Here is a 55,301-nt window from a genome sequence, read left to right on the forward strand (position 1 = left end):
CCGCTGGGAACGCCGAGCCGACATCCACCTTGGCCTCATGCACCTGGCCTGCGTCCTCATCTGCTACCGCAAGCTGCCGACTTCATTATGAAACGAGTTGTAAGTGTCCGGCGTGCCGAGGAAGGCGCTGAACAGCAGGGAGACGCCGTCGATGCGGACCTCGCCGTACGGCTGCGCGTCGGGCGCGTCGCCCGGGAGGGCGTCGAGGCTGATCCGCACGTAGCGGAACCCGTGCAGCCCGTCCGAGCACACCTTGCCGTCGGGCAGGCAGCCCTTCGTGTCCGTCCACTGTGAACGTCCACCGGGGACGGCGTGCTGATCGGTGCCGGGTCCACCGGAGAAGTCGGAGCGGGTGAAGTCCGAGCGGTCGGTGAGGTACTGCCTGCTCTCGGAGAACGCCAGCCGGACGCCGGGGTTGTTCGCCGAGGCGCCCGCGAAGCTGATCCGCGGGTAGCCGACCACGACCTTGCCGAAGTCGACGACCACCGACGGCACCGGGGGATCGGCGACCAGGCCCGGCCAGATCTCGTTGACGCGCGTGAACTCGCCCTTGTCCGTGGCCTGGTCCTTGGTGACGGTCAGCCGCACCTGCGTGGTGGTCGCCGGTTTGTCGAACGGCACCGCGAGCTGGGTCCTGGTGTTGCCGGTGACGGTGGCCGCGGTGTGCCAGGCGGTGCCGTCCCAGGTCTCGACGGTGAAGTCCTGCGGGACGCCGTCGGGGCTGGACTGGAGTGTGATGCCCGGCAGGTTGGTCGCGGGCGTGGTGATCGTGAGCGTGTCGGGGTAGGCGGCGAGGGTGTCGTCGTTCCAGAACGTCCCGGTGTCGCCGTCGATCGCGTTGCCGGGCGCGTACGTGCGGGGCTTGCCGTCGTTGCCGTTGTTGGGCGCGTGGAAGCTGGAGGCGGTGGCCGTGGTGCCCGCCGGCCACGCGGGTTTGGCGGGGGCGGGGGAGCGGCGCAGGACCGCGGTGCCGTGGCCCAGCACGCCCTGGGGGTGCGTCACGTCGCCCGTGGTCTCGACCACCCGTACGGGCCGCACGTCGCGGCTGTCCGGGGCGACGACGTACCGCTGCCAGGACTGGGCGGCGTCGGCCGGAGCGGCTACCAGGCCGGGGCCGAGCAGGGCGACCACGGCGACGGCGAGCCGTCGGCGCAGGTGTCTCATGAGCTCCTCGATTCCTCGTCGAACCGGGTTGAATCGTTTCATGATCGACCTGAGCGTAAGGCTCGTGTCAAGAGCGGCTTCCCTTGTGGGGCAACCGGTTAGGCCGTTCGGCCCTACGTTCTGGGCCGTACGGCGTCGAGCACGAGGTCGAGCAGCCGGTCCGCCTGGCCCGGCGCGCCCGCGGCCGTGGTGGTGAGCAGTACGCCCAGCAGCATCATCACGACGTCGTCGGCCTCGACGTCCGCGCGGAGTGAACCGGCCTCGGCGCCCCTGGTCAGGATCGGGGCGATGGCGGCGGTGATGCGCTGCCGGGTGACCGGGACGGCGATGCGCCCCGACGCCTGGCTGACCCGGAGCGTGTCGGCCATGCCGTGCTTGGTCGCGACGAACGCGGCGTAGCGCCCCATCCACGCCCGCAGCGCCTCGTCCGGCGGGAATTCCTCCAGCAGCGCGGGAACGCAGCCGGTGACGTCGTCGAGCTCGGCGGCGTACACGGCCTCCACCAGCGCCTCCCGGTTGGGGAAGTGGCGGTACAGCGTGCCGATGCCGACGCCCGCCTCGCGGGCGATGGCTTCGAGTGAGACGGATTCGTCTTCGGCGGCGGCGAACGCGGCCCTCGCGGCCTCGACGAGCTTGTCGCGGTTGCGCAGCGCGTCGCTCCGCGGCGCGCGGGCGCGCCGGGGTGCCGGGTCGGCGGTGGTCAAAGCGGAGGCACCTCCGGTATGGTCGTAGTCAGAGCGGAGGCACCTCCGCTTCACTCATTCTCCCATGCGGAAGGACCTCCCATGACCACTTCCTCCCCCGAGCTGACGGCGGCCGGCCTCCCGCGCGCCGGAGGGGCCGGGACACTCGGCGGCCACACCGTTTCCCGCGTCGGGTTCGGCGCGATGCAGCTGGAGCGCCTGCACGGCGACCGCCAGGCCGCGATCGCGCTCCTGCGCCGCGTGGTGGAACTCGGCGTCGACCACGTGGACACCGCCCAGTTCTACGGCAACGGCTTCGTCAACGAGCTCCTCCGCGACGCGCTGCGCCCCGAGGACGGGGTCGTGATCGTCAGCAAGGTCGGCGCCGATCCCGACCCCGGCGGCCGCATCCCGCTGCGCCTGGCCCAGCGGCCGGAAGAACTGCGGGCGAGCGTCGAGGACAACCTCAAGAGCCTCGGCGTCGAGCGGATCCCCGTGGTGAACCTGCGGCGCACCGACGTGGGGCCGGGGGTGCGGGCGGAGGGCGACCAGCTGGTCGACCTCGACGACCAGCTCGCGACGATGATCGCCCTGCGGGACGAGGGCAAGATCGGCGCGATCGGCCTGTCCGCCGTGACGCTCGACGTGCTGCGCCGGGCGCTGCCCGCCGGGATCGTGTGCGTGCAGAACGCCTACAGCCTGGTTTCCCGCGACTACGAGGAAATGCTGCGGCTCTGCGTCGACGAGCGGATCGCCTGGGTGCCGTTCTTCCCGCTCGGCGGCGCTTTCCCCGCCATGCCGAAGGTGACCGACGAGCCCGCCGTCGTCGCCGCGGCGGAGTCGCTCGGCCGCACCCCCGCCCAGGTCGGCCTCGCCTGGCTGCTGCACCACGCGCCGAACGTGCTGCTCATCCCCGGCACGGCGGACGCGGGCCACCTCGAAGCCAACGTCGCCGCCGGGGAGATCGAGCTGGACGGCACCACCCTCGCCACGCTGGATGCCGTCCAGTCCCGTTCCCTGGACGTCCCGCTCGCCTGAGCCCGCTCAGCGCTGCCAGTCCACCAGGCGGGTCCCGGCGAGCGTGGCGCCGGGACCCGTGGTGAGGCTGTCCTCCTTGAGCGGCGTGCCGAAGTAGCGCCCGTCGGGCTCGACGACCACCTTCCGGTCCGGCAGCACCGCGGAGATCAGCTCGGCGAACGAGAACCGCTCCGGGCCACCGAGCTCGACGGTGCCGCGCGGCTCGCCCGAGGCGACCTCGGCGAGGAACGCGGACACGTCCGCGGCGGCGACCGGCTGGATCAGCGCCGCGGGCACGTGCACGACACCGTCCACAGTGGAGCCATCAGCGATGGCGCCGACGAACTCGAAGAACTGCGTCGCCCGCACGATGCTGTATGGGATGCCCGACGAGGTGATCAGCCGCTCCTGCGCGTGCTTCGCCCGTAGGTAGCCGGATTCCGGCAGCTGGTCGGTGCCCACGATCGACAACGCGACGTGGTGCCCCACGCCCGCCGCCGCTTCGGCGTCGAGCAAATTCCGCGTGGAGGTCTCGAAGAACTCCAGCACCGGCCCGTCCTCGAACGAGGGCGAGTTGGTCACGTCCACCACGACGTGAGCGCCCTGCAGCGCGTCGGCCAGCCCCTCGCCAGTCACCGAGTTGACGCCGGTGCTCGGCGACGCGGGCACGGCCTCGTGCCCCCGCTCCTTCAGCAGGTCGACGAGCTTCGACCCGATCAAACCGCTTCCGCCGATGACCACGATCTTCATCGCTGAAAACCCTCCTCCCGCCGGACTCCTGTCGTCCGGTCCCAGCGAGGACCGGACAGCGCGCGCTCCTGTGACGCGACGTGCGTCACATGGTGCAGCTTGTCCGGGTTGAGCACCAGGAGGACCTGGGCGATGCCGTCGACGGTCGTTTCGAGCGACACCAGGAACTTCGGCTCACCGTCGCGCAGGACGAGCAGGGCGGTACGACCGTTCGCCTCGACGAAGCGGCGTTCGGCGTCGAGCCACCGCTTCGCCGCGACCCACGCCACGAAGCGGGCCACCCGGTCGCGGCCGAGCACCGGGCGCTTCGCCGCGTGCACCGCGCCGCCGCCGTCCGCCCATGCCACGACGTCCACGGCGAGCAGCCGTTCCAGCTCCGCGAGATCACCTGTGGTGGCGGCGCTGACGAACGCCTCGACGAGCCGCCGGTGTTCCCCGGGCTCGACCCGCGCCCGCCGTCCCTCCCGCACGTGCTTGCGTGAGCGCGAAACGAGCTGCCGCGCGTTCGCCTCACCGACCCCCAGCACCTCGGCGATCTGCCGGTACGGGTAGTCGAACGCCTCGCGCAGCACGTACGCGGCGCGTTCGGTGGGGGACAGGCGTTCCAGCAGCACGAGGAGCGCGAGGTCCACCGCCTCCGCACGCTCGGCGCCGAGCGCGGGATCGGCGGCGGTCTCCACGGGTTCGGGCAGCCACGGCCCGACGTACCGCTCCCGCCGCACGCGTGCGGACTGCGCGACGTTGATCGCGAGCCGCGTCGCCGTCGTCGCCAGGAACGCCGTCGGATCCTCGACGGCACCGCGGTCCGCGCGCTGCCAGCGCAGCCACGTGTCCTGCACGACGTCCTCGGCTTCCCCCGCGCTGCCGAGGATCCGGTAGGCGATCCCGAACAACCGCCCGCGCGCGGCGACGAACGCCGCTACGTCCCCCTCGCTCACACCCACCCGGCGATCTCACCAGATGACGGGCAGGTCGTACACTCCGTATACCGAGCCGTCGTGCTTGAACGGCACCGCGTCCAGGTCCGTGGCCGGCCGCAGCGTCGGGATCCGCCGGTACAGCGTGCCGTCGACGACCTGCAGTTCCAGGCGTGCCAGGGACTGCCCGCGGCACCGGTGCACCCCGAACCCGAAGGCGACATGCCGCCGCGCGTCCCGGGTGAGGTCGAGGCGGTCGGGGTCTTCGAAGACGGCGGGATCGCGGTTGCCGACCTCGTTGGCGAGGATCAGGCCTTCACCCGCCCGGATGACCTCGACCTTCTTGACGGCGAACGGTGCCGTGACCATGCGGCGGAGGCGGGCGTGCTCCGGGTCGGCCATGAGGATGAAGCTGATGCCCGTGCCGCCCGGGTTCCGCGGCGGCGGGTCGAACGGGCAGCCGGCCGCTCTGGCCATGGGGAAGCCGGGGATCGTGCTGGTCACCCGCGCCCTCCGGACAGCGGGATTTCCGCTCTGCGCAGCCGCGCCTGCTTCGCCATGTTCCAGCCGAGCACGCCCGTGACCCGGCCGTCCCGCTCGTACCGCGCGACGAACCGGCCGTCGGCGGGATCACCGTCCACAATGGTCACGTCACCGTCACTGGCGATGCCGTGGACCTGGATGCGGGCATCGAACTGGTCCGTCCAGAAGTAGGGGATCGGGCGGTAGCACGTGTCCTCGCCGAGGATGTTCGCCGCGACCACCCCCGCCTGTTCCGTGGCGTTGGTCCGGTTTTCCAGGCGCAGCACGGTGTCCAGCTCGTCGTGGTGCCAGCGCGCGACGTCGCCGACGGCGTAGATCCCTTCCGCCGCCTGGCATCGCGCGTCACACACCAGCCCGTTGTCCAGCTCCAGCCCGCTGCCGGAGAGCCAGTCCACGGCGGGTTCGGCGCCGATGGCGACCACGACCACGTCGGCGGGCAGCACCTCGCCGGTCGCCAGCCGCACCCCGCTGACCCGACCGTCGCCGGTCAGCCCGGCGACGCCGGTGCCGAGCCGCAGTTCGACGCCCTGTTCGCGGTGCAGCACGGTCAGCCGTTCCGACACGAGCGTGCCGAACTGCAGCGCCATCGGCGCCGGCTGCGGCCCGGTCATCGTCACGGCGAGCCCCATCGTCCTGGCCGTCGCCGCGATCTCCGAGCCGAGCACGCCCTCACCGACGACCACGAGCCGTTCGGCAGCCAGCAGATCCGCCCGCAACGCGATCGCGTCTTCGAGCGTGCGCAGCACGTGCACTCCGGCGAGCCGGCCCTGGCCCGGCAGCCTGCGCGGGCGCACGCCCGTGGCGACGACGACCGCGTCTGCCCGCAGCTCGCGGCCGGACGCCGTGCGCACTGTGCGGGTGCCGGGGTCGAGCGCGACGGCGTGCTCGCCGAGCACGAACTCCGCGTCCAGCTTTGCCAATACCTCCTGTGTGCGCAGCCGCGCCCGCTCCGGTTCCCACTTGCCCGACAGGACCTGTTTGGACAGTGGTGGCCGGTCGTAGGGCAGGTGCGCCTCGGCGCCCAGCACCGTCACCGGCCCGGTGAACCCCTTGCGGCGCAAGGCTTCCACAGTGGACAGACCGGCGGCGGCCGCGCCGACCACCAGTACGTCAGCGGCAGGGGTCATGCTTCGTCGCTCAGCGCGATCGCGCCCGTGGGACACACGTCGACGGCCTCGCGGACCGTGGCGTGCAACGGCTCCGGCGGTTCGGCGTCGAGCAACACCACGATCCCGTCCTTGTCACGCTGGTCGAACACGTCCGGCGCGAGCAGCACGCACGAGCCCGCACCGCAGCACTTGTCCTGGTCCACGGTGATCTTCATCGGCCGGTTCCTCCCTCGGGGTTCGTGACGGGCGCCAGCCAGAGGCCGGTGAGCGCGTCGATCAGGCCGGTGGCGGCGTCGTGCCAGCTGGTCCGCGGGGTGGGGGTGCCCTCAGCGAGCGCGCGTTCCCGCTCGGCGACCATGTGCACCATCAGCTGGCGGGCCATGTCGGCCCGCTCGGCCCGCACCTCGGGCGGCAGGTCCGGCAGGCAGCGGTCGAGCCCGACGCGGATCTGGTGCAGCGAAGGGGCGCTCAGCGCCTCCTCGACCATGATGCCGCGCAGCGCAGGGTCGGTCATCACCTGCGCGCCGAACCGGGCGAACCACGTGGGGCTGCCCAGGTTCTCGAGGTGCTCGACGACCGGACGCACCAGGCAGCCCACCCAGTCCCGCACGTCGTCCGACCCCGCGACCTGCTTGACCATCGCCGCCCGCAGGCGCTCGGTCTCCTCGCCGTGCCGCCGCGCGATGGCCCGCACGAGGTCCGCCTTCGTGCCGAAGTGGTAACCCACCGCGGCGTTGTTGCCCTGGCCCGCGGCCTCGCTGATCTGGCGGTTCGACACCGCGAACACGCCGTGCTCGGCGAACAGCCGTTCCGCGGTGGTCAGGATGGCCTCGCGCGTCGCGCTGGCACGGTCGGTCTTCTGGGTCATGCTCACCATTGCACCGGAAGCTCCCTGAGCCCGCCCACGGCGAGCCCCTCGACCCGGCGCAGCTCGGCGGCGGGCGCCGCCAGTTCGAGCGTGGGCAGGCGGCGCAGCAGCACCTCCAGCACGGTCTGCAGCTCAGTGCGGGCCAGCGCCTGCCCGAGGCACGAGTGCGCGCCCGCGCCGAAGGCCAGGTGCGGGTTCGGGGTGCGGGCGAGGTCCATCACGGCGGCGTCCTGGAACGCGTTCTCGTCGCGGTTGGCGGCGGCCATGCTGCAGACGACGGTGGTGCCGCCGGGCACCGCGGCCCCGGCGATGTCGATGTCCTCGGTGATGTAGCGGACCATGCCGAAACCGGCGTTGGCGTCGAACCGCAGCGCCTCCTCGACGGCGGTGCGCACGAGCGACGGGCCCGCGAGCAGGCGCTCCCACCGCGTGCGGTCGGCCAGCAGCATGCCGACCATCTTGCCGATCATGTTCGCGGTGGTCTCGTGCCCGGCGACCAGCAGGCCCTGGCCGGTGGCGATCAGCTCGGGGTCGGACATGCCGCCAGCAAGTGCGCTGAGGAGGTCGTCGGCGGGGCTCTTCCTGCGCGCTGCTACGTGGGCGGCCATGTATTCGGCGAACTGCGCCTGCGCGTCGTCGACCTCGGCCTGGTCGTAGCGGGTCAGGTTGAGCAGGGCGTCCGACCAGCGGGCGAACCGGTCGCGGTCGGACTCGGGCACGCCTAGGAGGTCGCAGATCACCCACACCGGCAGCGGGAAACCCAGGTGCGCCTTGAGGTCGGCGGGGGCGCCGTGGGTGGTCATCTCGTCGATCAGGCGCTCGGCCATCGCCTCGATGCCGGGGCGGAGGGCGGCCATCCGCTTGGCGGTGAACCACTTCGCGATGCTGCGGCGCCAGCGCTGGTGGCCCTCGCCGGACTGGGGGAGCACGTGCGCCATCTCGCTGTTGAACACCCCACCGGACTCGTTGGCCGCGATGCGTGCCGAGCCTTCGCCGGTGCGGGTGAAGCGGGGGTCGGACAGCACCTGCTTGACGTCGTCGTAGCGCGTCACGAGGGATGCCTGGTCGCCGCTGGGCAGCCGCACCTTCGCGACGGGGCAGCGCTGCCGCAGCTCCGCCCACTCGACGGGCGGTTCCAGTGCCGCCGGTGCGGGCAGGGGGTAGTGGAGCGCCGGACCGGCCTCACTCGTGGTCACGGTGGATCTCCCTCCGGTTGCGGCTCTGGTGTGTGGGCAGTCAACCGGGGTGGAGGAGCGTAAGTCAAGCGACTGATTTAAAGCATCGCTCGGATGGAGGTGTGGGGCTCGGGGGATCGGGGTGGGCGGCGGGTAGCCAAGTGGCAGGGGCCGGACCGCCGCCACTGTCCGCCTCCTGTTGCACCGGCCCCGGCTGCCGCTGCGCCCTCGGGCTGCCGCCGCGCTTCCCGGCTGCCGCTGCGTTGTCTGGCCGCCGGGCCGCCGCGCCGCCCGCCCACCGCCGTGCCCCGGGCCTCCCGCCGGGTCGCCTGGCTGCCACCGCATCGCTCCTGCTACCGCCGGGCCGCGCCGCCTCCGCCGCGGCGCCCGGTTCCCGCCTTGCCCCGGCTCCCGCCGAGCCGCCCCCGGCCTCCGCCGCGCCACCGCCCTCGGCCCCGCCGGGCCGCCCGGCGGCAGGCGCCCCTCAAGCCTTCGCCCGGAGCGAGGCCCGGGCCTGCCGGTACAGGATCAGCAGGAAGGCGGGCACGCCGACGATCGACGTGGCGACCCCGACCGGCACCTCCTGCGGATCGAGCACGGTGCGGGCCAGCGTGTCGATCCACACCAGGAAGATCGCGCCGCTCAGTGCCGTCGCCGGGAGCAGGCGCGCGTGCCCCGGGCCGGTGAGCGCGCGCATGGCGTGGGGCAGCACCAGGCCGACGAACCCCACGGCCCCGACCGCACTCACCAGCGCCGCCGTCAGCAGGGCCGTCACGCACAGCAGCACCAGCCGCGTACGCCCCATCGCCACGCCCAGCGCCGCCGCGGTTTCCCTCCCGAACGCCAGCACGTCGAGGGTGCGGGCGTGCCCGAAGCACACCACGAGCGCCACCACCAGCACCGCCGAGCACACCGCCACCTCCGGCCAGGACGCCGCCGCCAGCGACCCGAGCAGCCAGAACAACACCCCCCGCGTCGTCTCCGGATCGGCCGCGGTGAGCACGACGAACGACGTCAGCGCCGAAAACAACTGCATCGCGGCGACCCCGGCCAGTACGGTGCGGTCGGTCGTCCCGCCGAGCACCGAACTCAGCACCAGCACCAGCGCGAACGAAACCACCGCCCCGCCGAACGCCCCCGTCGACACCGACACCAGACCGCCGCCGAACCCCAGCACGACCACGAGCACCGCCCCGGTCGACGCGCCCGACGAAACCCCGAGCACGAACGGGTCGGCCAGCGGGTTGCGCAGCAGGGACTGCAACACCGCCCCGCACACCGCCAGCCCCGCCCCGCACACGGCGGCCAGCAGCGCCCGCGGCGTGCGCAATTGCCAGACGATCCCGTCCCGCAGCGGGCTGAGCGTGGGTTCGCCGAGGCCGAGGTGCGCCCGCAGCGTCGAGTACACCTCGCCGAGGCTCAGCCCCGCCGGACCGATCGTGACGGCGACCGCGAGCGAGACGACGAGCAGCACCAGCCCCGGCAGCAACCACCAGAGCGGGCTGAGCCGCCTCACCCGGCCAGTCCGATCGTGAGAGGGAGCGGCGCGAGCCCGGGCAGCGGCGATGAGACTGGGCTGGGCCCGGCGACGAGTAGCACCAGCCCCGGCAGCAGGGACCAGAGCGAGCTGGGCCCAGCCGGGCAGGTCGCGACGGCGCACGCGAGCGGGATCCCGAGCAGCGCCAGCCTCGGAAGCAGCGACCCCAGCGAGCTGGGCCCAGCCGGGCGGGTCGTGGTCGTAGCCGCGAGCGAGACCACGGGCAGCGCCAGCCCCGGCAGCAGCCACCGGTTCCAGAGCAGTCCCGCCGGGCGGATCGTGGCCGCGAGCGCGATCCCGAGCAGCCCCGCCCCGAACAACCCCCGCCCCGGCCTCAACCACCGGCCCGAACCGAGCCGCCTCACCCTGCCAGCCCGAACGTCCGCAAAGCCTGCGCCACCTGCGCCACGCCGTCGACCGTCCGGATCGTCGGGTTCAGCGCCTGCCCGGACAACAGCACGTAACGCTTGTTCCGCACCGCCGTCAGGTTGCGCGTGACGGGGTTGGACTCGAGGAACGCGATCTTCGCCGCCCCTGTCTCCGCGGTCTGCGAACGGCGCGTGAGGTCGCCCAGCACGATGACGTCCGGGTCGCGCTCGGCCACGGTTTCCCAGTTGATCTGCGGCCACTCCGCGTGGGTGTCGGCGAAGACGTTCTGCGCGCCGAGCGCGGTGGTGATGATCCCCGGCGCGCCGCAGCAGCCCGCGAGGTAGGGCGACTCGGAGTTGGCGAACCAGTACATGAGCCGCACGTGGGAGGCGTCGATCCCGGCCGTGGCGGCATGCATCCGTGCCGTCAGGTCCGCGACCAGCCGCTCCCCGCGGTCCTCGACGTCGAACAGCTTCGCCAGGTCACGGATCTCGGTGTAGATCGCGTCCATCGTCAGCGGCGCCGTGCGGGCGCCGTCGCCGTCGCCGCTGTTGTCCTTCAGGCAGTCGGCGGGGGAGACGTAGGCGGGCACGCCCAGCTGCTCGAACCGCTCCGGCGTGGCGACGCCGCCCGTGCCGAGCGTGGCCACGAACGAGGCGCTCACGAAGTCCGGGTCGGTGTCCAGCACCCGCTCGAACGACGGGTTGTTCTCGGCGAGGCGTGGTACGCGCGCGTTGTCGGCCGCGAGCTGGGGCAGCACGGGGTCGGTCCACGTCGCCGTGCCCACCATGCGGTCGCCGAGGCCCAGCGACAGCAGGATCTCGGCGCTGCCCTGGTTGAGCGCCACCGCCCGCTGCGGCGGCTTCTCGACGCGGACCTGGCGGCCGCAGTCGTCGACGGTCCGGGCGGGACCGGCCCCGGCCCGCGGGGCGGCGGCGCAGCCGGCGAGTGCCAGCGCGGTGAGCAGGACGAGCGGAAGACGTGGAACCGGCACAGGTTTCCCTCGCGTCGAGGGCTCATACGCGGAGCCCAGCCGTACGGACGTCCCGGCGCCGGGGCACCGGGTGCCAGCAGGTCTTCGGACTCGGGGTCGTCCGGGCGGGACGCCTTCCCGGACCCGTCGGGTCCAGTGGCCGGATGTCCCGCCCGTCGCCGCTCACCGCTGCGCGTCAGTTCCGGATTCGCACCGGATTCCCTGGCCCGCGGGGTGCGGGCGCGACTGGCTCCCGCACGCTATCACGCGACCGGGCGAACCCCGTTCCCGCGCGCGGCGGGCGGGAGCGCCGACGCGTCGGCGGCGGGCCACGCCAGCGGGTCCGGCCCGAGCTCGACGAGCTGGGCCACCTGCTCCGCGCACCACGGCGACACGGCGCGGCGCCCGCTGAGCACGTCGTCGGCGAAGGCGGGCCACTCCACCCACTCGTAACTGTCCACTTCGGACGGATCAGGCGCCGGCTCGCCGCTGGTGCGAGCGCGGAACACGGGGCACATCTCGTTCTCCACCACGCCGTCGGGCATGACCGCGCGGTAGCGGAACCGCGGCAGCACCAGTGTGATGTCGCTCGCTTCGACCCCGAGCTCCTGCCGTACCCGGCGGCCGACGGTCTCCCATAGGTCTTCGCCGGGGGCCGGGTGGCCGCAGCAGGTGTTGGTGAGCACGCCGGGCCACGTCCGTTTCGTCCTGGCCCGGGTGGTCAGCAGCAGGCGGCCGTCCTCGTCGAAGAGGTAGGAGGAGAAGGCCAGGTGCAGCGGCGTTTCCGTGTGGTGGACGTCCGCCTTCGCCAGCACGCCCCTCGCCTCGCCCGACTCCGTCAGCAGGATGACCTGTTCCATTCGACTCCGATTCTCGCCGTGACAGTCCCCAACAGCACCTTATGCCGCGAGGACGGGTTCGGCGCCGGTATCGTCGCCCGGCTGGGGAGGGTCACATGAGCGATACGCGCAGGTGAGGAGCAGGCCGGGTTGCGGCGTGACCGGGCAGAGGCTCACCCTGCGCCGGGCAGATGCCGAGCAGTGGTGAGTCGGCGGTGTCGAGACGAGTGACGCCGCAGGTCGCGCCGCGTGCGCCCTCGCACGGGGCGGTCTGGGGTGCGGCCTGCGCCGCCGGGTCCGGCACCAGGGCTGGCGGCGAAGCTGGTCGAGAAGCGGGCGAGCGAAGAACCGTCGGACTCGGGTGAGGAGCGTCGGCTGGCTTTGCTTTTCGGGATGGTGCAGGAGTTTCTGGAAGGGCAGCGCAGATCCTGGGCAGCGCCAGGACAACCCCCAGGGCCGCCCATCACTCGAATGGGTGACAATGGTGCGTGATCACCACCGCTCCCGTCCGGACCGTCGAGCCCGTTGCCGTGCGCAGGCGCTGGCCGCTCCTCCTGGTGCCCGCCGGGGTCGCGCTCGTGTCGTCCGGCTGGCTGGGGCTGAACTTCGACATCCGCTACGCGTTCGGCGGGCTGCGGAACGGGCCGGGCGGCCTGCTGGACAACTTCGTGCACCGGCCGCTCGCCTACCGCGTGCTCGTGTGGCTGCTCGACCGCGGGCCCTCGATCCTCACGCGTGGTGACAAGTCCGGCGGCGTTGCGGAGGCGTTGATCCGCGGTGAGGCGCTCCTGCTCGTGACGGCGGTCGCGGTCCTGCTGTGGGCGGGGCTGCGCCGCCACGGGCTTCGGCTCGCCCGGGAGGGGGCGCGCCGGGATGGCGCTGGGGTCGCGGCTGCGGGGATGGGCCGGGACCCCGCCGGGTTGCGCGGGAGCGGCGCTGACCTCACGACCGACGGGGCGCGCCAGGACCCAGACCTCACCGCCGCCGGGCTGCGCCGGGGCGGCCCTGACCCCACAACCACCGCGCCCCACCGCCACCACCCCACCCTCACCGCCGCGCTCATCGCCGCCGGGGTGTGGTGTGCGTTCGCCCTTGCGCCGAACTGGTCGTTCCTCCAGCCCGACTGGACGGGCGCCCTGTGGGCCACCGCGGCACTCGGCGCCGTCCTCCTGCCCCGCCGGACCGCGATGGCCGTCGCCGTCGCGGCGGTGTTCGTGTTGCTGTGTGTCGCCACGAAGCTGACCACCGCGCCGTACGCCCTCCTCGCCGGCGGGGTCGCCTGGCTGTTCGACCGCCGGCGCGCCTACTGGACCGCGGCATGGTCCATACCACTGATCCTCGCCTGGCTCGGCGTGACCTGGCTGTTCGACCCGCTCGAATGGCAGTGGCTGCACGACATGTCCGCGCTCGTCCCGCACTCCCCGCTGCGCGTCGGCTTGACCGGCCTGGACTGGCACGCCTTCGCCGAGTCCGGGGCGAACCTCGCCGTGGTCTCCCCGGTCGTGCTGGTGCTGCCGCCCGCGACCGCGGTGCTCGCGCGGTCCGCCGCACGGCCCCGGCTCGTCGTCGGCGGCGCCGTGACAGCCGTGGTGCTGGCCGTCGTCCCGGTGATCGGCCAGGGCGAGTGGTACCTGTACCAGTGGATCGCCCTGCCGGTGCTCGCCGCGGGACTCGGCGCGGCGGCGCTGGCCACGCGCCCGCCCCTCGTCCAGACCGTGGCCGTGCTGGCACCGGCGCTCACCGGGGGAGCGGTTGCGCTCACCGGACCACGCCACCTTCCCCTTGTCACAGCGGCATTCGCGGGAATCGTGTTCATCGCGACAACGGCCGCCTGCCTCAGGTCCACCAAACCCACGAAGGCGCTGCTACCGCTCACCACGATCGCCGCGGTCGTCGCGTTCGGGGCGGCGAACGTGCCTGCCGCCGCGTACAGCATCACGATGGACCATTCGCAGGACACGAACCTGAGTCGCTACCTGAACACAGCCGGCCTGCGCGAGCGCTTCGCCCAGCTGCACCGGGAAATCGGCACGGACACCACCGTGCTGTACTTCGCTTTCGGCGACGTCAACTACCTGCTCGGCAACCCGACACCGTGCCGCTACCCGTCCCCGGTCTGGCTCCAGCGCTCGACCTTCCTGCCCTACGTCCGGGATTTCCCCAGCTACCACGACAACGTGCACTGCCTCGACGCCCCGGCCGACTACCTGCTCGTCGACCGCAAGTGGTTCACCGTTTCCGGGCTCGAACCCGCACTCGTCGCACGCGTGGACCGGCTCTACGACTGCGGCCGCGTCGTGCACGTCACGGACACGCTGGACCTGTGCCCGCGCCGCACGTGACTCAGCTCAGGCTGTCCTTCAACGACGACAGGTGCGTGCGGCTCAACCGGGCCGCGGCCTCGCCGTCGCGGCCGGCGATCGCGGTGCACAGGGCCGCGTGCGCGTCGTGGTCGGCGGTGCTGCCGTAGCTGCCGCGCAGGCGCAGCATCTCCACCATCGCCTGGCGGACGCGGGGCACGAAACCGTCGAACAGCTCGATCAGGATCGGGTTGTGCGCGGCGACCATGACGGCCCGGTGGAACGCCGTGTCGGCGTCCACGTGCTCCTCGACCGTCGGGTGCCCCGCCCCGCGCCGGTCCAGCGCCCGGCGCAGGGCACGCAGTTCGGCCGGGGTGCGGCGCTCCGCGGCCAGCGCGGCACCCTCGGACTCGATCGCGATCCGGGCTTCCAGCACGGCGGCGATGTCGGCGCGCCGCACCACGGTGTCCCAGTCGTCCGGCACGTCGAGCGCCGTCACGAACACCCCGGCCCCCTGCCGCGTCTGGAGCACACCGCGCCCCGCCAGCTGGCGGATGGCCTCGCGGACCGTCGAGCGGCCGACGCCGAGCTGCGGGGCGAGCGTCGTCTCGCCCGGCAGCTTCGCGCCCAGCGCCCACTCGCCGGACCTGATGCGCTCCAGCAACAACTCGGCCGCCTGGTCGGCCAATGGCGCCCGCCGCACCTGTCCCATCGCGACCCTCCGCTGCTCGTCAGGGGAGAGCGTAGCCCGCGAGCACGCGCTCCCGTTCCCGCAGGGTGAACGACAACGCGAAACCACCCGCCGTCAACAGTCCGATGAGGACGAACACGGTGCGCACGCTCGCGGCGTCCGCGAGTGCGCCCAGCAGCGGGCTGACCACGCCGCCCAGCGACAGCGTGAGCCCGAGGGTGACCCCGCTCGCCAGCCCGATGCGGTTGGGCAGGTAGGTGTGGGAAAGCGTGATCTGCGCGGAGAACGGCAGGAACAACGCGATGCCGACGCAGCCCGTCGCGACGACGACCACGGCGGGCGACGGGGCGAGCACGATCGCGCCGACCGAGAGCGCCGCCAGCGCGTAGCCGGACCGGATCACGGCCAGCCGCCCGAGCCGGTCCGCGAGCCAGCCGCCCGCCAGCGTGCCGACCGCACCGGCCGCGGGGAACACCGACAGCGCGAGGGACGCGTCCGAGGGCGTCGAGCCGAAGCGCGCGATCGAGTACAGCGCCACGAAGGATGTCGTGCCGACGTAGGCGATCGACCACAACGCGAGCACGGCGGTGAGCCACGCGAAGGAACTCCACGAATCCCGCTGCCCGGGGTCGACCACCGCCGCCTTGGCTGGAACGGCCACACGGCGGAACATTCCCTTGCGTGCCACGGAGAAATACACCGCGCCCAGCACGAGCGCGGGCAGGGCCAGCAGCACCGTGCCGGGCAGCCCGAACCGGCCGACGGCCAGCACGACGGCCGACGGGGCCAGCGCCGTGCCGACGTTGCCGCCCACGGAGAACAGGCTCATCGCCCCGCTGGACCCGCTGCCCGCGAGCCGCGCCTCGACCGTCGCCGCCGGGTGGTACGCGGCGACGCCGATCCCCGACAGCGCCACGACAGCGAGCACGAGCGGGTAGGAATGGCCTGCCACCCCGCTCAGCGCGACGCCCGCGCCCGCGCAGAGCAGCCCGGCGAGGCTCAGCCAGCGGAGCCCGTACCGGTCGCTGAGGTGCCCGAACGCCGGCTGCGCCACGCTCGACAGCGCGGTGGCCGCGAGCGTGATGCCCGCCGCGGCGGCGTAGCTGTAGCCGGCGCGCGCGATGAAGTAGGGGAGGAGGGCTGCGACGGCTCCGGGGTAGAAGTCGTTGGCGGCGTGGGTCGCCGTCAGTGCCCACAGCCGCCCGCGAGCGGTACTGGTCATGCGCCGAACTTAACACAACTCCTCAGACAAGCTGAGTTGTTTTACGTCTCGGCCGCGCACAGCGCGGCGGAGATGCGGTGCGAGATCCGCAGTGCGGTCTTGGCGAACAACGTGGTGTTGGTGCGCGCGACCGGGGCGACGAACAACATCACGCCGGCGAGGGCGTGCCGTTCGGCGAAGATCGGGGCCGCCACCGAAACCGTGCCGGGCACCATCGAATGCGGCACCACGGCGACACCCGCCTCGCGCACGCGTGCCACCACGGCACGCAACTCCGCGGGATCGGTGATGGTGCGTGACGTGACCGGCGTGAGCGGCCGGGAACAGACCAGGTTCAGCAGCTCGGCGGGCCCGAACGCCAGCATCACGTGTCCCACGCCGGACGCGTGCAGGGGCAGCCGTTCGCCGAGCCCGGCCGCGAGCGCGACCGCGCGGCGGCCCACGAGGTGCTCGACGAGCACCGCCTGGTCCTTGTCGAGGACGGCGAGCATGACGTCCGCACCCGTCGCCGCCGCGGCCTCCTCCAGGAACGGCAGGATCCGCGAGCGGTGCCGGTACGCGCGGGGCGCGAGGGTGCCGATCTCGAACATCTTCAGGCCGATCACGTAGTGCCGCTCGTCGCGTTCCAGCGCGCCCCAGTCGACCAGCTGCGTGACGATCCGGTGCGCGGTTCCCTTGGGCAGCCCCGTCAGGCGCGAGATCTCCGACAGCGTCAGGTTCGGCCGCTCGGTGCTGAAGGCCGCCAACACGGACAGGATCCGGGTGTGCACCGCCATCGCCGCAGTGTCACACGGGTTGTGCAGGCAAAACAGCCAAGTGTTCCACCGGGCGGAACATCACCGGAATTGGCGCGGGCAGCGACATACACTCCGACGATCGTGGTGCGGATCGCAAGGGAGCGACGGTGCGTGCGGTGACCCGGATTCGAGGTGCGGTATGGCCGCGCGGCTGAACCTGCGGGACGTGACACTCCACTTCGGCGGCGTGAAAGTGCTGGAGGACGTCTCCTTCGACGTGGAGCCGGGGGTCATCCTCGGGCTCGTCGGGCCCAACGGCGCCGGGAAGACGTCGTTGTTCAACTGCATCAGCGGGCACTACCGGCCGACCGCCGGCTCGATCACCATCGACGGCACCGAAGTCGTCGGCCTGGCGCCGTCGCGGCTCGCCCGGCTCGGCCTCGCCCGCACCTTCCAGCACCCCGCGCTCCACCTCGACGCCACGGTGCTGGACAACGTGGTGCTGGGCGGGCACACCCGCTTGCCGGGCGGCCCGGTTTCGTGGTCGCTCCGCCTGCCGCACACGGTCCGCGCCGAACGGGAGATCCGCGCGGAGGCACTCGCGCTGCTGGACCGCGTGCGGTTGCGGCACGCGGCGGAGCTGCCCGCCGACGAGCTGTCACACGGTCTGCACAAGGGGATCGAGCTGTGCCGCGCGCTGTTGTCGAAACCGGCGCTGCTGCTGCTCGACGAACCGGCGGCCGGGCTTTCCCACGCGGAGGTCGAACAGCTCATCGCCACCGTGCGGCGGATCCGCGAGGAGGAGGACGTCACGGTCGTGGTCGTGGAACACCACATGGGCCTCATCTCGGCCCTCACCGACCGCGTCGTGGTGCTCGACCACGGGCGCAAGCTGATGGAGGGCACGGCGGCGCAGGCGCAGTCCGATCCCCGCGTCATCGAGGCCTACCTCGGGAAGGACGCCGCGGATGACGTTGCTTGAACTGGCCGACGTGACCGCGTCCTACGGTCCCGTGCGGGTGCTGGAAGGCGTCTCGCTGAGCGTGCCGGACGGCGGCGCGGTCGGCATCCTCGGCGCGAACGGGGCGGGCAAGACGACGACGCTGCGGGCGATCTGCGGCACGGTCCGCGCGGACGGCCGGATCACCTTCGACGGGCGCGACCTCCGCGGTCTGCGGCCGGATCAGGTGGCGGCACTGGGCATCGCGCACGTGCCCGAAGGCCGGGGCACGCTTGGCAGGCTCAGCGTGCTGGACAACCTCCGCGTCGGCGCTTACCTGCGCAAGGACCGGAAAGCGGTTTCCGCGGACGTGGAGTACTGCCTCGACCTGTTCCCCCAGTTGCGCGCCCGCCTGAGTTCGAGCGCGGCCGCGCTGTCCGGCGGGGAGCAGCAGATGCTCGCCGTGGCAAGGGCTTTCCTGGCCAGGCCGCGGTTGCTGCTGCTGGACGAGGCGTCGCTGGGGCTCGCGCCGGGCACCGCGAAGACCGTGTACGAGGCGATCGGGCGGCTGCGGCGGGAATCGGGGATCGCGATGCTCGTGGTCGAGCAGAACGCCAACCTCGCCTTCACCCTCGTCGACACCGCGGTGGTGCTGGAAACCGGGCGCACGGTGCTCACCGGCACCGCGGCCGAACTCAAGGGCATGGACGAAATCCGACGCGCCTACCTCGGAGGGTGACACGGTGGGAACCTTCATCCAGCTCGTGGTCGACGGCCTTTCGACCGGCTCGGTCTACGCGGCGCTGGCGCTCGCGATCGTGCTCGTGAACCAGGCGACCGGGCTGATCAACTTTGCGCAGGGCGGGATGGCCGTGCTGTCGGCGTACTTCGCCTACACCGGGCTGCAGCTCGGACTCCCCCTGCTGGTGGCGATCGTGCTCGCCGTGGTCGTGTCGTTCTTCCTCGGCGCTGCGGTCGAACGCTTGCTGATCCGGCGGTTCGAGCGCGGCGACCCGGACACGGCGATCGTCGTGACCATCGGGTTGCTGACGCTCGTCACCGGGATCTGCGGCTGGCTGTGGACGTACAACAACCTCCAGTTCCCCTCGCCGTTCCCGTTGTCTACTGTGGACATCTTCGGTGCGGTCGTCAGCGTCCGCTCGCTCGGCACGACGATCGCCATCATCGCCATCATGGTGCTGCTGCAGTTGTTGTTCCTGCGCACCAAACTCGGGCTCGCGTTGCGGGCCGTCGCCGACAACCCCGTCTCCGCCTCCTTCTCCGGACTCCCGGTCGGGCGGTTGCTGATGATCGGCTGGGGATTCGCCGCCGCTTTGGGCGCGATCGCGGGCTCCCTCGTCGCCCCGCAGCTGACGCTCACCCCGGGGATGCTCGACAACGCGCTGGTCTACGCGCTCGCGGCGGTGATCCTCGGCGGGCTGGACAGCCCGATCGGTGCCGTGGTCGCCGCGTGGATCATCGGCGTGGCCGAGAACCTCGCGGCCGTGTACATCCCGTTCATCGGGCACGACCTGAAGATCGCGGTGCCGTTCCTGCTGATCTTCGTGATCCTGGTCGTGCGTCCCCAGGGCCTGTTCGGGCGGAAGGTCGTGGCGCGGGTCTGATGGCTACTTTGTTGCGCACCAAGTGGTTCCGGCTCGGTCTCGGCGTGGTCGTGGCGGTGCTGCTGCTCGCCGCGCCCCTGATGCTGCCGTTGTTCGCCAACCAGACGCTCGTGCGCATCGGCGTGTACGCGATCGCCGTGCTGGGCCTGAACCTCGTGATGGGCTACGCGGGGCAGGTCAACCTCGGGCAGATCTTCTTCGTCGGGCTCGGCGCGTACGTCGCGGCGTTCGGGGTCACCCACGACTGGAACATCGTGCTCGTGTTCGTCGCGGCGTGCCTCCTGCCCGGGGTGGTGGGGCTGCTCGTCGCGCTCGCCGCCGCGCGGCTGGGCGGGCTCGCGATCGCGATGGTCACGATCGCGCTGCCGATCGTCGGAGTGCCGCTGGCGAAACGGCTTTCCGACCTCACCGGTGGTTCGCAGGGCGTGTCGGCCCGGTTCTCCGGCGCCCCGGACTGGAGCGGTCTCTACGACGACCAGTGGCAGTACTACGTCCTGCTGGTCATCACGGCCGTCGCGTTCCTGCTGGCGCGCAACCTCGTGCGCGGGAAGTTCGGCCGCGCGCTGAAGGCGGTGCGCAGGAACGAGGCGGTCGCCGCGTCGATGGGCATTTCCCCTTACCGCTACAAGGTTCTCGCGTTCACCGTGGCGTCGGTGTTCGGTGGCGCGAGCGGTTTCGGTTACCTCGTCGCCGTGCAGTACACCTCGCCGGAGACCCTGAGTTTCGGCCATTCGATCGCGCTCGTCGCGGCGATGGTCGTCGGGGGTGCGGGCAGCATCGCCGGCTCGCTGATCGGCGGTGCGTACTACGTGTTCGTCCCGCAGCTGACCAACTCGATCGACCCCAACCTCACGGCGATCAGCCAGGGCGTGATCCTGCTGGTGGTGCTGTTCCTCCTGCCGGGCGGGCTGGTGAGCCTCCCGAGGGTGATCCGCAGGCTCGCCCGCCGCCGGTCCCCGCAACCGGCTTCCCCTTGGCCAGAAGAGACAGAGAGGCAGGCGCAAGCATGAAGGTTCGCAGGAGGTTCACCGCCGTCGTCGCGGTGGTTTCGGCCGTCGCCCTCGTCGCGGCGGGCTGCGGTCGGGGCACCAGGGGAGGGGAGGGTTCGGCGAGCCCCGGTATCACGGACACCGCGATCACGCTGGGGATCACGACCCCGCTGAGCGGTCCGACGGCCGGGCCCGGCACGTGCACGGTCGCGGGGGTCAAGGCGTACTTCGGCTCGGTGAACGCGGCGGGCGGGGTGAAGTTCGGCGACGGCAAGACGCGCAAGGTGGAGATCAAGAGCTACGACGACGCCTACGACCCGCAGAAGTCGCTGGCGAACTTCCAGCAGATGAGCTCCGACGGTGTGTTCGCCGTGACGGCGGGCCTGGGCACGCCGACGAACCGCGCGTTCCGCGACGCGGCGATCGACGAGAAGTTCCCGCAGGTGCTCGTGATGACGGGTGACCCGCTGTTCAGCAAGCGGCAGGACAGCCCGTGGCAGCTGGGTTTCGTGCCGATCTACCAGAACGAGGGCGCGGCGTTCGGCAAGCTGCTCGCGGCGTCGGGCGGGCAGCACAAGGTCGCGGTCCTGGCACAGAACGACGACTACGGCAAGGGGTACGTCGAGGGCTTCAAGCAGGCGATCGCGGGTGCGCCGAACGTGCAGATCGTCCGCGAACTGAGCTACGAGGCCACGGACACCTCGGTGGACGCCCAGCTGACCGAGCTGGCGTCGACCGGCGCGGACGTCTTCTTCAACGCCATGTCGATCACCCCGCTGGCGATCGCGGCGCTGCAGAAGGCGCAGCAGGTCGGCTGGCGGCCCAGCTGGTTCCTGCCGTCGAACACGTCGAGCCCGTCGGCGATCCTGCAGCCGGGCAACGCTTCGGCGTTCCCGGGGATCTACTCCGTCGCGTTCGCGAAGGCGCCGCAGAGCCCGGAGTTCGCCAAGGACGCGGATGTGGTGAAGTTCCTGGCGGACCTCAAGCAGTACGCGAACTACCCGGACGTGCCGGCGTTCCCGCACTGCATGTGGAGCTACATGGTGGGAGCCACGCTGCAGCAGGCGTTCGAGAAGATGACCAAGCCCACGCGTGACGACTTCATGACCGCGCTGCGCGGGATCTCGGGCTTCCGCGCCCCGCTGATGCTGGAGGGCACCGCCGTCGACACGACGAAGGACGGGCAGCCGGCGGTGTCGTCGGTCGTGGTGCAGAAGTACAACGGGAAGGGTTACGCCACGGCACAGACGTTCGGCTGAGGCCCGGCGGTGGGTGGCGGCTCGCGTGGCTGGGGCGGTGAGCCGCGGCGCAGGGCGTGCGGGCCTGGGCGCGGTGTGCTGCCGGTGCGGTTCAGCGGGCCGAGTGGGTGAGGCAGCGCGGTCGGGGCCCGTGGCCGCTCGGCCGCCGCACCACGCCGAGGCCCCACCTCACCGCCGCGCACCGCCGACCGGCATCCCCACGGCGTCGAGCTCGAACGGGTCCTCGCCCAGCCGGTTCCCGCGTCTGGCGAGCCACGCCAGTGCGGGGCCGGTCGCCGCGGTCGTCGCCAGTGCCATGAGCACCATCACCGAGTACTGGCGCCGGTCGATGACCCCGAGCTGCAGCCCCGTGCTCAGCACGATGAGCTCCGTCAGCCCCCGCGTGTTCAGCAGTACCGCGAGCGCCGTGGCCGGGCGCGTCCTCAGGCGGCACGCCTTCGCCGCACCGAACGCACCCAGCGCCTTCCCCGCCGTGGCGGCGAACAGCACGACGCCGAGCAGCACCAGCGAAGCCGGGTCGAACGCGATGTCCACCTGCAGCCCCGCCACCACGAGGTACACGGGCAGGAAGAACCTGCTGATCTCCAGCACCCGCCCCCGCACCCGCGCGACGAGCGGCCCCGGGCCGGACCGCGCGGCGAGCAGCCCGAACACGAACGCGCCGAAGATGAAGTGCAGGCCCATCAGCTCGGTCGCCGCCCCGCACGCGAGCGCTCCGGCGAGCAGCAGCACGACCACGGCGTTCTCCTGCCGGGGCCCGAGCCGGAGCAGCACCAGCCGCAGCACGGGCCCGACCGCGAAGCGCAGCACCACCACCAGCGGCACCAGCAGCAGCACCTGCCACACGTGCCCACCGCTGCCACTGACGATCGCGACGACCACCGCCAGCGCCGACCACGCCAGCACGTCGCACAGCGCGGCGACGGTCAGCGCGAGCCTGCCCACCCCCGTCCGCACCAGCCCACGGTCGTCCAGGATCCTGGCCAGCACGGGAAAAGCGGTGATCGACAGCGCCACCCCGAGGAACAGCACGAACGCGGTCGGCGACCCCCGCTGCCCGACCCCCAGCACGGGCAGCAGGAGCGCCGTACCCACCCCCAGCGCGAACGGCACCAGCATCGCCCCCGCCGCGACGACCCACGCGTGCCGCAACCGGGTGCGGACCGCGCTGCCGTCGAACTCGGCTCCCAGCGCGAACATGAACAACGCCACGCCGACGTTGCCGAACGCGCCCAGCGTCGGCCGGACCGCGTCGGGGAACAGCACCCCCGACCACGGACCCAGCACGGTCGGCCCGAACAGCACCCCGCCGAGCAGCTCCCCGATCACCGGCGGCTGCCCGAGTTTCGCCACGAGCGAGCCGAGCAGCCCGCACACGGCGAAGACCCCCACGAGGTCCAGCAGCAGCACGGCGATCTGGTTACCGGACACGCTGCCGCACCTGCTCCGCGAACCACCGGAACAACGCCTTGCTCAACGGCCACTCCCGCGCGATCCGGTGTTCCGGATGCCACTGGACGGCCAGGCACGGCGCCGCGTCGACCGTGCGGGAAAGCGCTTCCACGTACCCGTCGGGGCTGACCGCCTCCACGGTCAGCCCCTCGGCCAGCCGGTCCACGACCTGCCGGTGGTAGGAGTTCACCCACACCTCGTCAGCCCCGTCCGCGAGGTCGGCGAGCAGACCGCCGGGCTGGACGCGGACCGGGTGGATGGCGCCGTAGAACGCCTCGGGCCGCAGCTCGGCGGACTCCGGTACGTCGGCGTAACGCCGGTGCCGCGCCTTGTCCGCGATCTCCTCGATCGTGCCGCCGAACGCGACGTTGACCTCGTGCAGGCCGCGGCAGATCGCCAGCACCGGCACGCCGGCCCGCAGCGCGCGCGGGATCAGCGGGATGATCGTGCCGTCCCGCCCCGGATCGCCCGTGGCCCCCTCGGCGAGCGCGCCGCCCTGCCACACGGCCGGGTCGATGTCCGAGAGGCTGCCGGTGAGCAGCAGGCCGTCGCTGACCTCCAGCAGCCGCTCGGCCGCCAGCAGCCCGCCGATCGGCGGGACCATCAGCGGCAGCGCGCCCAGTTCCTCGGCGGCGGCCAGCACGTACTTGTCGTCCACCCGGTACATCGAGCCGCCGTCGGCGCCCCCCGGCCGCGTGCAGCCCGACACGGCGACCACCGGCGCGGCGGCGTCACCGCTCATCGCGCCCCACGGCCTCCGCCGCCGACGCCGACGCGTCCTCCCACCAGCGGTCGTCGCCCTCCAGCGACTTCCGCAGGTCCCGCTGGCCCGCCCACGTCATGTTCAGGATCGTGCGCTGCCCGTCCTCGGTCAGCGGCACGGTGCGGTGCAACGTCGTGTCGGTGCGCAGGAAGTAGATGTCGCCCGACACCAGGCCGTGCGTGTCGATCCTGCGCTCGCACAGCGTTTCGTTGATGCGGGGATCGGTCTTGTCCCAGTGGGTGTGCGGGACGCACTGGAGCATGCCGCCCGCGCGCAGCGGTGGCATCCGCAGCGCCCAGATCAAGGCGAAGCTGTAGTCGCCCCAGTGCCAGCCGTGCGTGTCGCCCTTGTGCTCCTGGTGCGTGATGAGGAACCGCTCGTCGTCGGACACCGACGCGATCACCGGTTCCCTCGCCACCCGCGCCATGAAGCCGAGCAGCTCCTCCGACGAGGCCAGGCCGGAGATCAGTTCGCTCGCCTTCTCGACCTGTTCGCTGCGCACCACGCTCATCTTGCGCGGGGTGCCGCCCGTCGTCCTCAGCTGCAGATCGCGCCGCTCGGTGTGCTCCTCGACCAGCCTGCTCACCTCGTCGTCCACCGCGCGCAGCAGCTCCGCAGGCACGAGCGGCTGGTCCCCGCCGAACTTGACGAAGCCGTCACGGGAGAACACGTCCGCGCGCCGCTGCACGTCGGACTCGCTGAAGGTGGCGGCCAGGTGGTCGCTCAGCGCCTTGGTGGCTGTGTGGGTGTTCACGGTTCCGCCTCCTGGTTGTCGTCGGATCGTGCTGAGTCCTGTCCGGCCTGGTGCACCACGCCGCCCGCCGCCAGCGCCGCGATCTCGCCGCGGGAGAACCCGCAGCCGGCGAGCACCGCCGCGGTGTCCTGGCCCAGTGCCGGAGCGGGCCGCTCCGCCGGAGCCGGCAGGTGGACGGGCCCCACCTCGGGGTGCTCGACGTGCCGCCAGAACCCGACCTCGGCGAGGTGCTCGTCCTCGACCAGGTCGTCGAGCCCGAGCACCGGTCCACACGGGACTCTGTTGTCCCGCAAGGATTTCAGGCATTCGGACGTCGTGCGGGCCGCGGCGAACCGGGCGAGGTGGTCCGCGACCAGTTCGGGATGGGCCTGCCGGGCGGCCACGGTCGCGAGCCTCGGGTCGACGGCCAGCGCGGGCTGCCCGAGCAGTGCGGCGACCGAACGCCAGTGCTTGTCCTGGTACGGCAGGATCGTCACCGCGCCGTCCGTCGTCGGGAACGGCCTGCGGTGCGGGGAGAGCGCCCGCCGGTAGCCGGTGGGGCCGTCGTCGGCGAAGATCCGGCCGTCGAGGTGCTCGACCGCGGTGAACGCGGTCATCAGCTCGAACATGGGGAACTCCAGCTCGGCGCCTTCCCCGCTGACCGCGCGCCGGTACAACGCGGCGGAAATCCCTGATACGGCGTAGAGCGCGCAGACCTTGTCACACAAGATGCTGGGCGAGAAAGCGCTTTCACCAGAAGCTTTCGCCTGCAGCGCCACGAGTCCGGACACCCCCTGGATGATGTCGTCGTACGCGGGCAGCCCGGCATACGGCCCCTCACGGCCGAAACCCCAGCAGTTGGCGTAGACGATGCGCGGGTTGGCCGCCACGACGTCGGCATACGTCAGGCCGAGGCCGGTGATGGCGCCGGGCGTCATGGAGTGCACGAACACGTCCGCGTGCGCGGCGACGCGCAACAGCACCGACCGCGCCGAGCGGTGCCGCAGGTCGACGCAGACGCCACGCTTGTTCCCGTTGCAGGACAAGTGGATCGCGGACACCCCCGGCGCCGCGACGTGCCCCATCTGCCTGCCGATGTCGCCGTGCGGCGGCTCGACCTTCCACACCTCGGCGCCGAGATCGGCCAGTACGCGCGTGGTGAGCGGGCCGAACACGACCCTCGTGAGGTCGAGCACCCGGACGCCGTGCAGCGGACCCGGCATCACGGCCGCCCGGACTCGTGGCAGTAGTACACGGTCTGGAAGGGCTCCCGGAAGCGGACGACCTCCTCGCGGACGGCGGCCGGATCGGCGCCGTCCCGCAGCACGGCGGCCAGGAACCCGGCGATGCGCGCCATCTCCGCCGTCCCCATGCCCAGCCGGGTCACCTCGGCGGTGCCCAGCCGCACCCCGCCGGGGAAAGCCGTGTCGTCACGACCGGGCAGCGGCTGCTGGTTGACCACGAGGTTGGCTTCGGCGAGCCGGGACGCCGCGGCGAACCCGCCGCCCCAGCCGCGGGCGTCGACCAGCACCTGGTGCGTACTGGTGAACCCGCGCCCGGCGCCGAGCACCGGAACCCCGCGCTCGTGCAGCGCGGCGGCGAGGCACCGCGCGTTGCGCACCATCCCGGCCGCGAGGTCCGCGCCGTACTCCAGGACCTCGGTGGTGGCCACGGCGAGCGCGGCGACGCGGTTGAGCTGGTGGGACCCGGTGAGCACCGGGAAGATGGTGTGGGACACCGGTTCCGCCAGCGCCGGGTCGTTCCACAGCGCGAACCCGCCCTGCGGCCCGCAGAACGTCTTGCCCGACGAGGCGGTGACGAGGTCGGCACCCTGCGCGAGCGGATCGGGGTACGCGCCGCCGGCGATCAGCCCCGCCTGGTGCGCCGCGTCGACGTACAACCGCCCGCCCCACTCGCCGATGATCTCGCGGATTTCCGTTACGGGAAGCGGGAAAAGTGTCGTGGTCTGGCCCAGCGCGGCGAGCGGGGGCCGCAGCCGCCGCGCCACCTCGGCGAACCGGTCGAGATCGATGTCCAGACCACTCGCGTCCACCGGGATCGACGCGAGGCGCACCCCGCGCGCGGCCGGTGGCCCTTCCGCGGTGTGGCTGGAATCGCCGCCGCCGTCGGGCCCCAGCACCAGCACGGTGTCACCCGGCGCGGCCAGCGCTGTGTACGCGACCATCGTGGCGTGCATGCCGCCGAGCAGGCGCGGATCGGCGAACGAGCAGGCGAAGGCCCGTTTGAGCAACTCGACGCACAACGCCTCCAGCTCGTCGAGCACCGCCATCGCGGAGAACCAGCGCCGGTCCCGCCCGATCGCCCCGCCGGACGCCCTCGTGCCCGCCTCGCTGCTCAGCACACGCCTGACCAGCGGACTCGTCGGCGCCTCCGCCGCGACGAGGTTGACGCACCGGCGGCCGCGCCATTCCTCGTTGCGCCGCACGCGGTCCAGCACGAGGTCGCGCATCGCCGCCGTGTCGAGGCAGCCCTCGATCGCTTCACGCGCCTGCTGCAGGACGGCGGGGTCGTGCGCCGGCGAACTCGTGCCCGCCTGCTGTTCCAGCGTCATTTCGGAAACCGAAACGGATGGTCCATCCACGCTCGCGTGATCACCATTCCCCCAGTTGATCAGCCCCGCAGTTCTTCCTCCGACCTTAGCAGCACGGGGAATCGGGGGAAAGGGCTGCCGCGCACCGCCGCGAACCCCTAATGTCGTCGGGGAAAGAGGAGGGCCGGTGGAAAAAGCGATCTTGTATCCGTTCACTGATCTCGCCCGGCAGCAACGCGAAGGATCGCTCCGGATCGTGCGGGGCGACGGCGTGCGCGTCTACGACGAGGACGGCCGCGCGTACCTCGAAGGGACTTCGGGGCTGTGGTGCGTCTCCCTCGGGTTCAGCGAAAACAGGCTGGCCGGAGCGGCGGACCGCCAGCTGCGCACGCTGCCGTACTACCAGTTGTTCAACCAGCGCACGCACGGCGTCGCGGAGCGGCTGGCCGAACGGTTGCTCGAGCTCGTGCCCGCGCCGTTGTCCGCGGTCTTCTTCGGCAATTCCGGTTCCGAGGCCAACGACACCGCCGTGAAACTCGTCTGGTATTACAACAACGCGCGCGGCCGCCCGGAGAAGAAAAAGATCATCGCGCACCGGCTGGGTTACCACGGTTCCACGATCGCGACGGCGAGCCTGACCGGGCTTTCCCTGAACCACACCGATTTCGATCTTCCTCTGCCCTGGGTGCGGCACGTGACGTGCCCGCACCACTACCACAACGCCCGGCCAGGGGAGGGCGAAGAGGAGTTCGCGCGCAGGCTGGCGGGTGAGCTCGATGCCCTGATCGAGGCCGAGGGGCCGGAAACGGTCGCCGCGTTCATCACGGAGCCGGTGCTCGGCGGCGGTGGCGTGATCGTGCCGCCACGCGGATACTTCGAGGAGGTGCAGCGGGTGCTGCACAAGCACGACGTGCTCCTGGTCGCGGATGAGGTGATCTGCGGTTTCGGCCGCACCGGCGCGATGTTCGGCAGCGGGACGTTCGGGTTGCGGCCGGACGTGATGACCTTCGCGAAAGCGCTTTCCTCGGCCTACCTGCCGATCTCGGCGACCGTGGTGTCGGACGAGATCGCCGAGGCGATCGTGCCGCGCACCGCGCTGCGGGGCGGGCTCGGGCACGGGTTCACCACCGGCGGGCACCCGGTGTGCTGCGCCGTCGCACTGGAAACACTCGACATCTACGCCGAACGGGACATCGTCGGGCACGTCCGCGAGGTCGCGCCGGTGTTGCAGGACGGGCTGCGCCGCTTCGCCGACCATCCGCTCGTCGGTGAGGTGCGAGGGGTCGGGCTCATCGCGGGGGTGGAGCTGACCGAGCCAGGGGAACGGCTCGTGCGGCACGCGATGCGGCGCGGTGCCCTGCTGCGGCCGCTCGGGAACACGATCTCCTTCTGCCCGCCGCTGATCAGCACGGCCGGTGAACTGACCGAACTCGTCGGGATCTTCGGCGACGCACTGGAGGATCTTTCGCGTGAACTTCCGAACGCTGTTCATCCGTCCGCTGCGCGAGCGTGAGCTGGGCCTGACGACGTTCCTGCGCCGCGGCGCGGAGATCGTCATCGCCGACCACCCGTCGAGTGACCTTTTTGGACTCGCCGACCGGCAGATCCCCGTGCCCAGCCCGCCGGAAGCGTTCCGGAACGGCGGGATGGCGGAGATCGAGGAGCGGGTCGTGGCCTTCGCGCGGCGCTTCCCGCTCACCGCTGTGACGGCCGACTTCGACTACCTGCTGCCGCTGGTCGGCAGGCTCAACGACCGGCTCGGCCTGCGCGGGCACACCGGGGCGAGCGGAACGGTGTGCGCCAGCAAGGTCCGGCAGCGGGCGGCGCTCGACGCCGCCGGGGTGCCGTCGCCCGGCTGGCGCCCGTTCACGACGCGCGCGGAACTTTCCGCCGCGGCACGGGAACTCGGCTTCCCGCTGGTGGTCAAGCCCGGCGACCGGTCGAACAGCGCGGCGGTGCGGTACGTCGCGCGGGAAGCCGAGCTGGACGGGGCGTACGCGGCGGCCGTCGAGCAGTCCTGGACCGGGGAGTACCTCGTCGAGCAGTACCTCGACGGGCCGGAGGTGAGCGTCGAGGCCATCACGTTCCGGGGTTGCACCGAGGTCATCGCCGTGACGGACAAGGAGATCGGGCAGCCGCCGCGGTTCCTCAAGCTCGGTGCCGAGGTGCCGTCGCGGCTGCCGTCGGACGTGCTGGACGGGGTGCGTGAGGTGGCCGTCGCCGCAGTGGCCGCGCTGGGCGTGACGGACTCGCCGTCGCACACGGAGCTCCGGATCACCGCCGAAGGCCCGAAGGTGGTCGAGGTCAACGCGCGGGTCGGCGGGCTGTTCCTGGCGCAGATGGTGCAGGCGGCCACGGGGGTGAACCTGTACGACGCGTGGTTCGATGTGGTGCACGGCCGCCCGCCGCGCCTGGCGCCGACCCGCTCGGCGGTGGCGGTGCGGCGCTGCGTGTCGGACGGCGCGGGCGAGGTGGCGGCGGTCGAGGTCGGGACGCAGCCGGTGGCGGAGGCGGAACGGCACGTGCTGACCCGCTGCCACGTCAAGCCGGGCGCGGTGCTGAAACCGGCGGAGGACAACTTCGACGTGCGTGCCGTGCACGTCGCCGCCGCGCCGACGCGGGAGGAGGCGGTGGCGGCGGCGGAACGGCTGGTGGGGACGCTCGGCATCCGGGTGCGGGAGTTGCAGTGGTGAGGGGGGCGGGGTTGGCGGGCGGGCGTGCTGCGGTCCGGGGGTTTCGGCGGTGAGGCGGTTGGCGCAGTGCCTGGGTGGGCGGGCGTGCCGTGGTCCGGAGGTTCCAGCGGTGAGGCGCCTGCCACCGGGCACGCGCCCGCTCGCGGTGGCGGTGTTCGCCAACGCGATCGGCACCGGGCTCGTGCTGACGGCCCTCGCCCTGTTCCTCGCCAGGGCGGCAGGGCTGCCGAGCGGGCGCGTCGCGGTGGTGTTGTCCGTCGCGGGGTTCGCCGGGCTGGCCGCGGGGATCCCGCTGGGCAGGCTCGCCGACGTGCTCGGCGCCCGCCGCACCACGCGGATCATGTTGGTGTGCCGCGCCGGGGCGACGCTCGCGTTCGCCTTCACGTCTTCGTTCCCGCTGCTCGTCGTGGTGACGACCGCGGTGACCGTCACCGAACGCGGGGGCAACGCGGCGATCGGGGCGTTGATCGCGCGGGTGGGCGGTGCGGCACGGGTGACGGTGCGCGCTTACCTGCGCTCGGTGGCCAACCTGGGGGTCGCGCTCGGCGCGGGGCTCGCGGGCGTGGCCATCGCCGGATCGTCCTACGCGCTGCTGATGGCGGGCAGTGCCGTGCTGGTGGCGGTGGCCGGCGTGCTGCTGCGCTGGGTCCCGGCCCCGCCCGCGCCTCCCGCGCCGCCCGCCACGCGGACGTGGGTGGCGTTGCGGAACCGGCGGTACCTCGCCGTTACGGCACTGCACGGGGTGCTAAGCCTGCACTTCGACGTGCTGGCGGTGGCGCTGCCGCTGTGGATCGTGTTCCTCGGCACCGTTCCGCCGTGGACGGTTTCGGTGCTGGTGGTGGTGAACACGGTGATCGTGGTGCTGTGCCAGGTGCCGGCGAGCAGGCGGATCGACACGGTGCGCCGCGCGGCGCGGGTCGGGCCGCGGATCGGGGCGGTGTTCCTGGTGGCGTGCCTCGTCTTCGGCGTCACCCGGTACCTGGTGCTGCCACCGGCGGCGCTCGTGGCGGTGCTGGTGGCGGGGGTCGTCGTGCTGTCGGTGGGGGAACTGTGGCAGACGGCGTCGTCGTTCACGCTCGGGTTCGACCTCGCCGACGAGCACGCGCAGGGCCAGTACCAGGCGGTGTTCGGGCTGGGCCGCGGCCTGACGAAGGCCGTCGCGCCGGTGCTGCTGACCGGGTTGTGCCTGGGGTTGGGGTTGCCGGGGTGGGTGTTGCTCGGGTTGGGCTTGCTGGGGTGCGGGGTGCTTTTGGTGCGGGTGGTGCCGTCGGGTGAGGCGGTGGCGGAGCCGCCCGTCGGTCCGCCGGGGTAGCGCCGCCATCGGTGGGCAGGTGAGCGGTCGTGCCGGTGGAGCTGACGGCGCTGTGCCGGGGCTGGGGTTGGGGGCCTGCTGGGGTGCGGGGTGCTTTTGGTCCGCGTCGTGCCATCGGGTGAGGCGGTGGCGCCGGAGTAGCGCTGCCTGCTGCGGGGCGCCCCGTGCGTCAGGCGAGTTCGGCCAGCCGGTCGCGCAGCCACCGGTCGGTCCGCCGCAGTAGGGCGACCAGCGGCGGACAATCCCGGGGCACGGCGGAGTACAACGGCGTGAACCGCGCGCCCCGCAGGTGTTTCGCTTCGATCGTGCCCGGGCCGAGCAGCAGCCGCCGCCGTCCGGTGGTGTAGGCGTGCCGCAGCGGGAGGTAGTAGGTGGCGTTGAAGTACCCCGCCACCGCTTTCGACTGCGGCAGGCGGAAACCCGCGCTGTAGGACATGAGCGTGTGCCCCGCTGCGAGCAGGCACGTCGTGGCGACCGGGGCGCCCCCGGCCTCGACGACAGTCAGCGAGAACTCGTCGCCGAAACCTGCCAGCAGGCGGCGGTAGATCGCGGCCACGGACGCCGCCTCGATCGACTGGCCGCGTGCCTCGTACGCCGCCGCGACGAGATCGGCCGCGGTGTCCAGCCAGGGTTCCGCGTCCGCCCCGGACAGGACGCGCGCCCCGTCGAGAGCCCGCATCTCCCGGCGGATGCGGGTCCGCCGGCGGCTGGGCAGCGTCGCGAGGAAGTCCTCCACGTCGTTCCCCGCCAACGAGATGCTCGCGTACAGATCCGTGACGCCGACCTCGAACCCCAGATCCGGCACCACGTCGAGCAGCGGATCCCCGGCGGGGCAGTGCAACACGGCGGGCACGGCGCCGTCCGCGCGTGCCGCCGTGGCGATGGCGTCGAGCAGTGGTGCGCTGTTTCCCTTGCCCAGCAACGGAGAGACGTAACCGTTCGCCGCCACCGCCGCCTGGCGTCCGCACATCGCCCGTGCGGCGGCGAGCACGTCTTCGTCCTGCGGCACGCCACGCCGCACCCCGGAGCAGACGTCGACGACGTTCATGCGCGGCACGGCGGAGTCCGCGGACAGCAGGCGCAGCCACACCGCCGGCCCGCCGTCCTCGCCCGCGAACCCGACCCCCTCCTGCGGCGAGCCGACCGCCCAAGCGAGCGCCCGACGCGGATCATCGGGCGAAGAGGGCCACCACCCCGGCTTCGATGCCGCGTCCCGCACGAAGCGGTACGGCTCCGGCAGCTCGAACATCAGCCCGGGTTCCGCAGCAGCTGCCGGGCCGCCGTCTCCGGGTCGCTCCCGGGCCCGCGCAGGCGGTAGTGCGCCGCGACCACCGGACCCCGCCACAACGCGTCGTAGTGCTCGCCGCCAGGGGACAGGTCCGGTAGCACGCCCAGCTCGGCGGCGAGCGCGTCGGCCAGGCCCACGTAGTCCCCGTGCGGGAACTGCGGCCGGGGCCGCGCCGCGCGGATGCGGGCCTCCGCCGCGACCCCCTCCCGCATCCCCGACGGTGGTGCCTGCGCGCCCGACAACACCGCCGCGGCCCACCGCGCCTGCAGTTCCAGCACGGCGAAGAACGGACCCCGGTACAGCCCCACGAAAGCCATGCGCGGCAGCCCGGGGGCGAAGGTGCACCGGTGCAGCAGGAGCGGCTGCAGCAGGTCGTCCGGCTCGAACCCGAGCGCCGACCGGTCCGGCGCGGACAGGAACGGCAGGTCCACGTGGTACCCGGTGCACCACAGCACGGTGGCGCACGGCAGCCGGACGCCGGTGTCGAGCACGACGGCGTCCCCGTCCAGCCGCGCCACGCGTCCCGGTTCGAGGCGCACGCTCCCGTCGGCGAGCCGCTCGGGGAGCCGGTGCGTCGGCAGGGTGAACGGCGGCGCGGAGGAGTCGGGATCGAGCCACAGCCGCGAGTCGAAGCGGCCGGGGTTCGCACCCAGCTCGTGGAAGCGCCGGTTCGCCTCCGCCGAGGACAGCGTGGCGCGCTGCCGGGTGAAGCTGATCAGGTCGCGGGGCACCCCGTCCACGTAGCGGGGGAGCAGCCACATCGGCCTGCTCGCCACGAGCGTGACCGGCCGCCCCGCCTCGGCGAGCTCCGCCGCGATTTCGCTGCCACTGAAGGACATTCCGGCCACGACGACCGGTCCCTCGGGAAGCTCCGCCGCCGTCCGGTACCCGCTGCTGTGCAGTGCGACGCCCGCGAAACGACCCGGCACCCGCGGCACGTGCGGCCGCGAGTACACGCCGGACGCCACGATCACCCCGTCGAACCGCTCCCGCTCGCGATGGGTCACGATCCAGCCGTCGCCGTCCCGCTCCACGGCGCGGACTTCGTGCCCCAGCCGCAGGTACCCGTCGAGCCCGAACCGCCGAACGTAGCGGTGCAGGTACTCTTCGACCTGCTGCCGCGTGGGGAAATCAGGGGTATCCGCAGGCCAGGGCAGGTCGGAGAAGGCGCACAACGGGTGTGACAAATTGGTGGTCATCCCCGGCCACGCGGCGCCGTCCGCCCGCCACACCCCGCCGATCGCCGGAGCCCGCTCGAACACGACCGGCCGCAGCCCGTGCTCGGTCGCAGCCTTCGCCGCCGCCAGTCCACCGGGCCCCGCCCCGATCACCGCGACGGCCACGCTCAACCGCCGAAGGACCGGGCGTCCACGGCGTCCGCGATGTCGTCCGCCATGCGCAGGGTGCGGATCACGACGGGCAGCGCGACCGCGATGAGGTTGCGGTCCATGCCGCGGACCCGCTGCGCCTCCCGCACCTCCAGCGTGATGCGCGCGACGACGGGGACGAACCGCAGCGCCAGCGAGAACGCGAGGCTCACCTTCTCCGGGTTCACGCCGACTCGCCGCAACGGGTACAGCGCCCGTTCCAGCGACTCGATCATCGCCGACGTGCGGGTGGTCAGCGTGACGGCGGTCGCGACCAGCAGCAGCGCCGCCAGCCGGAGCACCACGAGCGTCGCCGACAGCCAGTCCGTCAGCAGCCCCGCCACGACGAAGAAGAACACCAGCATGAACAGGCCGGGCCGGATCGACCGGACCGCCGTGCGCCACGGGATGCGGGCCAGCAGGTACAGCGCGGCGACGACGACGAGGATGCCGGTGAGGATGCGCCAGTCGCGGATCAGGAACACCACGGTGCCGACCACGACCAGCGAGAGCACCTTGTAGCCCGGCGGGATCCGGTGGACCACCGAGTCCCGGTCGACGTACAGCGGTGCGGTCACGACACGGCCTTGAGGTAGGCGTCGATCGCCTCCGATGGCGGAGCGTCGGCGGCGATCCGGCCCTCGTGGATCACCAGCACGCGCTCGAACTCGGCGAGGGTCTCCAGGTCGTGCGTGACCAGGATGACGGTCTCCTCGAGCGCTGTGAGCGCGTCCATCAGCTTGCGCCGGTTCGGCCAGTCCAGCAGCGTGGTCGGCTCGTCGAGCACCACGTACTGCGGGCGCATCACGAGCACCCCGGCCAGCGCCAGCAGCTGCTTCTCCCCGCCGCTGAGCAGGTGCGCCTGGCGCGTGCGCAGCTTCTCCAGCGAGTACCGGCGCAGCACCTCGTCGACCTTCGCGGCGATCTCGGCCTTGGGCAGCCGCAGGTTCTTCAGCCCGAACGCCACGTCCTCCTCGACCGTCGGCTGGACGATCTGGTTGTCCGGGTTCTGGAACACGAACCCGACCTTCCTGCGGACCTCGCGGCCCGAGCGGCGCGTGTCGAGCCCGTCCACCGTGACCGTGCCCGCTGTCGGCAGCAGCAGGCCGTTGAGCAGCCGCGCGAACGTGCTCTTGCCCGAGCCGTTCGCGCCGATGACACCAACCCGCTTCTCCGCCAGCGTGACGGTGAGGTCGTCGAGGACGACGCGGTCGCCGTAGGCCAGGGTGACGTGCTCGAGAGCGATCATTCCGCGGTGCTCGCCTTGTCCTGCCGCGCGCGGGGCCGCGGCTCGATGACGGGGTACGCGCGTTTGACGCCCATGGCGATGAGCGCCGCGATGACCACCTTGCAGGCGTCCCCGATCAGGAACGGGCCGTTGGTCGCGACGGCCTGGAAGTAGCCCAGGTGCACGACCACCGCCACCCACGCGCTGCCGATGGCGTAGAGCACCACGATCCCGCCGAAGGCGATGATCAGGATCGCCACGGCCAGGTTGAGGTGGTGCCACAGCCGTTCGAACAGCCAGCCGATCAGGCCCGCGATGATGGCCCAGCCGATGATGTAGCCGCCGCTGGCCGACGCGAACCGCCCGAGCCCGCCGGTCCCGCCCGCCAGCAGGGGCAGCCCGGCGGCGACGAGTGCCAGGAACAGCAGCTGGGACAGCGCGCCACGCTTCCAGCCGAGTATCGAGCCCGCCAGCATGGGGCCGAGCGACTGCGCGGTGATCGGTACACCGGTCAGCGACAGCGGCAGCGGCGGGAACAACGCGAGCGCCGCGGTGATCGCGGCGAACAACGCGACGTAGACGATGTCCCTGGTACGCACTACCTCGACCCCACTTCGGCGTAGCTGATGGTGCGTGCTCCGCGGTTGTCGAAGAACGGGCTGTCCGCGAGCAGTTCCCCGTCCACAGTGGCCACCTCCAGGTGCGAGCGGGTGTAGGGCTGGTACCCGAACTGGCGCACCGGGAAGTCTATGTTGAGCGCTCGCTGCCGGTCGTACCGGGCGCCGACGTCGACGAACCGCATGACGAACGCGTCCCGCCGGTCCAGCGGCCCCTCGCCCAGCTTCCGGCTGCGGTGGATCACGTACTTGTCGAAGAGGAGGACGTCGCCGGGCTCGAAGGCGTCCTCGACGGCCTGCGGTTCGAGGATGTCCAGCATCGCGGGGGAGTTCAGCACGCCCTCCCGCAGCGCGAAGTAGTCCTCCAGCGTGATCGGCTCACCCCGCTCCGCCCTGATCCGCAGCGACTGCACCAGCGCGGGCTCGACATACTCGTACACGAACTCGGCCGACATGACGGTCCGAGGGACGTACTGCATGCCGCCCCGCTGCCCGGCGGGGTCGATCGGGTGCAGCGGCGCCCAGATGGTGCAGGCGAAGTCGTCTGCCCGCACGTAGCCGAAGCTCTGCACGCCGACGTGCCAGGGAAACCCCTTGCTGACGTTCTTCTCCAGCTCGAAGCACATCTCGAAGGTCAGGAACATGGTCCGGCCGGTGAGCTCGGTCATGGTGCGGCGGAAGTAGGGCTGGGCCAGCAGCGCGTACAGGTCCTCCCGGCTCGTCTCGAAGTCGTACTTCAGCCGCTTGAACTCGGTCTCGAAGGCCGAGGGCACGTGCCGCAGCTCCACGTCGACGCGCTTGCGCAGCGAGTCCAGCACCTCGTCGTTGAGGAACCCGGGCAGTTTGACGAACCCCAGCGTGCGGAACTGGTCCAGCTGCTGCGGGGTCAGCTCGTAGTCCTGTGCGAATGCGTGTCGTTCCACCGTTCCTCCTGGTGTTCAGCGGCTGACCTCGGCGAGCGCGGGCAGCGTGCCGCCGAAGTACCGCTCGCGGCACCGGGCGCGCTGGACCTTGCCGGACGAGGTGCGCGGGATGGCCCCGCGCGTGGTCACGACGACCCGGTCGGGTGCGTGGCCCAGTTCGGCGCGCAGCGCGGCCAGCACCTGCTTGGCGAGGTCGGCGGCGGCCGCCGCGTCGGTGCCCGCCGCGGCCTCGACCGCGACGACCATCCGTTCCTCCTCCGGCAGCGCGAAGGCGGCACACACCCCGCCGGCGCCCTCGGCCTGGCCCGCGACGTACTCGTAGTCCTCGGGGTAGAGGTTGGCGCCGCCGACGATGATCAGGTCCTTGAGCCGCCCGCAGACCACGAGCCCGGCGGGGGTCGTGTAGCCGAGGTCGCCGGTGCGCAGCCAGCCGTCCCGCAGCACCTCGGCGGTGGCCTCGGGATCCCGCCAGTACCCCGTCATCACCGAAGGGCCGCGGACCTGGACCTCGCCGACGTGACGCTCGGGCAGCGGGCGTCCGGCCTCGTCCACGACGGCCACCTCGACGCCGGGCACCGCCGTGCCCACCACGGCGAGGGTGCGGGTCCCGGGCGCGCCGGGCGGTGCCACGGTGGCGACGCCGCCGTTGGTGAGGCTTTCGCGGTCCACGTGGTCCCACGACATCGGCTCGGACCGGCTGCCCATCGACACCGACAGCGTCGCCTCGGCCAGCCCGTACATCGGTGTCACCGCTTCGGCGGGCAGGCCGTAGCGCCCGCCCTCCTCGGTGAACGCCGCGACCACCGGGGCGTGCGTCGGCTCGGACCCGTCGCCGCACACGCGCAACGCGGACAGGTCCAGCGGGCGCGGGTGCTGCCGCATGCTGCGCGCGGCCAGGCCGTAGGCGAAGTTCGGGGTGACGGTGCCGGTGGCGCGGTGCCGCGACAACGCGTCGACCCACGAGTCCGGGGAGGCCAGGAACGCCTCCGGCGACTGCAGGACGAGCTTCGTGCGCGCCGAGATGCTCGCGACGGCCGTCATCAGGCCGAGGTCGTGGTACAGCGGCGCCCAGCTGGCGTGCACGCTGCGCTCACCCTCCAGCATCAGCCGCTGGCAGCACACGACGGCGTTGGTGAGCAGCTGCCGGTGGCTGATCGCGACGGCCTTCGCCGGGCCCGTCGTGCCGGAGGTGAACTGCAGGTAGGCGAGGTCGTCGGGCAGCGCGGTGAGCGCGGGCGCCCGGTCGTCCCGCGCCGCCGCGAGCTGTCCGCACGTCAGCACCGGCCGCCGGTCGCCGAGGCGTTTGCCGAGGAACCCGGCGAGGGAGTCGGCCACGACGACGCAGCGCGCGCCCACGTGGTCGAGGCGGCGGCGCACGTCGGTCATGAGCCGTTCGAGGTCGCCGAGCCGGTGCGGTGGCGCGAGGATCACCGGCACCGCGTTCGCCCGCCACACCCCGTACAGGCACAGCAGGAACCGGGCGCCGGTCGTGGACAGCAGCGCGACGCGGTCGCCCGGCTCGACGCCGAGGCGCGCCAGTTCGGTGGCGACGCGGCGGGCCACGGCGGATACCAGCCGGTAGGGCAGCGGGGTCTCGGCGGGGCCGCCGTCGAGCAGCATGATGCCCCTCGGGCTGTCCGCCACGGCCTCGACCGCCTCGCCGACGGTCGAGATGCCGAACTGCTCCTCCGGGGTGGTGTGCGCGCTCACCGCTGGTCCGCCAGCTCGCCGGTGAACCGGTCGGCGAGCGCCTTGACCGTCGCCTCGGTGTGCAGGTTCGCGCTGTAGGTCCAGTTGAGCCACAGCTCGCCGCGCACGGTCAGCGCGGTGAGGTGCAGCGTGTGCGGTCGGTGGTCCAGACCACTGCGGTGGTGGCCGAAGGACTCCACCACCGGGTGCGCGTCCTCGGTGAAGTACTCGCTCACCTCGCCCCAGAAGTTGAAACCGACCTCGGGCCGTGGCGCCTTGGCCAGTGCCGCCCGTACCGCCGGGTCGGGGTGCAGGTACCGCAGGACGCCGTACCCGACGCCGTTGTGCGGGATGGCGGCGAGCTGCGCGCGGATCTCCGGCGTGGAGCCGGTGCGCAGCAACGCGGGCGACAGGGTGGACAGGCGGCCGACCGTCCTGCTCACGTCCAGCTCGCCGTAGGCCCGTTCGCGGCCGTGTGCCTCCAGCTCCAGCAGTACCTCGTCCTCGCCGGTCCAGTCGGCGACGGTCCGCACGAGCGCGGCCACGAGCGCGTCGCGGAGCCCGGCCGCGCGTGGCAGGGGAAGGGTGACGAAGTGGAACCGCGCCGAGGACTGGAGGTTGCCGCCCAGGCGGTGGTCCACGGGCAGCGGGGCGGGTGTGGCGTCGGCGAACCGCGTCCACAGCGGCAGTTCGGCGGACACCTCGTCGGTGCGGGCGTAGGCGCTCAGCTCGGCCAGGCACGCCGACAGCGGGGCGGTCGGCGGTGGCAGCCGCGGCGGCTCGCCCGCGACGAGCGCGAAGTACGCCGAGCGCAGGTCTTCGTAGAACACGCGCGAGGAGTAGTAGTCCATGACCAGCCAGTGCGCGCTCACCAGCAGGCGGGGAGGGCGGTCCGGCCCCAGGTCGAAGTAGGTTAGCCGGACGGTCGGCCCCTCGGCGAGGTCGAGCCCGCCGTTGCGCCGCGCGACTTCGGCACCGATGTGCTCCTCCAGTTCCGCCGTGGGCACGTCGGCCAGCGACACCACGGCGACCGGTTCGGCGGGCGCCGCGGGGACGATCTCGGCGTGCCAGCCGTCGTCGTCCTGACGGAAGCGGGTGCGCAGGCCGTCGTGGTGCGCGAGCACGGCGGTCAGCGCCCGGGTGAGCGCGCCGGGGTCCAGCGAGCGGTCGAGCACGAACACCGGCCACATCCCGTTCCAGTGGTCGGGGTGGCGCAGGCCCTGCTCGAAGAACCAGCGCTGGCTCGGGGTCAGTTCGACCGGCCCGGCGTCCTGGGCCGCCGACGACCGCCGTGGCTCCTGGCGTGCCACCGCCGCCTGTCCGGCCACGGTGGGGTGGCGGTAGAACTCGCCGATCGTCAGGTGCAGCCCGTGCTCCGCGGCCTTGGCCACGGCACGCACCCCGAGCAGGGAATCCCCGCCCAGCGCGAAGAAGTCGTCGTGCCTGCCGACCTCGGGCACGCCGAGCAGCCCGGCCCAGACGCGGGCGAGCGCGCGTTCCGCCGCGGTCCGCGGTGGCTCGCCGGAGGAAGCCGGTGGTTCGGGCAACGCGGCCCGGTCCACCTTTCCGTTGGCGGTCAACGGCAGCCGGTCGAGCGGGACGACGGCCGAGGGCACCATGTACGAGGGCAGGCGGGCGGCGACGAACTCGCGCACAGCGTCCGGCTCGCTTTCGCCGACGATGTACGCCACCAGCCGCTTGCTGCCCATCTCCGGCCCGAGCGCCCGCACGACGGCCGCGCGGACGCCGGGGCAGCCGCCGAGCACGGACTCGATCTCGCCCAGCTCGATCCGGTGCCCGCCGACCTTGACGCGCGTGTCGTTCCGGCCGAGGAACTCGATCTCCCCGTCCGGCAGGTACCGGCCGAGATCCCCGGTGCGGTACAGCCTGCCGTCCACTGTGGACAAGAAGGTGGCGGCGGTCAGTTCGGGCTCGCCCCAGTAGCCGTCGGCGAGCCCCGCGCCGCCGATGTGGATCTCGCCGGGCACGAAATCCGGTTTGGGGGCCAGGGTTTCGTCGAGCACGTGGCAGGTCTGGTTGCGCAGCGGCACGCCGTACGGGACGCTCCGCCAGCCCGGATCGACGTCGCGGATCGGGTGCCAGATCGACCAGATCGCCGCCTCCGTGGCGCCGCCGAGGCTGTGCAGCTCGGGCTCGCCCGTGCTGACCGCGCGGATCCGGTCCGGCAGCGACAGCGGGATCCAGTCGCCGCTGAGCAGGACCGCGCGCAGTGACGCGGGCAGCGGGTCCGTGCGCTCCGCGTGGTCCACGACCAGTTCCAGCACGGCGGGCACGCTGTTCCACAGGGTCACGTCGTGCTCGCACAGCAGTTCCGCGAGCCGCGCCGGGTTCCGCACGTCGCCCGGCCGCGGCAGGACCACGGCACCACCCGCCCCGAGGACGCCGAAGACGTCGTACACGGACAGGTCGAAGCTGAGCGAGGACACGCCCAGCACCCGGTCACCAGGACCGACAGCCAGCCGCTCGTTGAGGTCCGCCAACGTGTTCACCGCCGCGCGGTGGTTGATCACGACGCCCTTGGGCTGACCCGTCGAACCCGACGTGAAGATGACGTACGCCAGCGCCGCCGGATCGACCTCCGGCGCGGCGAACGGCACGTCCGACTCGGGCCCGACGACCACCGCGTTCCGGCCCATCGCAGGCACTTCAGGTTGCGTCACCACGGTGCGCACGGAGGCGGCCGCGAGCACCTGCTCGATCCGCCCGGCAGGCAGCCCCGCGTCAACCGGCAGATACGCGGCTCCGGCGCGCACCACGCCGAGCGCCGCCACCACCTGCTCCCACCCCTTGTGCATCAGGACCGCGACCGGTTCGCCGGGCGTGGTGCCGAGCGCGACGAGCCGTTGCGTGACGTGGCGGGCGCGCCGGTCCAGCTCGCCGAAGCTCAGCGCAAGCCCGTCGGCGAGCACCGCAGGCGCCTTCGGGCGGATCGCCACCTGCCGGTCCAGCGCCGCGTGGATCGGCTCGTGCGGCAGTGGGCCCGCGGTGTCGTTCACCCGCGCCCGCACGGCGAGCTGGCGTCGCGGCACCGCCACCGGCCGGGAGCCGTGGGCTCGTGCGGGGTCGGCCGCGATGTCGCGCAGCAGTTCGGTGTACGCGGTGAACATGTCGTCGAGCACGCCCGGCGGGAACATCGCCTCCACCGCGTCCCAGCCGACCACGAGATCGCCGCCCAGCAGCAGCACCTGGTTGTCCAGGAACACCTGCGGCGTCTGGGAAGCGAGGTAACCCAGCTCGTACGTCACGCCTTCCAGCGCGCCGACACCACCCGGTTCCCGCAGCAGGCTCGTGAACACCACGGGCATCCTGGCGGCGCTCGCGTCCCGCCCGCGGGCGAGTTCGCGCTGCACGGCGACCCCGCTGAAACTCGCGTGCGCCAGGTCCGCCCGCAGCTGGTTCCCCACGTTTCGTGCGGTGGTGGCGAGATCGGGGGAGCCGGTAAGGTCGCATTCCAGCAGGAGCGTGCCGGTGAAGTCGCCGATCACCCGTTCGACGTCCGGGTGCCCTCCCGGGCGCTGGGCCAGCGTGAGGTTGAGCGTGAACCGCGGCGAGGCACTCCACGTCCGCAGCACCTCCGCGTAGGCAGCGCACAGCAACGCCGAAGGCGTGACCCCCAGCTTCCGGGCGAGCTCGCGCAACCCCGTCCAGACGTCGCCGGGGAGGCGGGCCTGGCGGCGGGTGAACTCGGGCAGGGTGCCGGGCGGCAGCGGGGTCACCGGCAGTCGCGGCGCGGCGGGCAGGTCCGGAACCCTGGCCAGCCAATAATCCCTGTCCTTTTCGGACGCTTCGCCGGTGCCCGCCACGTCGCGGAAGGTCACGGCGGGAGCCGGTTCCGCCGAGGCGGGGTCGAGCACGAGCCGGAGCCATTCCGCGAGCAGCAGCTGCACGCTGGTGGCGTCGGCGACGAGCAGGTCGATGCTCAGGTGCACGCGCAGCCGTCCGCCGGGGAGGTCGTGTGCGCGGACCTCGAACAGCGGCCACGTGGTGGCGTCGAAAACCTGCGGACCCAGTTCGGCGCGCGTGGCGGCCAGGCGTGCCTGCGCCGTTTCCTCCGGCAGGTCCGTGAGATCGGCGTGCCGGATGCGGTACCGCTGCACGCTGGGCAGCACCTGCTGGCGACCGTCCGGCCGCACCACCGCACGCAGCATGTCGTGCCGCGTGATCAGGTCGTTGAGGGTGTCCTCGGCCAGCGCCACGTCCGCGCCGAACAGGTCGACCTCGGCGTAGGCGTGCGCCGACCGGCCACCGAGACCGGGATCCTTGGCGCCGAGCCAATAAGCCCGCTGGATCTCGGTGAGCGGAAAGGGTTCGTGCCGGTTCGCGGCGTCGTGGACCACGGCCCGGCGGGGGACGGGGCTCGTGCGCTGTTCGCCGACCAGCCGGGCGAGGTCGCCGAGGGTGCCGTCGCCCAGCAGGGCGTCCAGCGGGAGGTCCACCCCGAACCGATCGTCCACGGTGGATTTGAACCGGAGCGCGTCCAGCGATTCCAGCCACAATGGCGCGCCGGGATCCGGCGGCGGGGCTCCGGTTGTTTCCGTGAATACGGCGCCGAGCCGGTCCGGTAATGAATTCCCGGTTCCACCGGTCGCGAGCCCAGGCGGCATCGTCGTCCCCCTCCAGTGCATCGCGAACCACGTTGGCACACCAGGGAACTTGATCACAAGGCGGCAGACGGAGGTACTGGCGGCTCGTTTTCTTCCTTGTCGGGCCGCGGGGTCCCGTGTAACGTAGGCCGACGTGCCGGCCTGGGCGGCGCTTCCAATTCCGCCGTTGCGGTCGCCGGTATGGGGATTTCTTTTTCTTCGTTCTTCCGGATCGGTAATCCGGACAAATTTCAGGGGGAAGGGAAGGTGTTCGTGCCCGACGAGGTGCGCACGGTCGCCGACGTGCTCGCCCGGCTCGACTGGCCGGAACGCGGCCTGACTTTTCCCGGCGGACGGGCCGTGCCGTTCACGCGCCTGCGGGAGCTCACCGCCGACGCGGCCGCGCGGTGGCCGGGGCTGGGCGCCCGCCGCGGGGACAGGGTCGTGCTCGTCGTCGCCGACGAGTACGAGTTCGCCGTGGCGTTCCTGTCCGCGCTGCGGGCCGGGGTCGTCGCGGTACCGGTGTTCCCGCCGTTCCGCGCCGGGCAGCGCGAGTCCTACCGCGCGCACCTGCACGACGTCGTGGCGCGCACGGGTGCGGTGTGCTGCGTGGTCGGCGAGCCGATCCGGCGGGTGCTCGGCGACGGCCCGCTCGCCGGCCGCCCGGTGCACGGTTTCGCCGGACTGCTCGCCGCCCCGCCGGGTCCCGTGCGGCCGCCGGAGCCGGAAGACCTGGCGTTCCTGCAGTTCTCCAGCGGCAGCACGGGCACGCCGAAGGCGGTCGCGGTGAGCCACCGCGCGCTGCTGGCCACCCTGCTCGCCATCCAGGCCGGGCTGCGCATCGACGGCTCCCGCGACCGCGCGGTGAGCTGGCTGCCGCTCTACCACGACATGGGCCTGGTCGGGTTCCTGCTGACGCCGCTGATCGACCAGCTGCCCACGTGGTACCTCCCGCCGCTGCGGTTCGCGCGCGACCCGGTGTCCTGGCTGCGGTTGATCACCGAAGTGCGTGGCACGCTGGCGTTCGCGCCGAACTTCGCGTACGGCCTGCTCACCCGCCGTGCCAAGGACGCCGACATCGCCGCGCTCGACCTCAGCTCGTGGCGCGTCGCCGGGTGCGGGGCGGAGCCGGTGCGTGCCGCAACCCTGCGTGCCTTCGCCGACCGCTTCGCCCCGGCGGGCTTGCGGCGCAACGCTTTCCTCGCGTCCTACGGCCTCGCCGAAGCCACCCTCGCCGTCACGCTCACCCCGTGCGACGAGGGGCTCACGACGTTCCCCGACGGCGAACTGGTGTCGTGCGGGGTGCCCGTCGAAGGCGCCACCGTCCGCGTTGTGGGGCCGGACGGCCAGGACCTCCCCGACGGCACCGAGGGCGAGATCGTGGTGTCCGGGCCGGGGCTGGCCGACGGCTACTTCGGTGACCCGGCCGCGACCGCCCGCGCGTTCCGCGACGGGCGGCTGCACACCGGGGACCTGGGCCTGCTGCGGGAGAACCGGCTGTACGTGACCGGGCGGATCAAGGACGTCATCGTGATCAACGGCGTGAACTACCACCCGCAGGACATCGAGCTCGCGGCGAGCGAGGTGCCGGGGGTGCGGCCGGGCAACGTCGCGGCGCTCGCCGTGCGCGACGAGCACACCGAGGGCGTGCGGCTGGCCGTCGCGGCCTCGCGGGCCGTGGACCGCGACCGGCTGGCCGAGCAGGTCCGGCGGGCCGTCCGGTCGCGGCTGGGCCTGACCGTGGGGGAGGTGGTCGTCGTGGGCGGTGACCTGCCGAAGACCAGCTCGGGCAAGCTGCGGCGGGCCCACACCGCGGAGCTGCTCGCCAACGGCGGGCTGGTGGCCCGGTGAACGCCGTGTTCCCCACGCTGGTGCCCGACCACCGCTGCGGGTTCTGGACGGACGGGGCGGACGAGCTGGAAAAGGCGCTGCGCCGCAGGGCCGACGTGCTGCGGGAGGCCGCGGGCGAGGGCACACGGCTGCTCGACCTGGCCGCTCTCCCGGACGGGGACGGCGCGTTCGACGCGGTGATCGGTGACCAGTGCCTCGAACACGCCGTCACCCCGGAGCAACGGCTGCGGGGGCAGCACCTCGGGGTGCTGAGCCGCCTCTTCGCACGCGCCCACGCGCTGACCGTCCCCGGCACGCGCATGGCGCTGACCACCCTCACGGCCGGCCGCCTGCCGCGTTCGGCGGCGACCAACCGCGCGCTGGTCGACGTGGTCCGCGAAATCCCCTTGTGGCGCCGCTGTCTTCGCCCGGAGGACGTGGCCAAGGCGTGCGGGCGGTGGTGGGAGGTGCGGGAGGTGGACACCCACCAGCACGACTACGCACGCACCGCGCTGGCGTGGCTCGGCCGCCTGCGTGACCGCGAAGCGCCGCTGCGCGCCGAGTTCGGGGACCAGTGCTACGCGGCCTGCCTCCGCGCGGTCCAGACCTTTGCCGGCGCGATCGAAGACAACCAGTTGAGCCTGGTGCGCCTCACCCTGTGGCGCACTGACCAGTGACGGGAGAGCGGGATGGCACCGGTGGGCGAACAGCGGGTACTGGACGAGATCCGCACCGAGGCGAAGGCGGTGGTGCCGGGACTGGACGCGAGCGGGCTGTCGGCGGAGACGCACATCGCCGACGCGGGCATCGACAGCGTCCAGATGCTCGAGCTGGTGGCGCGCCTTGAGGAACGCTTCGACGTCACCCTGCCCGACTACGAGCTGTCCGGCATCCAGACCATCGGTGACCTGATCCGGCTCGTCGTGCGCGTGCACGCGGAGGCGGGCTGATGTCCACGCAGGCCGACATCGAGGTCAGCTACGACGTCGGCAACGAGTTCTTCGCGCTGTGGCTGGATTCCGAGCGCAACTACTCGTGCGCGCTGTGGGAGGACGGCGACGACCTGGAGACCGCGCAGCTGCGCAAGCTGGCGTACCTGAGCGAGCAGGCCGGCACCGGCCCGGACACGAGGGTGCTCGACATCGGCTGCGGCTGGGGCGCCAACCTCCAGTTCCAGGTGGACCGGCGGGGAGTCCGCCGCGCGCACGGCATCACGCTGAGCCCGGCGCAGCTCGCCGCGACCCGCGACCGCGCGATCCCCGGCGTCACGCTCGGCCTGTGCGACTACCGCGACTTCGCCCCGGCGGAGCCGTTCGACGCCGTGCTGTCGATCGGGATGTTCGAGCACGTCGTCAGCCCGGACGACGTGTGGGCGGGGCGGCACCTCGCGCGGTACGCCGACTTCTTCCGCCGCGTGCACTCCTGGACGCGGCCCGGCGCGGCCTTCGCGCTGCAGACCATCCTGCGGGACCGGATGCCGCGCGGTGGTCCAGACCTCGAAGAACTGCGCTGGGCCACGTCGTCGATCTTCCCGGGTGGCATGGCGCCCCGGCTGGAGGACGTGCTCGCCACGGCCGAGCCGTACTGGGAGGTGGTGCGCGTGCGCACCCGGCGCGAGCACTACCGCCGCACGTGCGAGGAATGGTTGCGGCGCCTGCGTTTCCGTGCCGACATCGTCCGGGAGCGGTGGGGCGCGGCGGTCCTCGCCGACTACGAGCGGTACCTGTCGCTGTGCGTGCTCGCCTTCGACCGCCGGTACCAGAGCCTGGCCCAGTTCAGCCTCCGCAGGAGGGAGATCCGATGAGCTACCTCAGCGAGGAACAGCTCTACCGCAACTACCTGGAGTTCTTCGAGACCGCCGAGCGCAAGCGGCGGTGGAACGTCTTCGACGACCTGCCGTGGGAACTGGCCGAACGCACCCGTCACAACGCCGATCTCGCGCTGTGCGCGGAGACGTTCTGCGGGGTCGAGTCCTACATGCCGGACTACGTCGGCGAGGGCCTCAACCTGTTCCGCGACTCGTTCGGCCAGGCGTGGTGGCACGTCAACTGGGGCTACGAGGAGGCCAAGCACGCGCTCGTGCTGCGGGAGTACCTCGTGCGCACCGGGCAGCGGACGTCGCGGCAGATGTTCGAGTTCGAGGCCGATCTCACCAAGCGACGCTGGAAGCTGCCGTTCCCCACGATCCGGCAGATGATCTGCTACGGCGCGCTGCAGGAGAAGACGACGTGGATGATCTACCGGCGCCAGCTCGCCGCCGCGCGGGAAGCGGGGGACGAGCTGCTCGCGTCCATCTACCGCTTCATCTCGCGTGACGAGGCCGCCCACGGCGGGTTCTACCTCGACGCGATCGGCGCGTGCCTGGCCGAGGACAGGGAGGGCACGGTGGCGGATCTGCACCACGTGTTCTCGAACTTCAACATGCCCGCGTACGACCTGGTGCCCGACTACGAAAGCCGTATCGAGGTGATGCGGGCGGTGGGCATCGACCGCACCGTGTTCCTGCGCGAGGTGTTCCTGCCGGTGTTGTCCCGGCTGAAGGTGAGCAGGCGTGAACTGGCGAAGGCCGCCGCCCGCGAAGCCGAGGCGGGGCTGCGGACCCGGCTGCCCATGGATCGGAAACAGTGAGTCACGAAGGGGAGAATCGCATGTCTGCTTTCCGCAAGGTGCTGATCGCGCTGGTCGCATTGCTGGTCTCGGCCGGCACAGTCGCCGCCAGCGCCAGTGAAAGCCAGGGAACCGTCACGCCGACGCTGACGAGCCTGGCCGGCACCTGGTACAACGAGCTCGGCTCGGTGATGAACCTGACCGTGTCCGCGGACGGCGCGCTTTCGGGCACGTACGAATCCGCGGTGGGGGACGCCGAGAGCACCTACCCGTTGCGGGGCGGGTACGACATCGCGCCGGTGTCCGGTACCGGCACCGCGCTGGGCTGGACGGTGGCCTGGCACAACAGTTTCCGCAACGCGCACTCCACCACCAGCTGGAGCGGGCAGTACTACGGCGGCACCGGTGAGCGGATCGTCACGCAGTGGCTGCTGACCTCCGGCACCACCCCGGCGGACCAGTGGCAGTCCACTTTGGTCGGTCACGACGAGTTCACCAGGACCGCGCCGACGGCCGCCCAGGTCGAGCAGGCGAAGCAGCGGGGCGAGAGCGCGGGGCTGCCGCGCTGAGGAATTTGGTCTCCTCCGGTTACCGATGCTTTCTTCTGCCATTCTGGGAGGCATGGAATTGCTCACCGAGCTGACGGAAAAGGCCCTGCGCCGCGAACCGCTGACGCGGGAAGAGGCCCTCGCCGTGCTGGCCACTCCCGACGAAGAGGTGCTGGACGTCGTCGCCGCCGGTCACCGCGTTCGCAGGCACTACTTCGGCAACCGGGTGAAGGTCAACTACCTGGTCAACCTCAAGAGCGGGCTGTGCCCCGAGGACTGCACGTATTGTTCCCAGCGCGTGGGATCGGCGGCGGAGATCCTCAAGTACAGCTGGCTCAAGCCGGACGCGGCGGTCGCGGCCGCGTCGGCGGGGATCGAGCGCGGGGCCAAGCGCGTCTGCCTGGTGGGCAGCGGCCGCGGCCCGTCGGACCGGGACGTGCGGCGGGTCGCGGAAACGATTTCCGAGCTCAAGCGGACGTATCCGGACGTCGAGGTGTGCGCGTGTTTCGGCCTGCTGTCCGACGGGCAGGCGGGGCAGCTGAAGGAAGCCGGGGCCGACGCGTACAACCACAACCTCAACACAGCCGATTCGCACTACGCCGACATCTGCTCGACGCACGAGTACGCGGACCGGGTGGACACCGTCCGGCAGGCGAAGCAGGCCGGGCTGTCGCCGTGTTCGGGGCTGATCGCGGGGATGGGGGAGACCGACGAGGAACTGGTCGACGTGTTGTTCGCGTTGCGCGAGCTGGATGTCGACTCCGTGCCGGTGAACTTCCTGATCCCCATCGAGGGCACCCCGCTGGACCAGCGGTGGAGCCTCACGCCGCAGCGTTGCCTGCGGATCCTCGCGATGGTGCGGTTGGTGTTCCCCGATGTGGAGGTGCGGATCGCGGGTGGGCGGGAGATCCACCTGCGTTCGCTGCAGCCGATGGCGCTGTACCTGGCGAACTCGCTGTTCCTGGGTGACTACCTGACCAGCGAGGGGCAGGACGGTGACCTCGACGTGCGGATGATCGAGGACCTGGGGTTCGTCGTCGAGGGCGCGGGGGAGCCGACGCTGCCGGAGCACCGGCGGGACCTCGTGAAGGTGCGCAAGCGGGGTGCGGGCACGGATCTGCCCGCGAACGCGTAGCGGAGGGGTGCCATGCCGGTTCCGGAGGGGGCCGTGGGGATCCTGACGGGGGCCTCACGGGGGATCGGCGTGGTGCTCGCCGAACACCTCGCGCGTGCGGGGGTGCGGCTGGCGCTGGTGGCGCGCTCCGAGGACGGCCTGCGGGCCGCGGCGGAGCGCGCTGCCGCGCACGGTCCGCGGCCGCTGGTGGTGCCGGCGGACGTGGCGGAGGAGGAGGACCAGCGGCGGGTGGTGCGGGTGGTGGCCGAGGCGCTGGGGCCGCCGTCGTTGCTGGTGAACAACGCTGGGGTGGAACGCATCGCGCGTTTCCAGGACGTGTCGCTGGACGACATCCGGCGCGTGGTGCTGGTGAACCTGGTGGCGGCGCAGTCGTTGACGCGGCTGGTGCTGCCCCACCTGCTGGCGGCCGGTGAGGGGCACGTCGTGAACGTCGGCTCGGTCGCCGGGCGCACCGCTTATCCTTACGGGGCCCTGAATTCCGCGGCGAAGCACGGTCTGGTGGGTTTCACGTGGTCGCTGCGGGAGGAGCTGAGGGGGACGGGCGTCGGGGTGTCCGCGGTGTACCCGGCGCTCGTGGCGGAGGTGGGGATTTCGTCGCGCTGGCAGGCGAAACGCCCGGTGCTGCTCGGCCGGGTGCCGCCGGAGGCCGTCGCGCGGGCCGTGGTGCGCTGCATCCGGGAGGACCGGGTGGAGATCACGGTCGCCCCGCCGCTGGAGCGCGTGGCGGATGTGGTGAGCGCCGTGTCGCCCCGCCTGGCGTCCTGGGTCGCGCGGCGCGTGGGGGTGGTTCGGTACCTGCGCGAGGTGGCCGAGGAGGGGTGAGCCGTGGCGGGGTGGGCCACGGTTCTCGGCGTTTCGCGTGAGGGTTGTGGCCGCCCACGGCCGCCCTCGCGCGGTGGCCGGGTGCGCCCCTTCGCGAGGGGCACGTCCCGCTGCGCCGGGGGGTTTCCGCCTGGCAGGGCCCGCCGCCGCGGTCCCGCGATGTCCACTCGCCACCGCGCCTGGCTTTTCCGCCCGTCTGCCAGGCCCGCGCCTTCTCAGGGAGGGGCACGTCCCACCGCGCTGAGGATTCCCGCCCGGCCGGGCCCGCCGCCGCGGTCCCGCGACGTCCACCCCCACCGCGCCTGGCGTTCCCGCCCGTCAGCCGGGCCCGCCACCGCCGTCCGCGGCAGCCAAACCCGCCCGCGGCGTTCCCGCCGAGCCGGGCCCCGCCACCGCCATCGCGCGGCGGCCGGGCCCCACTGTCCTCACGCCACAGTCGCGTCGACGGTCACCGGGATGTTGCCGCGGGTGGCGTTCGAGTAGGGGCACATCGCGTGCGCCGCCTCGACCAGCTGGTCCGCCGTCGCCTGGTCGACCCCCGCCAGCTCGACGTGCAGGGCGGCGCTGAGGCTGAACCCGCCCTCGGGCGTGGGGTGCACCTGGACCTCGGCCACCACCGCGGAGTCGCTGACGTCGACCTTCCGCTGCGCCGCCACGGCCTTGACCGCCGAGTGGAAGCAGGAGGCCCAGCCCGCCGCGAACAGCTGCTCGGGGTTGGTGGCGCCGCCGGGGCCGCCCATCTCCTTCGGGATCGCCAGCGTGACGTCGAGCAGGCCGTCGTTCGTGCGGGCGCGGCCTCCCGCCCTGCCGTCGCCGGTCGAGGTCGCGATCCCGGTGTAGAGGCTGTCGGACATGGTTTCTCCTGCTCGCAGAGGTAGACGAACTAGTACGTCTACAAGCTAGCACTGTCGGGCTCCCCTTGGCGAGAGGCGTTAACCTGGGGGAGTTCGCGGCGGAGAGGGGAGTGGTCGATGACCCGGGCGGCACAAGGCACGGCGACGAGCCGGCCACCGGTGCGGGACCGGATCCTGGCCGCGGCGGACGAGCTGTTCTACGCCGAGGGCATCCGCGCGGTGAGCGCCGACCGGATCATCGCGGCGGCCGAGGTCAGCAAGGTGACGTTCTACCGGCACTTCCCCACGAAGGACGACCTGGTGCTGGCCTACCTGGAGGGCCGGTCGGCGGTGGAGCGCGAGGCGGTGGAGCGCCTGCGGAGCCCGGACCCGCGCGCGACGCTGAAAGCCATCGCGCACCTGCTCGCGGACGCGAGCTGCGCGGCCGACTTCCGCGGCTGCCCGTTCATCAACGCGGCCGCCGAGTACGCCGACGCGAGCCACCCGGTGCGCCAGGCCGTCGCCGCGCACCGCGCCTGGTTCGCCGGGGTGCTGGCAGGCCTGCTGACCGAATTGGACATCGCCGACCCGGCCGAAGCGGTCGACCAGCTGATGATGCTGCGTGACGGCGCGATGGTCGGCGCGTACCTCGGTGCGGGCCCCGGCGCCCGCGCGGAGTCGCTCGTCGCGGCCGGCCGTGCGGTGGTCGCCGCGGCGCGGGGCTGAGCGGGCAAGAAAGCGCTTTCGAAGTCGGCGTCCAGAAGCGACGGACCTACCCTGATCAGCGCTTTCCGCACCGGAGGCGCCCCCGGAGGAAGTCCCTGCGGCCAGGGCTGTATGGTCCATCTCCCTGCTGACCAGACGTCCACGCCCCTCCATCGAGGGTGCCCTCCGCAGCGATTTCCGCACCGGTTATGCTCGCGACCCCCACCGGCGAGAACTGAACAAGGACAACCTCATGGAAACCGAGAGCGATCAGCAGGCTTCTTCCGCGGACGTGCTGAGCAGTGCGGCCCATGCCGTCCGCTTGGCCACGATGAAGACGATGGACGAGAAGGTTCGCTACGCCTGTGAAGCACTGGAACAGCCGTCCACCTCGGACGTCATCGCGTTCCTCATGACCTACGGCGTGGTGACCAACCCCAAGCGCGAACGTTCCTCGGTGTCCGCGCAGGTGGACAAGTGGCGCAAGGAGCGCGGGCTCGGCGACACCGGTGACCTGCCCCGGCTGTCCGAAAAGATGCTGGCCGAATTGGACGGCGCCCGCGCCGCCGGCAAGAACGACACGGCCACGGAGAGCAAGACCGAGCCGGCGACCAAGCCCGAGCCAGAAGTCAAGCCCGAGCCCGTCACCGCCGAGGTCGTCCAGCCGGTGCCGGAGCCCGCTCCCGCCCCGGAACCGGCCCCGCAGCCGGTGCAGGTCACCGAGGTCGCCGCGACGACGAAGCGCAAGGCGCCGGAGGGGTCGCGCGGTTTCTACCTCGTGGCGTTCATGTCGCTGCTGGTCTCGGTCGACACCTCGTGGCGGTTCTTCGGCGACAAGCTCGGCATCACCAACGTCTACGAGCGCGGCGCGATGTTCGCCGTGGTCGAGGTCGCGCTGATCGCCTGCGGGTTCGCGATGCGGGCCGGTATCCGGAGTTCGAGCGGCAAGCCCGGCCCCGCCCGCCTGATCCTGTGGGCGCTGTGCGCCGCGTCCGGGTACATGGCGTTCGACCTGGCCGGCCCGGTCTCGGGTCTGGCGCGTGTCACGCTCGGGCCGGTGCTCGGTGTCGTGATGCTGCACCTGGCGCTCGGGATCGAGCTGCGGCACAGCCGCACCCGGCCGTCCACGTGGTCGCGGGTCAGCCGTGAGCTGAAGGAGCGCTTCCTGTCGCGCCTCGGCCTGGGCGACGACGAGCGCGACGCGCTGGCCCGCACCCGCGACCGCGCTGCTCGCCGTGCCGCCCACCTCGCGCGCGCGTCCTGGTTCACCCCGTTCCGCAAGACCCGCCTCGACCGGGCCCTCCGCTCGGCGAACGTCGCGCACGACGAGCGCATGCGCGGCCGCCTCATGGCGGAGCTCGCGGCGGTCCAGCACGCCGACGAACTCCGGCGGCTCGACCTGGCCTCGCCGTGGTCGGACTCGCTGAGCAACGCGCTGAAGTACCTGAAGCGCTGAGGTTTTTGACGAAGGGGCTGTGTGTCACAAGCGTGGCACACAGCCCCTTTTCGTGGAGTCGCGTTGAAGATGCGAGCCCAGAAGCCGCTTACTCCGTAGCGTCGAATAGAGCGACAGAGCGATCCGTGTGGGGGCGCCTAGATTTATGCGGCCGTCAGAAGCGGAAACGCTCATCCCATGTGATTGAGGTCCGTTTCCCTGATCCCCAGTTCTCCCGGTTAAGCGATGGTGGTTTCGTCGGCACGAGCGTGAGTATGACCTTTGAGGCCGGAGGTGCCAGCTGAAAATTGGGTACCTTCAGGGAAGGGGCGATCTTGAAAATGTGCAGCTACTTCGGGGTTCGCATTTGGAACTGCTGCTTCTCCCAAGCGCGGCTCAAGCTGTTCTCATTCTATCCCTGTCACGATAGCCCTCGTAGGGGACGGAGACCTCATTCGCCTACAACGTGGCGTCCCAAGCAAATTGGCTCAGTCAGATCTAACCGGCTCCTCAATTCCTCAAGGCATTCATAGCTGGCGCACCGTTCGGCACAAAGTCTAACGCCAGCTCGACCTGCACGGCGACGGCCGAGCTGGCGAGACGGGGTCGTATGACCGCCGCCTCCGCCGACTCTAGCCTCGCCGCTCAGGTCACCGGAGCAGCGTCAGCTGCCGCCGTGATCACCATATCCGACGGTGCGAACACGGCGGCCGACGAGGGAAGACCGGTACCCGGAAAACTCCTGGTCACCGCCGGGCGGCGATCGCGTACCGCCAGAGGTTGAACGAGCTGGGGACGATCAGGTCCCCGTCCACACCCGGTTTGAAGACCATGAGCCGCGCTGCCGTCGACAGGGGAATCATGCTCGGCTCGTCGATGAAGAGGAGTTTGAGCAGGTTGTTGTAGATGGAGGCGCGAGCCTCGGGATCGGTCGTCGACCGGCCCTGCGTGATCAGCTGGTCCGCCTGCGGGTTGCTGTAGCCCCAGAAGTTGTTTGTGCCTTTGGAGGAGAAGAGCTGGTCCAAGACGTACGAGGGTTCGGGACTGAAGAACCACTGGCTGGCGACCGCGTCGAAGTCCTTCCTGGACCGTCGGCTCACATAGGTGGGGACGTCGATCCTCAGGATGTTCGCGGTCACGCCGATCTCCGCCCAGTTGCTGCGGAGCACTGTCGCGATCGCCTCCATCGTGGCGTCAGTGGCCAGGAGCTCGATGGTGAGGTCCTTCCCGTTCGCCTGCTGCATCAGTGCCTTGGCCTGCGCGGTATCGCGGGGGTAGTCGAGGTTCTTCGGGTAGCGCGGGTGAGTCGGCGCGTACGGTGCGGTGCATATCGGTTGGTTCAGGCTCCCGCCGGAAACCCGCGCGACCGCGGTGCGATCGATGCTGAGCGCGAGTGCCCGCCGAATTCGGGGGTCGCTGAGTTTCGGCCTCGTTGTGTTCAGGCCAACAAAGTTCCAGCCAGCCGAGTAGGAGACGCCGGCGAGCCGCTTCGAGTCGATCAGCTGCTGGAACATCGGCACCTGCGCGGTCGGCACGACGTCGAGTACATCGGTCTGGTCGGCGCGTATCGCCTGCGACGCCGCCTCTGAATCGGTCCGCAATGTCAGCCGCAACCGGTCGAGCCGGGGCAAATCCTTGTTCCAGTAGTCGGTGAAAGCGCTGTAGTCGATGTACGAGTCCTTGACCCACTGTTCGAACCTGTAGGGGCCGCAACCAATTGGGTTGGTGGCGAGTTGCGCGAAGGCCTCGCTCGGAACGATGCACAACCCGACGAGGTTGTACCGGAAGCCCGCGTTTGGTTCTGGGAGGACGACCTCGACGGTCTTCTGATTGAGTGCGCGGAACTGCACGTCGCGGAAAGCGCCGGCCCGGTTCGACGCCAGGGCTGGGCTGCGGAGGTAGTCAACCGTAGCCACTACGTCCTCGGCCGTCACCTGCCTGCCGTTGTGGAAACGTGCCTCGTGCAGTGTGTAGCGGTAGGTCGTCGGGTTGACGAATTCCAGCTTCTGGGCCAGAGATGGAACGAGGTTGCCGTTGGTGTCGAATCGTTCGAGAAAGTCGTGACAGGGATCGGCGTACCACTGGGTGTTGCTCGTCGTAGTCGAGAGGATGTTCAGCGTGGCGGAGGCGAAGGTCAGGGTGATGTCCAGGTTGCCCCCTCGTGGGAGATTCTTGACGACGTCGCTGTAAATGGTGCCTTCGACGCTTTGACCTGGCTGGAGCGCGCTCGCGACGGCCCCCGCACCGGATGCGGCGGGATTCCCGGCAGTACCACTGGGACTGTTCCCGCAAGAGCTGAGCGTCATCCCGAGCGCTCCCATGCCCAGGGTGGCGCCAGCCAGCCCCGAGGCCCGCAGCATGTCACGGCGGCTCAGTGGGGAATTGAACGGCATATTGGCTCCTAAGGGATGTCTCGTAACCCGGTGGGCGGCTGGCCGGTCCGGTAGTTGATCATGTTG

Annotated in this window: 51 protein-coding genes and 1 riboswitch; of the genes, 20 read left to right on the forward strand and 31 right to left on the reverse strand. The window is 71.9% G+C overall.

Annotation, left to right across the window (positions count from 1 at the left end):
• Positions 1-63: 63 nt before the first annotated feature.
• Together ABFX51_RS32710 and ABFX51_RS32715 are read right to left on the reverse strand one after the other, a co-directional pair.
• Positions 64-1,164, reverse strand: a complete 1,101-nt coding sequence (locus ABFX51_RS32710) for a discoidin domain-containing protein (protein WP_346056028.1) — start codon at positions 1,162-1,164, stop codon at positions 64-66.
• Between the two features lie 113 nt (positions 1,165-1,277).
• A complete protein-coding gene (locus ABFX51_RS32715) occupies positions 1,278-1,868 on the reverse strand; it encodes a TetR/AcrR family transcriptional regulator (RefSeq protein ID WP_091511332.1) in 591 nt (196 codons plus the stop codon).
• Positions 1,869-1,949: 81 nt separating this feature from the next.
• On the opposite strand from ABFX51_RS32715, the gene ABFX51_RS32720 reads away from it, so the two are divergent.
• The gene (locus tag ABFX51_RS32720; RefSeq protein WP_346056029.1) at positions 1,950-2,885 is read left to right on the forward strand and encodes an aldo/keto reductase; all 936 of its coding nucleotides are present in this window, start codon (positions 1,950-1,952) and stop codon (positions 2,883-2,885) included.
• Positions 2,886-2,891: 6 nt separating this feature from the next.
• Here the strand turns inward: ABFX51_RS32720 and ABFX51_RS32725 are convergent, their stop codons facing one another.
• From ABFX51_RS32725 to idi, 11 genes are all read right to left on the reverse strand, one after another.
• Positions 2,892-3,614 (reverse strand): SDR family oxidoreductase, encoded by a 723-nt coding sequence (locus ABFX51_RS32725; protein WP_346056030.1) that lies wholly within the window; start codon positions 3,612-3,614, stop codon positions 2,892-2,894.
• The gene (locus ABFX51_RS32730) at positions 3,611-4,552 is read right to left on the reverse strand and encodes an RNA polymerase sigma-70 factor (RefSeq protein WP_346056031.1); all 942 of its coding nucleotides are present in this window, start codon (positions 4,550-4,552) and stop codon (positions 3,611-3,613) included. Before ABFX51_RS32730 ends, ABFX51_RS32725 begins: the two co-directional genes overlap by 4 nt.
• 15 nt (positions 4,553-4,567) lie before the next feature.
• The gene (locus ABFX51_RS32735) at positions 4,568-5,008 is read right to left on the reverse strand and encodes a cytochrome P450 (protein ID WP_346056061.1); all 441 of its coding nucleotides are present in this window, start codon (positions 5,006-5,008) and stop codon (positions 4,568-4,570) included.
• Positions 5,009-5,031: 23 nt separating this feature from the next.
• On the reverse strand, positions 5,032-6,201 hold the full coding sequence (locus ABFX51_RS32740) for an NAD(P)/FAD-dependent oxidoreductase (RefSeq protein WP_346056032.1): 1,170 nt from the start codon (positions 6,199-6,201) through the stop codon (positions 5,032-5,034).
• Positions 6,198-6,398 (reverse strand): ferredoxin, encoded by a 201-nt coding sequence (locus tag ABFX51_RS32745; RefSeq protein ID WP_346056033.1) that lies wholly within the window; start codon positions 6,396-6,398, stop codon positions 6,198-6,200. Before ABFX51_RS32745 ends, ABFX51_RS32740 begins: the two co-directional genes overlap by 4 nt.
• The gene (locus ABFX51_RS32750; protein ID WP_346056034.1) at positions 6,395-7,051 is read right to left on the reverse strand and encodes a TetR/AcrR family transcriptional regulator; all 657 of its coding nucleotides are present in this window, start codon (positions 7,049-7,051) and stop codon (positions 6,395-6,397) included. Before ABFX51_RS32750 ends, ABFX51_RS32745 begins: the two co-directional genes overlap by 4 nt.
• Positions 7,052-7,053: 2 nt before the next feature.
• Positions 7,054-8,247 carry a cytochrome P450 gene (locus ABFX51_RS32755; RefSeq protein WP_346056035.1) on the reverse strand — a complete coding sequence of 398 codons (1,194 nt, stop codon included), beginning with the start codon at positions 8,245-8,247 and terminating at the stop codon, positions 7,054-7,056.
• 463 nt (positions 8,248-8,710) lie between these two features.
• Positions 8,711-9,742: a FecCD family ABC transporter permease gene (locus tag ABFX51_RS32760; RefSeq protein WP_346056036.1), complete on the reverse strand. Its 1,032-nt coding sequence runs from the start codon at positions 9,740-9,742 to the stop codon at positions 8,711-8,713.
• Complete coding sequence (locus ABFX51_RS32765; protein WP_346056037.1) at positions 9,739-10,128, reverse strand: hypothetical protein; 390 nt, start codon at positions 10,126-10,128, stop codon at positions 9,739-9,741. Before ABFX51_RS32765 ends, ABFX51_RS32760 begins: the two co-directional genes overlap by 4 nt.
• The gene (locus tag ABFX51_RS32770) at positions 10,125-11,126 is read right to left on the reverse strand and encodes an ABC transporter substrate-binding protein (RefSeq protein ID WP_346056038.1); all 1,002 of its coding nucleotides are present in this window, start codon (positions 11,124-11,126) and stop codon (positions 10,125-10,127) included. The genes ABFX51_RS32765 and ABFX51_RS32770 overlap by 4 nt, the downstream gene beginning before the upstream one ends.
• A gap of 58 nt (positions 11,127-11,184) precedes the next feature.
• Positions 11,185-11,371, reverse strand: a riboswitch (cobalamin riboswitch).
• The gene (idi, locus tag ABFX51_RS32775) at positions 11,369-11,965 is read right to left on the reverse strand and encodes an isopentenyl-diphosphate Delta-isomerase (RefSeq protein WP_091511309.1); all 597 of its coding nucleotides are present in this window, start codon (positions 11,963-11,965) and stop codon (positions 11,369-11,371) included. It overlaps the preceding riboswitch by 3 nt.
• 467 nt (positions 11,966-12,432) lie before the next feature.
• On the opposite strand from idi, the gene ABFX51_RS32780 reads away from it, so the two are divergent.
• Positions 12,433-14,286, forward strand: coding sequence for a hypothetical protein (locus ABFX51_RS32780; RefSeq protein ID WP_346056039.1), 1,854 nt, complete (start codon positions 12,433-12,435; stop codon positions 14,284-14,286).
• Between the two features lies 1 nt (position 14,287).
• Here ABFX51_RS32780 and ABFX51_RS32785 read toward each other — a convergent pair whose 3' ends face one another.
• From ABFX51_RS32785 to ABFX51_RS32795, 3 genes are read right to left on the reverse strand one after another with little or no spacing between them, the layout of a single operon-like run.
• Entirely contained in the window at positions 14,288-14,956 is a 669-nt protein-coding gene (locus ABFX51_RS32785; RefSeq protein ID WP_346056040.1) for a FadR/GntR family transcriptional regulator, read from the reverse strand.
• 19 nt (positions 14,957-14,975) lie between these two features.
• Positions 14,976-16,157 carry an MFS transporter gene (locus ABFX51_RS32790; RefSeq protein ID WP_346056041.1) on the reverse strand — a complete coding sequence of 394 codons (1,182 nt, stop codon included), beginning with the start codon at positions 16,155-16,157 and terminating at the stop codon, positions 14,976-14,978.
• A 41-nt stretch (positions 16,158-16,198) separates the two neighbouring features.
• Positions 16,199-16,933: an IclR family transcriptional regulator gene (locus ABFX51_RS32795; RefSeq protein WP_346056042.1), complete on the reverse strand. Its 735-nt coding sequence runs from the start codon at positions 16,931-16,933 to the stop codon at positions 16,199-16,201.
• A 160-nt stretch (positions 16,934-17,093) separates the two neighbouring features.
• On the opposite strand from ABFX51_RS32795, the gene ABFX51_RS32800 reads away from it, so the two are divergent.
• Genes ABFX51_RS32800 through ABFX51_RS32820 form a run of 5 tightly spaced genes read left to right on the forward strand, consistent with a single transcriptional unit; the run spans position 17,094 to position 21,707 of the window.
• Positions 17,094-17,876 carry an ABC transporter ATP-binding protein gene (locus ABFX51_RS32800; RefSeq protein WP_346056044.1) on the forward strand — a complete coding sequence of 261 codons (783 nt, stop codon included), beginning with the start codon at positions 17,094-17,096 and terminating at the stop codon, positions 17,874-17,876.
• Entirely contained in the window at positions 17,863-18,573 is a 711-nt protein-coding gene (locus tag ABFX51_RS32805) for an ABC transporter ATP-binding protein (protein ID WP_091511290.1), read from the forward strand. Before ABFX51_RS32800 ends, ABFX51_RS32805 begins: the two co-directional genes overlap by 14 nt.
• Positions 18,574-18,577: 4 nt before the next feature.
• On the forward strand, positions 18,578-19,459 hold the full coding sequence (locus tag ABFX51_RS32810; protein WP_091511288.1) for a branched-chain amino acid ABC transporter permease: 882 nt from the start codon (positions 18,578-18,580) through the stop codon (positions 19,457-19,459).
• A complete protein-coding gene (locus tag ABFX51_RS32815) occupies positions 19,459-20,469 on the forward strand; it encodes a branched-chain amino acid ABC transporter permease (RefSeq protein WP_091511285.1) in 1,011 nt (336 codons plus the stop codon). The genes ABFX51_RS32810 and ABFX51_RS32815 overlap by 1 nt, the downstream gene beginning before the upstream one ends.
• Positions 20,466-21,707 carry an ABC transporter substrate-binding protein gene (locus ABFX51_RS32820; RefSeq protein ID WP_346056045.1) on the forward strand — a complete coding sequence of 414 codons (1,242 nt, stop codon included), beginning with the start codon at positions 20,466-20,468 and terminating at the stop codon, positions 21,705-21,707. Before ABFX51_RS32815 ends, ABFX51_RS32820 begins: the two co-directional genes overlap by 4 nt.
• Before the next feature lie 168 nt (positions 21,708-21,875).
• Here the strand turns inward: ABFX51_RS32820 and ABFX51_RS32825 are convergent, their stop codons facing one another.
• Genes ABFX51_RS32825 through ABFX51_RS32845 form a run of 5 tightly spaced genes read right to left on the reverse strand, consistent with a single transcriptional unit; the run spans position 21,876 to position 27,227 of the window.
• On the reverse strand, positions 21,876-23,138 hold the full coding sequence (locus ABFX51_RS32825) for a cation:proton antiporter domain-containing protein (RefSeq protein ID WP_346056046.1): 1,263 nt from the start codon (positions 23,136-23,138) through the stop codon (positions 21,876-21,878).
• Positions 23,128-23,901 carry a gamma-glutamyl-gamma-aminobutyrate hydrolase family protein gene (locus ABFX51_RS32830; RefSeq protein WP_091511279.1) on the reverse strand — a complete coding sequence of 258 codons (774 nt, stop codon included), beginning with the start codon at positions 23,899-23,901 and terminating at the stop codon, positions 23,128-23,130. Before ABFX51_RS32830 ends, ABFX51_RS32825 begins: the two co-directional genes overlap by 11 nt.
• On the reverse strand, positions 23,891-24,676 hold the full coding sequence (locus tag ABFX51_RS32835; protein WP_218153536.1) for a HalD/BesD family halogenase: 786 nt from the start codon (positions 24,674-24,676) through the stop codon (positions 23,891-23,893). Before ABFX51_RS32835 ends, ABFX51_RS32830 begins: the two co-directional genes overlap by 11 nt.
• Positions 24,673-25,878, reverse strand: a complete 1,206-nt coding sequence (locus ABFX51_RS32840) for a CaiB/BaiF CoA transferase family protein (RefSeq protein ID WP_143249929.1) — start codon at positions 25,876-25,878, stop codon at positions 24,673-24,675. Before ABFX51_RS32840 ends, ABFX51_RS32835 begins: the two co-directional genes overlap by 4 nt.
• Positions 25,878-27,227 carry a serine hydroxymethyltransferase gene (locus ABFX51_RS32845; protein WP_218153535.1) on the reverse strand — a complete coding sequence of 450 codons (1,350 nt, stop codon included), beginning with the start codon at positions 27,225-27,227 and terminating at the stop codon, positions 25,878-25,880. Before ABFX51_RS32845 ends, ABFX51_RS32840 begins: the two co-directional genes overlap by 1 nt.
• A gap of 166 nt (positions 27,228-27,393) precedes the next feature.
• On the opposite strand from ABFX51_RS32845, the gene ABFX51_RS32850 reads away from it, so the two are divergent.
• The 3 genes from ABFX51_RS32850 to ABFX51_RS32860 all read left to right on the forward strand — a co-directional run bounded on the left by ABFX51_RS32850 (position 27,394) and on the right by ABFX51_RS32860 (position 31,211).
• Positions 27,394-28,719, forward strand: coding sequence for an aminotransferase (locus ABFX51_RS32850; protein WP_346056047.1), 1,326 nt, complete (start codon positions 27,394-27,396; stop codon positions 28,717-28,719).
• The gene (locus ABFX51_RS32855; protein WP_346056048.1) at positions 28,676-29,899 is read left to right on the forward strand and encodes an ATP-grasp domain-containing protein; all 1,224 of its coding nucleotides are present in this window, start codon (positions 28,676-28,678) and stop codon (positions 29,897-29,899) included. Before ABFX51_RS32850 ends, ABFX51_RS32855 begins: the two co-directional genes overlap by 44 nt.
• Before the next feature lie 109 nt (positions 29,900-30,008).
• Positions 30,009-31,211 (forward strand): MFS transporter, encoded by a 1,203-nt coding sequence (locus ABFX51_RS32860; RefSeq protein WP_346056049.1) that lies wholly within the window; start codon positions 30,009-30,011, stop codon positions 31,209-31,211.
• A 169-nt stretch (positions 31,212-31,380) separates the two neighbouring features.
• Here the strand turns inward: ABFX51_RS32860 and ABFX51_RS32865 are convergent, their stop codons facing one another.
• The 8 genes from ABFX51_RS32865 to ABFX51_RS32900 are packed head-to-tail and all read right to left on the reverse strand — an operon-like array spanning position 31,381 to position 42,969.
• A complete protein-coding gene (locus ABFX51_RS32865; protein ID WP_346056050.1) occupies positions 31,381-32,460 on the reverse strand; it encodes a GNAT family N-acetyltransferase in 1,080 nt (359 codons plus the stop codon).
• Positions 32,460-33,842, reverse strand: coding sequence for a flavin-containing monooxygenase (locus tag ABFX51_RS32870; protein WP_346056062.1), 1,383 nt, complete (start codon positions 33,840-33,842; stop codon positions 32,460-32,462). Before ABFX51_RS32870 ends, ABFX51_RS32865 begins: the two co-directional genes overlap by 1 nt.
• Positions 33,843-33,844: 2 nt before the next feature.
• Entirely contained in the window at positions 33,845-34,444 is a 600-nt protein-coding gene (locus ABFX51_RS32875) for an energy-coupling factor transporter transmembrane component T family protein (RefSeq protein WP_091511261.1), read from the reverse strand.
• Entirely contained in the window at positions 34,441-35,115 is a 675-nt protein-coding gene (locus ABFX51_RS32880; RefSeq protein WP_346056051.1) for an energy-coupling factor ABC transporter ATP-binding protein, read from the reverse strand. The genes ABFX51_RS32875 and ABFX51_RS32880 overlap by 4 nt, the downstream gene beginning before the upstream one ends.
• On the reverse strand, positions 35,112-35,693 hold the full coding sequence (locus ABFX51_RS32885; RefSeq protein WP_091511257.1) for a biotin transporter BioY: 582 nt from the start codon (positions 35,691-35,693) through the stop codon (positions 35,112-35,114). Before ABFX51_RS32885 ends, ABFX51_RS32880 begins: the two co-directional genes overlap by 4 nt.
• A complete protein-coding gene (locus ABFX51_RS32890; protein ID WP_346056052.1) occupies positions 35,693-36,634 on the reverse strand; it encodes a phytanoyl-CoA dioxygenase family protein in 942 nt (313 codons plus the stop codon). The genes ABFX51_RS32885 and ABFX51_RS32890 overlap by 1 nt, the downstream gene beginning before the upstream one ends.
• 15 nt (positions 36,635-36,649) lie before the next feature.
• Entirely contained in the window at positions 36,650-38,344 is a 1,695-nt protein-coding gene (locus tag ABFX51_RS32895; RefSeq protein ID WP_346056053.1) for an AMP-binding protein, read from the reverse strand.
• Positions 38,341-42,969: an amino acid adenylation domain-containing protein gene (locus ABFX51_RS32900; RefSeq protein ID WP_346056054.1), complete on the reverse strand. Its 4,629-nt coding sequence runs from the start codon at positions 42,967-42,969 to the stop codon at positions 38,341-38,343. Before ABFX51_RS32900 ends, ABFX51_RS32895 begins: the two co-directional genes overlap by 4 nt.
• 225 nt (positions 42,970-43,194) lie before the next feature.
• On the opposite strand from ABFX51_RS32900, the gene ABFX51_RS32905 reads away from it, so the two are divergent.
• The 8 genes from ABFX51_RS32905 to ABFX51_RS32940 are packed head-to-tail and all read left to right on the forward strand — an operon-like array spanning position 43,195 to position 49,869.
• Entirely contained in the window at positions 43,195-44,778 is a 1,584-nt protein-coding gene (locus ABFX51_RS32905; RefSeq protein WP_346056055.1) for an AMP-binding protein, read from the forward strand.
• A complete protein-coding gene (locus ABFX51_RS32910) occupies positions 44,775-45,434 on the forward strand; it encodes a hypothetical protein (RefSeq protein WP_346056056.1) in 660 nt (219 codons plus the stop codon). Before ABFX51_RS32905 ends, ABFX51_RS32910 begins: the two co-directional genes overlap by 4 nt.
• A gap of 12 nt (positions 45,435-45,446) precedes the next feature.
• The gene (locus ABFX51_RS32915; protein ID WP_091511243.1) at positions 45,447-45,707 is read left to right on the forward strand and encodes an acyl carrier protein; all 261 of its coding nucleotides are present in this window, start codon (positions 45,447-45,449) and stop codon (positions 45,705-45,707) included.
• Entirely contained in the window at positions 45,707-46,561 is an 855-nt protein-coding gene (locus ABFX51_RS32920) for an SAM-dependent methyltransferase (protein ID WP_218153534.1), read from the forward strand. The genes ABFX51_RS32915 and ABFX51_RS32920 overlap by 1 nt, the downstream gene beginning before the upstream one ends.
• The gene (locus tag ABFX51_RS32925; RefSeq protein WP_346056057.1) at positions 46,558-47,385 is read left to right on the forward strand and encodes an acyl-ACP desaturase; all 828 of its coding nucleotides are present in this window, start codon (positions 46,558-46,560) and stop codon (positions 47,383-47,385) included. The genes ABFX51_RS32920 and ABFX51_RS32925 overlap by 4 nt, the downstream gene beginning before the upstream one ends.
• 20 nt (positions 47,386-47,405) lie before the next feature.
• Positions 47,406-47,933, forward strand: coding sequence for an avidin/streptavidin family protein (locus tag ABFX51_RS32930; protein ID WP_091511235.1), 528 nt, complete (start codon positions 47,406-47,408; stop codon positions 47,931-47,933).
• A gap of 52 nt (positions 47,934-47,985) precedes the next feature.
• Positions 47,986-49,047, forward strand: a complete 1,062-nt coding sequence (bioB, locus tag ABFX51_RS32935) for a biotin synthase BioB (protein WP_091511233.1) — start codon at positions 47,986-47,988, stop codon at positions 49,045-49,047.
• A 12-nt stretch (positions 49,048-49,059) separates the two neighbouring features.
• Complete coding sequence (locus ABFX51_RS32940) at positions 49,060-49,869, forward strand: SDR family NAD(P)-dependent oxidoreductase (protein WP_346056058.1); 810 nt, start codon at positions 49,060-49,062, stop codon at positions 49,867-49,869.
• A gap of 425 nt (positions 49,870-50,294) precedes the next feature.
• On the opposite strand, the gene ABFX51_RS32945 is transcribed toward ABFX51_RS32940, so the two are convergent.
• Entirely contained in the window at positions 50,295-50,723 is a 429-nt protein-coding gene (locus ABFX51_RS32945) for an organic hydroperoxide resistance protein (protein ID WP_091511227.1), read from the reverse strand.
• A gap of 117 nt (positions 50,724-50,840) precedes the next feature.
• Between ABFX51_RS32945 and ABFX51_RS32950 the strand changes: the two genes are divergently transcribed.
• Positions 50,841-51,428: a TetR/AcrR family transcriptional regulator gene (locus tag ABFX51_RS32950; RefSeq protein WP_346056059.1), complete on the forward strand. Its 588-nt coding sequence runs from the start codon at positions 50,841-50,843 to the stop codon at positions 51,426-51,428.
• A 232-nt stretch (positions 51,429-51,660) separates the two neighbouring features.
• Positions 51,661-52,863, forward strand: coding sequence for a hypothetical protein (locus ABFX51_RS32955; protein WP_346056060.1), 1,203 nt, complete (start codon positions 51,661-51,663; stop codon positions 52,861-52,863).
• A 725-nt stretch (positions 52,864-53,588) separates the two neighbouring features.
• Here ABFX51_RS32955 and ABFX51_RS32960 read toward each other — a convergent pair.
• Complete coding sequence (locus ABFX51_RS32960; RefSeq protein ID WP_091511221.1) at positions 53,589-55,235, reverse strand: ABC transporter substrate-binding protein; 1,647 nt, start codon at positions 55,233-55,235, stop codon at positions 53,589-53,591.
• Positions 55,236-55,301 lie beyond the last annotated feature (66 nt).

This window comes from Amycolatopsis dongchuanensis (assembly GCF_039542405.1).
Classification (GTDB): domain Bacteria; phylum Actinomycetota; class Actinomycetes; order Mycobacteriales; family Pseudonocardiaceae; genus Amycolatopsis_E; species Amycolatopsis_E sacchari.

Coding starts and splice junctions, on each gene's coding strand:
- ABFX51_RS32840 (WP_143249929.1), bottom strand. CDS start 25,878: ATGCCGGGTCCGCTGCACGGCGTCCGGGTGCTCGACCTCACGAGGGTC.
- ABFX51_RS32915 (WP_091511243.1), top strand. CDS start 45,447: ATGGCACCGGTGGGCGAACAGCGGGTACTGGACGAGATCCGCACCGAG.
- ABFX51_RS32800 (WP_346056044.1), top strand. CDS start 17,094: ATGGCCGCGCGGCTGAACCTGCGGGACGTGACACTCCACTTCGGCGGC.
- ABFX51_RS32845 (WP_218153535.1), bottom strand. CDS start 27,227: ATGACGCTGGAACAGCAGGCGGGCACGAGTTCGCCGGCGCACGACCCC.
- ABFX51_RS32940 (WP_346056058.1), top strand. CDS start 49,060: ATGCCGGTTCCGGAGGGGGCCGTGGGGATCCTGACGGGGGCCTCACGG.
- ABFX51_RS32955 (WP_346056060.1), top strand. CDS start 51,661: ATGGAAACCGAGAGCGATCAGCAGGCTTCTTCCGCGGACGTGCTGAGC.
- ABFX51_RS32865 (WP_346056050.1), bottom strand. CDS start 32,460: ATGTTCGAGCTGCCGGAGCCGTACCGCTTCGTGCGGGACGCGGCATCG.
- ABFX51_RS32750 (WP_346056034.1), bottom strand. CDS start 7,051: ATGACCCAGAAGACCGACCGTGCCAGCGCGACGCGCGAGGCCATCCTG.
- bioB (WP_091511233.1), top strand. CDS start 47,986: ATGGAATTGCTCACCGAGCTGACGGAAAAGGCCCTGCGCCGCGAACCG.
- ABFX51_RS32830 (WP_091511279.1), bottom strand. CDS start 23,901: ATGAGCGGTGACGCCGCCGCGCCGGTGGTCGCCGTGTCGGGCTGCACG.
- ABFX51_RS32950 (WP_346056059.1), top strand. CDS start 50,841: ATGACCCGGGCGGCACAAGGCACGGCGACGAGCCGGCCACCGGTGCGG.
- ABFX51_RS32900 (WP_346056054.1), bottom strand. CDS start 42,969: ATGCACTGGAGGGGGACGACGATGCCGCCTGGGCTCGCGACCGGTGGA.
- ABFX51_RS32820 (WP_346056045.1), top strand. CDS start 20,466: ATGAAGGTTCGCAGGAGGTTCACCGCCGTCGTCGCGGTGGTTTCGGCC.
- ABFX51_RS32725 (WP_346056030.1), bottom strand. CDS start 3,614: ATGAAGATCGTGGTCATCGGCGGAAGCGGTTTGATCGGGTCGAAGCTC.
- ABFX51_RS32795 (WP_346056042.1), bottom strand. CDS start 16,933: ATGGCGGTGCACACCCGGATCCTGTCCGTGTTGGCGGCCTTCAGCACC.
- ABFX51_RS32945 (WP_091511227.1), bottom strand. CDS start 50,723: ATGTCCGACAGCCTCTACACCGGGATCGCGACCTCGACCGGCGACGGC.
- ABFX51_RS32735 (WP_346056061.1), bottom strand. CDS start 5,008: ATGGCCAGAGCGGCCGGCTGCCCGTTCGACCCGCCGCCGCGGAACCCG.
- idi (WP_091511309.1), bottom strand. CDS start 11,965: ATGGAACAGGTCATCCTGCTGACGGAGTCGGGCGAGGCGAGGGGCGTG.
- ABFX51_RS32960 (WP_091511221.1), bottom strand. CDS start 55,235: ATGCCGTTCAATTCCCCACTGAGCCGCCGTGACATGCTGCGGGCCTCG.
- ABFX51_RS32930 (WP_091511235.1), top strand. CDS start 47,406: ATGTCTGCTTTCCGCAAGGTGCTGATCGCGCTGGTCGCATTGCTGGTC.
- ABFX51_RS32785 (WP_346056040.1), bottom strand. CDS start 14,956: ATGGGACAGGTGCGGCGGGCGCCATTGGCCGACCAGGCGGCCGAGTTG.
- ABFX51_RS32815 (WP_091511285.1), top strand. CDS start 19,459: ATGGCTACTTTGTTGCGCACCAAGTGGTTCCGGCTCGGTCTCGGCGTG.
- ABFX51_RS32805 (WP_091511290.1), top strand. CDS start 17,863: ATGACGTTGCTTGAACTGGCCGACGTGACCGCGTCCTACGGTCCCGTG.
- ABFX51_RS32745 (WP_346056033.1), bottom strand. CDS start 6,398: ATGAAGATCACCGTGGACCAGGACAAGTGCTGCGGTGCGGGCTCGTGC.
- ABFX51_RS32925 (WP_346056057.1), top strand. CDS start 46,558: ATGAGCTACCTCAGCGAGGAACAGCTCTACCGCAACTACCTGGAGTTC.
- ABFX51_RS32710 (WP_346056028.1), bottom strand. CDS start 1,164: ATGAGACACCTGCGCCGACGGCTCGCCGTCGCCGTGGTCGCCCTGCTC.
- ABFX51_RS32740 (WP_346056032.1), bottom strand. CDS start 6,201: ATGACCCCTGCCGCTGACGTACTGGTGGTCGGCGCGGCCGCCGCCGGT.
- ABFX51_RS32790 (WP_346056041.1), bottom strand. CDS start 16,157: ATGACCAGTACCGCTCGCGGGCGGCTGTGGGCACTGACGGCGACCCAC.
- ABFX51_RS32920 (WP_218153534.1), top strand. CDS start 45,707: ATGTCCACGCAGGCCGACATCGAGGTCAGCTACGACGTCGGCAACGAG.
- ABFX51_RS32720 (WP_346056029.1), top strand. CDS start 1,950: ATGACCACTTCCTCCCCCGAGCTGACGGCGGCCGGCCTCCCGCGCGCC.
- ABFX51_RS32880 (WP_346056051.1), bottom strand. CDS start 35,115: ATGATCGCTCTCGAGCACGTCACCCTGGCCTACGGCGACCGCGTCGTC.